The following is a 43834-nucleotide window of genomic DNA, read 5'->3' as shown; positions in this document are numbered from 1 at the left end:
GCTCCTCATGCCATTCTCGCAGGCCAGCCCGCGAATCCGCCGACCACGTGTGCCTACCTACTGATGAAGTCGGGCGTTCGTGCCGCGGACGCGGCTGATGATCGTGCTGAGCACGTCGGCGAGCTCCGGGAAGATGACGAGCAGACGCTCGGCATCGGTCTTGGACGGGGCGATGTGCAGCAGCGGGATGAGTTCACCGGTGGCGGGCAGCCGGTATTGGACGAGGCTGTGGTGGGAGAGCTCGGTCAGCTCCTCGACGCGGATGCCGGTGTGCCGCAGGACTTCGACGATCGCCCAGGACCAGAACGCGCGATGCTCCTCCTGCGTGAGGTCGAGGCGGCGCCTGGTCTCGGGATCCGCGGCCCAGACCCTGGCCGTCGGGTTCTTGCTGAGGGGCCTGTGCCAGCGCTCTCCGGCCACCGTGAAGTCCGTCCCTGGAGCGGTGGCCTGGGCGGCGGCCAGCCGCTCAGCTGCCAGTCGGCGTTCCGTGTCGACCGTCTTCACCAGGACCGGCAGGACCGGCAATCGCTCCCGGGTTCGCTGATCGATGCGTGATTTGCGGCCGGAGCGTTCCTTCTTGCGCGACATCTCCTCCTCTCGGACGGGGCAGGGTGCCGCCCAGACACCCCAGCGTGCGGGATCGTCGATGGCCCATTGGGCGAGGTCGAGGTAGAAGGCACGCACCAGGGCCAGGTAGTTCATGCCGTGGTCGCCGCGCGGGACCTGCTCCTCCACGACGTCGCCGTCGGCGGTCTTGCGGCGGATCGTCTTCGTCGCGACCCTGCGCTTCCACGCCGCCGCGACGTCGGGTGCCAGGCGGAGGGAGTCGATCCCCAGGTGATGATCCTCCAGGTCTTTCCAGAACAACTTGCCCAGGGCGAACGCGACTGTTCGCAGCGAGGTGTAGTCGAGCGCGGGGGCGCGTTCCCGCAGGTAGTCGACCAGCAGGTCCCGGACCGGGCGGCAGGCGAGGTGGTAGCGGTCGATCATCTGCTCGATGCTGATCTGGCCCAGGTTCTTGGGGTTGAAGATCCGGACCGTGGCCTGGGCCCCTTCCGGGAGGGCCCCGATCGTGTGGAGCAGCTGGTAGTAGTACGGGCTCGTATCGGTCGAGCGGCTGCCGCGGGCGCTCAGGAACTCCGCCAGCTCCAGGCAGTCGCCGACCGTGATGTCGCGGACCGTGCCGCCCTTGGCGGCGACCATCGTGGCGATCCGGCGCAGTGCGCCGTTCTTGGTGTGGGCGTTGGCGGGGTCGGTCCGGCAGACGGCCGCCAGGGCGGCGAACCCGCGCGGGTCGCGGGCGCGCGCCATCTCGGCCGTCAGGATCTGCACGGTTCCCGGAGTGAGCAACCACGACAGGCTGGGCCGGATGACATCACCGCTGATCAGCACCAGGATGTCGCTGCCCAGGACGTCGAAGTCCTTCTTTGGGTCCTGGTAGGACCAGCCGGTGGACTGGAGCCAGGAGATGGCCAGTTGCCGCCAGGCGATGTTGCCGACCGCATCCGCGCCGCTGGCGTTCCAGCGCCCCTGCCAGGTCTGCCCGGGAAACTGCTCCAGCCACGCCAGGGTCTTGGCCAGGCCGGTCCTTCGGCGGGACTGGGGTGCCGAGGACGCCAGCCGGAACGGCGGCGTGAGCAGCCGTTCTCTCACCTGCTCACGTGACTGCTCGGTGGCCTCCCACCGCTGCCCGGCACGGCGCGGCGGGAAGTTCTTCAGCAGCGCCGCCACCTCCGGGCTTTGCAGCCGGTGGGCGGAGCGTTCCGCGGTCAGCGCCTGCGTGGTCATGCGGTCCCCTCCCCGAAGAGGACGTTCAGTGATTCCGGCCGATACGACAGCGACGAGGGCTCGTCCGCCGATACGGTGGCCTTCGTGGACGTGCCCGCGGACCGGCGAGCGTGGTGCGCGAGCACATCCGCGATCACGTCCTCCGTGAGTGGCGTCAGGTAGAGCTGAGTGGCACTCAGATGGGCGTGTCCGAGGACCCACTGCACGTCGGTGAGCAGCATGTCGGGGTCGCGGGCCATCCGGTAGGCGGCGGTGTGCCGCAGATCATGCAACGACCAGTTGGCGCCGAGCGCGGCGTTCGCCCGGTTGAACATCCGGTAGGCGGCGTGATAGCCGAGCTCCCGGAAGGGGCGCCGCAGCGTCCACCACAGCGGATCGTCGGCACCCGTGGGCACCAGGCCGTACATCTGCGCCTGGTAGAGCCGGAGCCATACGAAGGCGTCTGGCGAGGCCGGCAACTGCTGGATCGCCCGCGTGCCCTTGCGGACCACCGTAATCAGCTGCTGGCCGGGGTCGGCGTCGCCGTAGTGCGCGCCCAGCAGCTCCGACGCCCGAGCGCCCGTGGAGACCCAGAAGGCCACCAACGCCCGGTCCCGGTGAGAGCCGAGTTGGGCGAACAGCTCGTTGAACTTCTCGTCCGGGATGCAGCGTGGCACCCGTTGAACATGCCGGGGGCGGTACAGCCCCGACCGTTCATTACGGTGGAGGTCCATCGGGTTGTGGTGGGCATGGGGCCGTCTACCCCGTCGGGCCAGCGGGAACGGGTTGACCACCGGCCCCGACCCGGCGTCGGCGTGGAAGTCGTAGAAGCCGCGCAGCACGGTCTCGCTATGCCCGCGGGTGGCCGACGCGTACTTGCGGCCCGGCCCCGCCTTGCCCGTCACCGGATTCGGGACCGCCGACACGGCGGGAGCACCGGTCCGTCGCGGCTTGTCGCTGAGCTGAATCCAGCGGGAGAAATCCCGAGCCTCGTCCCGGGTCGCGCGATCCCACGGCACCTCGACCGCCCACAGGAAGCGGAACCAACGCAGCAGGTCCATCGCGTACGACCGCTGCGTCGTCGCGGGCCGTCCACTGGCCTGCAAGTCCTTCAGATACACCACGACCGGCTCAACGACCGTCGCGGCCGGATCAAGTAGCCAGTACGGCTCCCACACATCGCTGGTCTCCACCAGCGACCCAACCCGCGGTACGACCAACGTCCGCAGATCCCGCCCTTGCACATCTCTCTCGATCACGGGGCGGGACCATAGTCACCCGCTTCCCGGGGTGTCCGCTGAACTGCGCAAACTCCTCCGATAGTTCAGTCAACAGGTAAACACCCTGATGCTCCAGGACATCCTCGGCGAACCGGAGTGGGCCGAGCTTCTCACGCCCGCCGACCGGCGCGGCCTGACCCCGCTGTTCTGGTCCCATGTGCGCCCGTACGGCGAGGTCAACCTTGACATGGCCACTCGCCTCAACCTCACCGCGGTCACGGTGCCCAGCCCCCGTACGGCGGGCGATCAGGAGCCGGCCGGGGAACGTACGGGCGCGTGAGGCTGTCCAGTCCCGTCACCGACGCAGTGCCGGTGACGGGCTACCAGCCAACTTTCCAAAAGAAATTCTGCAAAAATACTTTTGCAGAACCTCTGGGCCGCTCTACCCTCCCGTCATGGTCAGCGAAGAGCAGAAACGCGTACTCGATCCCGAGCGAGATGCAGCAGCCCTGAAGGCCCTCACGCACCCTCTGCGCATCCGGCTGCTCGGGATGCTGCGGCAGGACGGCCCGGCCACCGCAAGTGAACTCGCGGTCAGGACCGGGGAGTCATCCGCTTCCACCAGCTATCACCTGAGGGTTCTGGCGAAGTATGCGTTCGTCGCCGAGGCCGAGCACCGTGACGGACGGGAGCGCCGCTGGCAGGCCGTGCACTCCGTGACCTCCTGGAGCAACAAGGCAATGGCAGCCGCGCCGGGCAGCCGCGCCTGGGTCAGCCTGTCGCGCAGGGCCCAGATCGAGCACCTGGAGGCATCTCTCGCCCGGCACGAGGCCGACATCGCCGACGGGCGGCTGGGCCAGGAATGGGTGGAGCCGTCCGGAATCAACGACCTGATGCCCCGCCTGACCTCCGAGTCGCTCACCGAACTCTGGGAGGTGCTCGACCGGAAGCTGGAGGAACTGACCACCCGCGATGCACAAGATCCGCGCGCCGCGCAGGTCGTGCTCCTCACCGCCGGATTGCCCCTGGCACCGCGCGACCCCGGCGCTGAGGCGGACACCTCTGCCCCTGCAAGGACAGATGCCGAGGACGCGTCATGACCGGGCCGCTGGACATACGCACCGCACGCCGCCGCTACATCACCATCTGCGTTCTGTTCTGGCTGCCACTGGGACTGAGCATCGCTCCCCTGATCCTGCTGTTCACCGAGCGCGGCATGGCCATGGCGGCCATCGCGGGCTTCTTCGCCGCGCACTCCCTCACCGCCGCCGCACTGGAACTGCCCACCGGAGGACTGTCCGACGTCCTCGGACGCCGCGCTGTTCTGGCCTCCGCCGGCCTGCTGAACCTGGCCGCCTTAACCCTCGTGGGCCTGGGCACTGCTCCCTGGCTGCTCGGCCTCGGCATGGCCCTGATGGGCGCGGGCCGTGCCCTGTCCAGTGGCCCGGCCGAAGCCTGGTACGTCGACACCGTCCAGGCGCACTCCGGCCCCGACGCCGAACTGCGAACCGGGCTGGCCCGCGGCGGCTCCGCGACATCCGCCGCGCTCGCCACCGGCACCCTGCTCGGCGGTGCCCTTCCCTGGCTGCTCGGGCTCGGCCCCGACCTCGGCGCCCGACTCAGCGAGACAACATCCGAGCTGGTGCTGCCCCTTTCTGTTCCGATGCTGCTGGGCGCAGCGGTCGAGATCGCCTTCGTGCTGTATGTCCTGATCGCTCTGCGGGAGCCGACCCGGCCGGCAGCCACCCTGCCCGACGTACTCCGCGGCATCCCGGCCACCGTCGTGGGCGGACTGCGCCTGGGGGGCCGCGACGCGCTGGTCCGCCGGGTGCTCCTCAGCGCAGGGGCCGCCGGCGGCGCCCTGGCCGCGATCGAACTGCTCACGCCGGGCCGTGCCGCGGCCCTCACGGGCGCATCGGAGTCGGGGGCGGTGCTTTTTGCCGCGCTCGCCTGCGCCGGATTCATCTGCGCGGGTATCGGCAGCCACCTCGCACCGCTGACCGCCCGGCTTGCGGGCAGTGGCGAGCGTGCGGTCATGGTCAGCCTCGGCGCGAGCGCGAGCGGCCTGCTTCTGCTCGGCGCCACCGCAGCGTTCACAGGAGTGGGCTCCATGGTCCTCGCGGCCGTCGGCTACGGCCTGGTCTACCTCGGGCTCGGCGCGGCGGGGCCGAGCGAGAACGACCTCTTGCACCGCCGGGTCGCAAGTTCGGGCCGGGCCACCGCGCTGTCCGTCCAGTCTCTCGCCCTGCAACTGGTGGCAGCTCTCACCGGCTTGATCATCGGTGTCCTTCCGTCAGGCCCGCTGCCCTGGCTGCTGGGAGGCACCGTGCTGCTGGCAGGAGCTCTCCTGTGGATTCACCGCAGCGGGACCACACCCCGGACTCCGGCGGCAACGCCTCAGCCACACACCGTGTCGTCCTCTCCGAGCACCGCTGGCTCCGACCCCCATCAGCAACATGTCGACCAGTAGCGCCGAGACCAACCCGAAGACCGCACAAACGTACGGATGACCGCAAAGGCGCCGAGCATGTTCGCGCACGCACGGTTCGTTCGCGCGGCGCTCATCTATCGACCGATTGATGAGCAAGATCGGTAAGCGGGGGGTCGCGACCGGATCGACGCCGGATCGTGCCCATAAAACGGTGTCAGAAAGTCGATGTGCTCAAGAACTTGAGGAGCACCCTTTTCTGTACGATCTGGCAGGTGCAGCCACTCCAGAATGACGATGCCGCCGACCTCCTCGCCCCCGTTCCGGCCGTACGGACCGGCGGCCTCGTGGGATACGCACGCGTGTCCACCAAGGGGCAGCTGCTCGACCGGCAGATCCACGCCCTCACCGAAGCGGGCTGCATCCGCATCTTCGCCGACAAGAAGTCCGGCAAGAACGCCGAGCGCGAAGAGCTGTGGAAGGCGCTCGACTTCCTGCGCGAGGGCGACACCCTCGTCGTCCCGTCGCTGGACCGGCTCGGCCGCTCGATCCAGGACCTCATCGCCATCGTCTCCGGCCTGCGCAAGCGCGGCATCGGCTTCACCTCGCTCCACGAGGCGCTCGATACCACCACCCCGGGCGGGCGCCTGGTCTTTCACGTCTTCGCGGCGCTGGCGGAGTTCATCCGTGAACTCATCGTGCAGGGCACCCACGAGGGCCTGGCCGCCGCCCGCGCCCGCGGCGCCCGGCTCGGCCGCCCGCCGGCGATGACCGAGGAGCAGGTATGTCACGCCCGCGACCTACTCGCTCGCCCGGGGAACACCGTCACCTCGATCGCGAAGCTCCTCGGCGTCTCCAGGAACACGATCTACAACTACGTGCCCGAGCTGAAGGGCGGGCGCCTCGCACTCGCTGAGGCGACGAGCACGCCAGAACTGCCTCAACCCACCAGATCCGAGGGCTGATCACCGCCGTTTGCGGCTGGTGACACGGTTTTTACCGGCACCCCTACTTCCTGCGCTGGCTCGCCCGGGCCCACCCCGAAGTCGATGCGATGACCCAGCTGGAGCGGCGGCACATCGAGGGCTTCATGGCCCACCTGCACGAGCACATCAACGCCCGGACCGGCAGGCCGCTGACGGCACGGTCCCGCCATACCTACCTCAGCCCACTGCTGCAGTTCTTCCGCGAGACCAGCCAATGGGGCTGGAACGATGTCCCCGGCCGGCCGCTCCTCGGAGGCTCGGACATGCCCAAACTCCCCTCCGCGCTGCCGCGATTCATCCCCCGGGCCGAACTGGACCGCCTCATGGCCGCCATCGAGGAACTCGAAGATCCGCACCAACGCGCCGCCCTGTTGTTGCTGCGCTGGAGCGGTGCCCGGCGTGGGGAGATCGCCCGGCTGGCCCTGGATTGCCTGGATGCCTACCCCGACGGCTATCCGCGTCTGCGGATCCCGGTCGGCAAGACCTACGCCGAGCGCATGGTCCCCCTGCATCCCCAGGCGGCGGACGCGCTGCGCGAGCTGATCGACGCGGCCAAGGCCGCGAACGCCGCCGCCCGCCACGATGCCTGGGCCCAGCGGCCGGTCCGCTACGTGTTCATGCGACGAGGCAAGCCCATGGGTCGGCGCTTCCTCTTCGAAGACGCCCTGGAGATCGCCTGCCACAAGGCCGGACTCGTTGACGGCGACGGCCCCCCCACCGTGACCGCCCACCGGTTCCGCCACACGGTCGGCACCCAGCTGGCCGAGGGCGGCGCCCAGATCCAGACCATCATGGCGATCCTCGGTCACCGCAACGCACAGATGTCGGCCACCTACTCCCACATCAGCGACCCCGTCCTGAAGGAGCAGTACGAGAAAGTCATCGCCGCCGGCGGACGGATTGCGGGACCGGCCGCCGAGGAGCTCCTGACCAGTTGGATCGGCGAAGACACCCTTAACTGGCTCAAGACCAACTTCTTCAAAACCGAACTCGAACTCGGCCACTGCTTGCGGGCACCCGCCGAGGGGCCCTGCGAGTGCGACCTCTACCTTCGTTGCTCGAAGTTCCTCACCACCAGCGAGGACGCCCCGCGCTTGCGATCCCGCCTTGCCCGCGAGCAGCAACTCGCCCAGGACGCCGTCGAACGCGGCTGGCCCCGCGAGGTCGAACGACACAACGCCATCGCCGACCGAATCCGCGGCCTCCTCGCCGACCTCGGCGAGAGCACCGAACCCAGCCCTGGTGATCACTGTTGAGCGATCCTGCACACAGGACTCGAGTAATACTCAATCTCACGCTCACACATCGATGGCCTTGCGAGCATGCCTCACAAACTGCTCTCGCTTGTTCGACGCATGGTTGAGGAAACGCCGGATGCGATGCGACTCGTTCGCCCCAAGCGCATCACTGCCCTCTCGACCAATGATTCTCGCCTGAATCGCTGCGACGCAGGCCGACAGAGACTTGGTCAACTCGCCAGCCATGCGGGCCAGTTCCTCCGGTCCTTCAAGCTCGACGGCAGTCTGAGCATCGACCAAATCCCCTCGAACCAACCTGCGGGTCTCGTCAAGAGCTCCGCGCTGCCCGTCGAGATCATGGCCTGGCCTGGCTAACTCGGCTTCGACACCGCGCAGTGCCTCATAGACCTCATCAGCTTTGACCGTGAAGGCGGCATAAGCATCACGGCGCAGCTGGCGACGCCAGTGACGATGCTCAGCTCGCACCTGCCGCTGTCCCGCTATCCCGGCAATGATCGCTGCCAGGGTTGTTCCCACTACTCCCACCCCGGCACCCAGAACCGCTGAAGTCCCCGCATCCACAAGAAGAGGGTGCCAGTAAGACTCTTTGAGCGCTCGTGAACCTCAAGACTGGTTCAGTCACAGCCACACAAAACGTCCAGATAAGGACGTACGTGGGACCAGAACAGCGGGGTCAGGCCACGCCGATCGGCGGGCGTGAGACGACGGTGCACCCCCGCTCGGCCCGCCTCTCGCGCATCAGGTGGGTGACGCGCCTGCGTCCGACCGGCAGGGCGTCGGTCCCGCGCGGGTCCGCGTGGATGTGCGGAGCTCCGTAGGTCCCGTGGGACCGCTCGTGGTGCTCGCGGAGCTTCTTCGTGAGCGCGGCGTCCTCCCGCTGCCGGCGGGAGAGACAGCGGTCCCTTCAGGCAGAGTGGCCCTGCCGTCTCCTCGTGCGGCTGCTTGACCTCGCGGCGCAACGAGGCGAGCTCCTCCTTCTCGTCGCTGGTCAGGCCGGGCGTTCCCGGTGTCCCCCCGGTCCTGGTCGGCCCAGGTCCGGATGGCCCGGGCGGACGGCTCGAACTCCTTCGCCGGCTCCTTTGGCGACCGGTCGGCCCGAACCGGCTCGACCATCTGGCGACGGAACTCCGGCGGGCCGTTGCCTGGCTGCTGCTCGGCGAAAACCTGACCGGGGTCCAGGTGCTCGGCGGCGCTGGCGGACGCTTCGCCCGGGGACCTGCGTACACGTCGTTCTCGTGCCCGTCGGAATGGAGCACGTTCGTCACTACGCTGGAGTAGTACGAGTGGTACGTGTACCGGCGCATACCGTGCATTTCAGGAGGCGACGATGTCCGATCCGATTCCCCCCGCCGACTGGGAAGAACACTTCGGTTCCGGCCCCCGGCCGGCCCCCGAGGACGCGGTTCCTCCTCGGCCGGACGTTGTACAGGTCACCCGGACCGACGGCGCCGGGGAGGACGAGAGCCGTACGGCCGCGCACCCGGGCAGCGGCTTGCCCGAGGAGACGCCGCCCCTGCCGGCGCCGCAGCCGCGGCCCGGAGAGCAGCCGCGGCCCATGTGGCGGCGTCCTCCCGGACAGCAGGACGACAAGGGGGAGCCGACGCGCGGCTGACGGCTCCCCGAGCAGGAGTGAGGGATCAGGGTTCGACCGTGCGCGCGTGGGCGACCAGCTCCCTCAGCGCGGGCCCGCCTCCCGCGGCGTTCGGGCCGCCCGCCATGCCCCAGTTCTCGGCGCTCTGCTCGGCGACCACATGTGGGCCGTCCTCGCCGGTCCACCAGCCGAAGTACGGGCCGCCGGACTGGCCGGGGAAGATGTCGTTGTGATGCATGATCCGCAGTCCGTTCCGCCCCGTGAAGGCCTCGTTGACCGTGCTGTCCATGACGCCGTTCGCGGTGTACACCGGCCGGAGACTTGAACCGATGTCGCCCGGGTAGCCGATGTGCGACCAGTACGCCCGGCCGTTCCAGTCGGACACGTAGTCGTGTGCGCTGCCCATCCATCCGGTGGTCTCCCCGAGGGGGCTGCTCAGCACGCAGACCGCGTAGTCGAAGGCGGCCTCGTTGGACGAGATGCCGTCCGCACCGTTCACCCGCTGCCAGGAGTAGATGCGGGTGACATTGGCGGACCCGAATGGGGCGCTCGTGTCGTACTGCATCGGAGTGAAGGTCATCCAGTCGGCACTGCCGTCCGCGCGCCAGGGCACCACATGGCTCGCGGTGACCATGTGACGGCGCCCCACCATGACGCCCGATCCCGAGCCGCCGGGAACGGCGACGCGTCCGCAGGCCCGCCAGGGGTAGCTCGTGTCGAAGATCACTGTGCGGGTGTCCGGCGGGAAGACCGTGGTCGGCTCGCCCCTCTCGTCCTGTGCGCCCGGGGCCCGCCTCCACAGCGGGGCCCTGGCGCCCTCCGGTCGCAGTAGCTGCGGGAGCGGGCGCAGTGGTGCACCCTCGGGCCGGTAGGGCTCGTTCCCGCTCTGCCCCTCGGCTCGTCCGGCGAGGTCGGCCTCGGAGACGACGACCACCTCGGGGCGGGGCGGGAATCTGTGCTCTGTGGCCTCCTGCACGGACGCCATGGGTTCGAGGGTCGAACCCCAATCATCCGGCGGAATCGGCTCGGACATTTCCACCTTTCCTTTCGGTGAAGGGAATCTCGGACACATATTAGGGACAGGGGAGCGCGGAGGGCGTACGACGGAAAAGAAGTCGCCGAAAACCATACGTCCGGCCCTTTTCATCACTCGGAAAGGGTGCTGTGCACCGATCGGGTGACATTGCTGTTCCGGTGTTTCACCGGTCTTCCCGCGCAGGAAGGAAGCCGGAGTATTTTACGGAAAATGGAGCGATCTCATGGGCCAGGAGAATCCCGCCGGCGCGGACCCCGCCACCGACACGGACGAGGAAGCGCTGGACCGCGCCCTGTCCTACGGGAGAGCCGAGGCGGCCGCCTCGGCGCCCGAGGAGAGTGCCGGCGAGTACACCCGTCCCGCCACCGGACCGCCGGTCCCCCTGCGGGCGGACGGGAGTCCGGCAGCCCGCAGGTCGCCGGAGTCCTCCGAGTAGCGGGCAGGGCGAGGAAAGGGCGTATCGCAGCCATGACTCTGATCTTCAGGAACAACTACAGTCGGCCCGTCTGGGCCGTGTACGAGCGGCACCGCCCGAACTGCCCGGACGGGGGAACTGGCTCAAGGTGGGCTGGTGGAAGATCCAGCCTGGACAGGCGGCCGTCGTTTTCACGGGTGACCTCACGGTGTCAACCCGATCTGGTACGCCTACGCGCACTCGGACGACGGCCTGGAATGGCGTGACCGCTTCCAGGAAGTGGTTCCCGTCAACGCATTCGAATGGTGCTCGAATGTCGCGGACACGGGTTCACGGACGATTCTCATGCATGAGTTCGTCGCCGCCGGCGCGAACCACACCCACGCATTTCGGGCGCCGCAATTCCCCCAAAACGGTTTCGCAGCGGACCGCGGACCTTGCGGCTGCGGGGTTTAGTGCGAGGGTGCGCCGCGGAGTTTATCGCCGCTTCAAAAATTTGCGCTTCAACTAAAAGGAGATCGCCTTTGACAGACCCCTCCGCTGCGCGCCTACTGGAGAAGAGGGGGAAAAGAGCGCGATTTTATCAGCGGCAGGAGGAATGTCATGACGGAAAACTCTGTTCTCAGGGGCGCCGCGGCCGCCGTGTGGTCGGATTTCTGTGCCGTCTGCCCCAGTCCGGAGGCGCGGGACAGGATGAACGAGGAGCTGCAGCGGCTCCGGGATGCGTCGCCGATGGCCCGGCAGTTCGTGCCGAGCGGGGAGCCGCGGATGCGCGGATTCAACGACAACGTCTTCTTCCCTCCCGAGATGTTCACAGCCGGCACCCCTTCCGGGGTCCTCCGGAAAGCGGCTGCCGAACGTGCTCCGCTCAGGGGTGCCGTCCGGGTGGTCGCAGTGCTGGTGGACTTCCCGGACAAGAAGATGGCCGCGAGCAAGGAGCACTTCGAGAAGCTCTTCTTCTCGGAGGGCGAGCTTCCGCACGGCAGTGTGCGCGACTACTTCCGGGAGGTGAGCCATGGTCTGGTCGACATCGTCGGCGAGATCATCGGTCCCGTACGATTGCCGCACGAACTCTCCTGGTACGCGAACGGGAACTTCGGCATCGGCAAGCCGACCGGAGAGCCTCGCGCGCAGCTCATGGCGCGCGACGCCGCGATAACCGCCGACCCGCTGGTCAACTACGCGCCCTACGACAACGACGGCAACGGATTCGTCGACGCCTTCATGGTGATCCACCCCGGATCCGGCGGGGAGGCCACCCTCGACCCGGGCGACATCTGGTCCCACAAGTGGGTCCTGCCCAACACCTTCCACGCCGACGGCGCCAACATCTTCGCGTACCTCACCATCCCCGAGGACGCCAAGATAGGCGTCTGCGCCCATGAGCTGGGGCACCTGCTCTTCGGTCTGCCCGACCTGTACGACGCCGACGGAAGCTCCGAGGGTGTCGGCAACTGGTGCCTGATGGGCGGCGGTTCGTGGGGCGGAAAAGGGGACATTCCGACCCATCCGTCCGCCTGGTGCAAGCTCCAGCAGGGCTGGGTCGACCAGGTCGACGTCACCGAGGACGGCAGTCTCACGCTGCCCAACGTGCAGGTCAGCCACCAGGTGCACCGGGTGTGGACCGACGGACTGCCGGGCAAGGAGTACTTCCTGCTCGAGAACCGTCAACAGATGGGCTATGACGTCTCGTTGCCCAACCACGGCTTGCTCGTCTGGCAGATCGACGAGGGCCAGCCGGACAATACCGCCGAACCGCACTACCTGGTGGGGCTCGTCCAGGCGGACGACAAGCACGACCTGGAGTGGGGTCGGAACCGCGGCGATGCCGGCGACCCGTATCCCGGGACCAGCGCCAACACGTCCTTCACCCCGACCAGCCGGCCCAGCTCCGTGTCGTACGACGGAGTGCCCACGGAGGTGTCCATCACGGACATCTCGGAGTGCCGCACCCTCATCACGGCGTCCGTATCGGTGAGTGCGGCGCCTGCGCTTCAGGCTCCGGGGGTCCCCGTCGGCGCCCGCGCCCGGGAAACGGAAATCGGACTGCCCGGACTGGCCCGGAACCTCGACGACCTGCGGCAACGCCTCGCCGACCTGGAGCGGACGGTACGGCGCTATCCGTGGGAGAACGTCGAGGCCTATCTGAGGGAGAGCGCGTACTCGGCCCCGGCCGGCAGTGAGCCGGCCGACGCGAAGGGCGGCGCCATGCCCGGCCGCATGTCCCGCTTCGACGCCCCGCGCGGCTACTGACCGGCAGGGCGGTACGCCATGGTCCAGGTGATCGAGAACCGTACCGCCCTGACCGTACGGCTGCTCTCCAAGGACACCCACCCCCGCCTGGCCGGCTGGGACCAGGCGGGGGTGCAGGTCCTCGAGGCCAGGGCGGTACCCGGCTTCGCCGATCTGCTGTCCCGCCATGTCGGGCAGCGCATCGAACTGGCCGTTCGCACCGAACTGCTGGCGGACGTGGAACCCGGCGACACCATCAGGCTGCGGGCCCGGGTGACGGGCCCGGGACAAGTGGTCGCCGAGAGCCGCCCGGCGCCCGGAGACTTCGTCGTCGAAACCGGGTAGGCGCCGGGCCTGCGTCTCACCCCCGTGGAAGGAGCTTTCTCAGGGCTCACGGCATCTCCCTCCACCTCGGGCTCAACAGCGTCGACCCCCACGAGTACTCCGGCTGGGACGGCAAGCTCGTCGCTTGCGAGAACGACGCCCGCGACGTGGACCGGCTCGCCGAGGCGGCAGGAGGTGAGCAGTGGACGGCACTGCTCACCGCCGACGCCACGGTCGAGAACCTCACCTCCGAAATCCGCAGAGCAGCGCAAGCCCTCACCAGCGGAGACTTCTTCCTCTTCACCTGTTCGAGGCACGGCGGACAGGTCCCCGTGCACGTCCGCTGGACGGCCCCGTCGGGGGAGTTGGAGGCGGTACAGGAGCGGGCGGGGCGGACCTGACGTCCTCCCCCTCCCGCAGGTACGTTCCCGCAGGTACGTACAGGGTCCTGTGCCTCCTCACGTGCCGCCCCCGTTCCGGGGCGGGGCCGTTCCCCTCCGGAGCGGGCTCAGTCCGTCTCCTCCAGGCGGAAGCCGACCTTCAGGCCCACCTGCCAGTGCGCGATCCGGCCCTCCTCGATCTGGCCGCGCACCTGGGTCACCTCGAACCAGTCCAGGTTGCGCAGGGTCTGCGAGGCGCGCTCGACGCCGTTGCGGACGGCCTGGTCCACGCCGTCGGGCGAGGTGCCGACGATCTCCGTGACCCGGTAGGTGTGGTTCGACATGCGGGTGCTCCTCTCGACGGCGGCTCCCACAGGTACGCGGGACGCCTCCTGATGTCGCACGTCACTCCACCGTGCCTCAAGCCGTGGCGTACCGCGAGACGTCGGCCGCTCCGGCCCCGACGCCCGGCGGTCCCCGATGCCCGCAGGCCGGGTTCTTCGCCCCGTCCGCCAGACGGAAACAAGACTCCCCAAGTCAACGCACCATGCTCAGCGACAGCGCGAACCGCTCCTCCTGGTCCGTCCACCATCGGGCCAACTCCAACCCCACTGAACCGAGTTCCTCCCGCACTCCCTCCTTGCGGAACTTCGCCGAGACCTCGGTGCGCAGCTCCTCGCCCGCGTCGAAGTCGACGGCGAGACCGAGCGCGGGCACCTTCACCGTCTGCGCCCCGCGCGAGCGCAGCCGCATCTCGACCCACTCGCGCTCGGCGTCCCACACGGCCACGTGGTCGAAGGCGGCCGGATCGAAGTCGGCGCCCAACTCCCGGTTGATCACGGTCAGGACGTTCTTGTTGAAGGCAGCCGTCACTCCGGCCGCGTCGTCGTACGCCCGGACCAGTACCTTCTCGTCCTTGACCAGGTCCGTGCCCAGCAGCAGCGCGTCCCCCGGGGCGAGCAACGCGCGGACGGAAGCCAGGAACGCGGCCCGTTCGGCGGGCAGCAGATTGCCGATCGTGCCCCCGAGGAACGCCACCAGGCGCGGGCCCGGGGTGGCGGGCAACGTCATCTGGCCGGTGAAGTCGGCGATCAGCGCGTGCACGGCCAGTCCCGGCCGCTCGGCGACGAGCGCCTGCCCCGCCCGGGTCAGGGCGCTCTCGCTGACGTCGACGGGGACGTAGGTGTGCAGTCCGGTCAGAGCGTCGATCAGGTGGCGGGTCTTCTCCGAGGAACCGGAGCCCAGTTCGATCAGGGTGCGGGCGCCGGCCGCCGCGGCGATCTCACCGGAGCGGGCGAGCAGGATCTCGCGTTCGGCCCGCGTCGGGTAGTACTCGGGCAGCTCGGTGATCTCTTCGAACAGCTCACTGCCGTACGCGTCGTAGAACCACTTCGGCGGCAGCGTCCTCGGCCTGCCGGCCAGGCCCCGGAGGACGTCGGCGCGCAGGGCCGCGTCGGTGGCGTCCTCGGGCAGGGTGCGGGTGAGCAGGAACGGACTCACGTGCGGAGCTCCTTCAGGGGTGCCGATGGGTCGGTGGGTGCCAGGACCTCGCCCGGCTCCTCGATCGGGGTGAGCAGCACGTCGGTGCAGCTCGCCGCCAGCAGCGTGCGGTCGGGGACCTCGCGCCAGTGCGGATCGTCGTCGTAGGGCTCCGAGGCGACGACGGTGCCGCCGCCCGGCCGGGCCAGGTACCACAACGTGTCGCCCCACGCGGTCGCGGTGACGGTGTCGCCCTGGGTGAGCAGCAGGTTGAGCCGGGAGCCGGGGGCCGCCGCGGCGACCTCCAGCACGGTGTCGGCCAGCGCCTGCCCCTCGGGAGCCCCGGCTCGCAGCCGGGCGAGCACGAGGGCCCACACGAACGCGGAGTCGCTGCGGGCCTCCAGCGACAGCACGTCCTCGGCGGGCAGGGACCCGGCGAGCGGCGCGAGCGCGCCCGGCCAGCCCCGCACGGCGCCGTTGTGGCTGAACAGCCAGGTTCCCGCGGCGAACGGAGCCGCCGCGGCCTCGTTGTCCGCGCCCGACAGGGTCGCGTCCCGTACGGCGGCGAGCAGCGCCGGGGCGCGGACGACCCGGGCGAGATCGGCGAACGACAGGTCAGCCCAGATGGGTCCGGCCCTGCGGTACCGGGCCGGCACCGGGTCTCCCGGCGCGTACCAGCCCACGCCGAAACCATCGGCGTTGACCGTTCCGTACCGCTGGCGCCGGGGTGCCCACGACTGGCGGTACAGCCCGTGCGGCGGCCCCACGAGGAGCCGGCCGAGCGGTTCCTCGGGCCCCACGTAGGCGATGTGGCGGCACATCAGAAGCTCTCCGAGCGTGCCGTGCGGAAGCCGGAGAAGATCTGCCGCCGGACGGGGTGGTCCCAGTTGCGGAACGTGCCCCGGCAGGCCACCGCGTCCACCGCGAACGAACCGCCGCGCAGCACCTTGTACTCAGGCCCGAAGAACACCTCCGAGTACTCCTTGTACGGGAACGCCCTGAACCCCGGGTACGGCAGGAAGTCGCTCGACGTCCACTCCCACACGTCACCGATCAACTGGCGCACCCCGAGCGGCGACTCGCCGGCCGGGTAGCTCCCCGCGGGCGCGGGACGCAGGTGCCGCTGGCCGAGGTTGGCGTGCTGCGGGCCGGGCTCGGCGTCGCCCCAGGGGTAGCGCGCCGAGCGGTCGCCGGCCGGGTCGTGGCGGGCGGCCTTCTCCCACTCGGCCTCGGTGGGCAGCCGGCGCCCGGCCCAGCGCGCGTACGCGTCGGCCTCGTACCAGCACACGTGCAGCACGGGCTCGTCGGGCGGTACGACCTCGGTGACACCGAAGCGGCGCCGCAGCCACCGCCCCGCGCCGGACGTGCCGTCCCGGTGCCAGAACAGCGGGGCGGTGACGGAGTTCCGGCGGATGTGGGCCCAGCCCTCCGCGGTCCACCAGCGCGGGTCGTCGTAGCCGCCGTCCTCGATGAACGCCTGGTAGGCGGCGTTCGTCACCGGGGTGGTGTCGATGTGGAACGGCGCCACCTCGCGCCGGTGTGCCGGGCGTTCGTTGTCCAGGGCCCACGGTTCGTCGGAGGTGCCCATGGTGAACGGGCCGCCGGGGACCAGCACTTCGGACGGACCGGTGAACAGCGGCACCGGCTCCGGGTCCGGAGCGGTCAGGGCCTGCGGCCCCTTGCGCAACTGATGGGTGATCAACATCGTCTCGTCGTGCTGCTGTTCGTGCTGCGCGATCATCCCGAAGGCGAAGCCCGCCTCCGTCAGCCGCTCGCCGTGGAACGCGGTGCCCTCCAGCACGTCCAGCGCTCGGCCGCGCACGTCCGAGGCGTAGCGGCGGGCCTCCTCGGGAGGCAGCAGCGGCAGCCGCGGCCGCTCGGCACGCGGGTGCTCGAAGGCGTCGTAGACACTGTCGATCTCGGGCCGCATCGCCTCCTGCCCGGCGACGGCCCGCAACAGCCACTGCTCCTCCTGGTTGCCGATGTGGGCGAGGTCCCACACCAGGGGCGACATCAGCGGCGAGTGCTGCGCGGTCAGCTCGGGTTCGTCGACGCAGCTGGTCAGCAGGGTGGTCCGGTCGCGCGCGGTGATCAGCGCGGCGACCGCGCGCTCGCGCAGGGCCTCGGCGTCGAGGGCGGGGTCGGTCATGAGCGGGTGTCCTTCCCGTGCGGAGGCGCTCCGTGCGTGTGCGGGTGCGTGCGCGCGCCGGACACGGCGGTGCCGTCGACGCGGGCGGCGACGCCGACGCGTAGGGTGTCGAGCAGTTCGTCGGCGGGGCAGCGGCCCCGGGCGACATAGCGGTCCCGGTACGCCGCCACCGCGTCCACGACCTCGGTCGTGGCGCCCAGCCGGGGCAGCGCCCGCAGCGCTGCGGCGAAGCAGGCGGCGGCCACCTCGCGCAGCTCCGGATCAGCCAGACCGCCACGGGCCGCGTCCCGCCACAGCGGATTGTGCGGCGCCGGCATCCCGTGGGTCCGTTCGGCCAGCGGCTTCACCGCCCGGTAGGCGGTCTCGGCGGCCTCCGGATCGTCGAACAGCGCCGTCGCCACGGCCAGCGGCACGATCCAGCCGTCGTCACCGGGCTGGGCGTCGATCATCCGCAGCTCCAGGTGACCGCGCGGCCTGACCGGCGGAAACAGCGTCGTCACGTGGTAGTCGAGATCGTCCCGGGTCGGCGCCCTGGGCGCCCTGGACCTGGTCCACTCACGGAAGCTCAGTCCCTCCGGCACGTCCCACGGGCCGCCGTCGCGTCGCACGCACATCACCGGCGCGTCCAGGACGTGGCGGGCCCAGGCCGCGCGCGGATCGGAGTCCAGCACGGGGCCGCCCGCGCGACCGGTGCCGATCTGCGCCCAGCGCAGCTGCCGGGTGGACCGCCAGCCGGTCGGCCGGTGACCGGCCAGCGGGGAGTTGGCGAACGCGGCGAGCAGGACCGCGCCGAGTTGGTGCGCCAGCCACCAGCGCCGCACATGGCCGAGGGGGCCGGGTTCCTCGTACCCGGCGTCCAGGCACACCTGTACGGACGCCGAGGCGCACATCATGGCGCGGCCGGCGGGGCCGGTGCGGTCGAGGCAGGCCTCCATGGCGTCGTAGCGCGGTTCGCGCAGGAACCGGCGTGGTGTGTGCCAGGGATCGTGGCCGAGACCGACGAGGGTGAGATCGTCCTCGCGCAGTACCGCGCGGACGGCGTCGAGGTCGGCGCGGACGGTGTCGACGCACTCCATGAGGGAGGCGGCGGGCGGCGAGCTGAGCTCCAGCTGGCCGCCGGGCTCGACGGTGAGCGCCGAACCCAGGGGCACGGTCCGCAGTGCGGCGTAGGCCGCTTCGAGTCGTTCGGATGTCACGGGGAGCTGCGGGGCACGCAGCTCGTGGACGAGCCATTCCACCTCGACTCCGAGGCGGCGCGGCGGTCCGGTCTTGAAGCAGATGCCGCGGACCAGCGCATCCACCTCGGCTTCGGTGACGGCGGGGCGTGGCTCGGTATGGCCACGTGCCGAATCGGACATGTGGGGATCCTCCTGAGATACCTCCATGTCGCCGGCCGGGGTCCTTCGGTCCCGTCCGGCTTCAACTCGTCCACCCAAAACCCTCGCGACGCCCGGCACAAGGGCGCCCGGTGGGGCGCCCCTGGTGCGGGAAAACTCCGTTGCGTCGCCTCACCAGCATCGCTCACGATGCTCGTACGGGCACGACGAGGGAGATCACGGGGGAGCCGGTGGGGATGTCGGCGAGAGGAGCCGCGGGGCGCGCGGTCACGGAGCGCACGGGGGTCGCGGCGTGAGCGCGCGTCTGCGCGGCATCGCGCGCGAGACCGAGCAGATCGTGGCGGCCGGGGCCTACCGCGCTCCGAGCGGCCGCGAGGTGCGCCTCGCGGAGGCCGTCCGGGCGGCCCGGGACGGAACCCGGATGTACGGGCCGGAGCCGGTGCGGGTCCCGGAGAAGGTCCCGGAGCGGGTCTCCCCGGTCAGGACTCGGATCGAGGTCACCGGGGAGAGCAGCCTGGAGGCCGCGCGCCGGCTCGTGGGAGACGCGGAGCCGGGCGAGCTGCGTCGGGAGCCGGCGGTGCTGAACTTCGCCTCCGCCCGGAATCCGGGCGGAGGGTACCTCAACGGCGCGCAGGCCCAGGAGGAGGCGCTGTGCCGGGCCTCCGCGCTCCACACCTGCCTGCTGCGGGCCCCCGAGTACTACGACCACCACCGGACCCACCGTGACCCGTTCTACTCCGACCGGGTGATTCACTCACCCGCGGTGCCCGTCTTCCGTGACGACCGCGGCCGGCTCCTCGAGGAGCCGTTCCAGGCGGGCTTCCTCACCTCGCCCGCGCCGAACGCGGGCGTCATCCTCCGGACGGCGCCGGAGCGCGCGGGCGAGGTGCCCGGCGCCCTGGCCGTCCGGGCGGAGCGGGTGCTGGAGACCGCCGTGGGGGGCGGCTACCGGCGGCTGGTGCTGGGCGCCTGGGGCTGCGGGGTCTTCCGCAACGACCCCGCGCGGGTGGCGGCCGCGTTCCGGGCGCTGCTGGAGCCGGGCGGCCGGTTCACGGGGGCGTTCGCGCACGTGGTCTTCGGGATTCTGGACCGCACGCGCGAGGGCGCGACCCGCACGGCCTTCGAGCGGACGTTCGCGGATCTGGTGACGGACGCGGCGGCGGTCAGCTCCAGCCGTACCGCTCCCGCAGCCGGTGACGCACCAGATTGAACCGCATCCGGTCCAGGGCACAGGCCTCACGGCGCATGCCGTCCTCGTACAGCCGCAGCACCCGGTCGACGGCGACCCACGAATCCCGGCCCGACCGGTCCCACGGCCCGCTGCCGATCGGCACCCAGTCCCGGTCCCCGTCGCGCCGCCTGCTCGACAACTGCACGGCGAGGACGGTTCCGGCCGCCTCGCGTGCGACGACGAGCACCGGACGGTCCTTGCCCCGGCCGTCGTTCTCCTCATAGGGCACCCAGGTCCAGACGATCTCCCCGGGATCGGGGTCACCGTCGTGCGCGGGCGAGTATTCCGTGCGCACCCGGCCCACATCGCCTGGCTCGGCCTCGGTGGTGGCGGTGGGGCCGAAGCGCCCCGGGGCTTCCTCAGTGCTGTACTCGGTCACAGGCGTACCGTACGGGATGCCCCCAGGGACGTGATCAACTGCCGTGCGCCACCGGGCCGGTGGCCCGGTGGTCCGGTGGTCCGGTTGTCTCAGGTGGTCGACGCGGTGCCGCGCACGCCCAGGCCCATGAGTTCCCGCCCCGAGACCATGCCGGCCTCGATCCGTACGAACACCCCGTCCCGCATCGGCATCCAGGAGTCGGGACCGTTCCGCAGCAGCCGCTCGTGTTCGGCGGGGTCGGTCACCACGGAAGCCCGGCCGGTGATCACCACGCTCCAGCCGGCCCGTATCCCGGCCTGGAAGTCGTCGGCCTCGAAGGCCACCACGACACCGTCGATCGCGCGCACCAGATCGGAGTCCCGCGAGGTGCACAGCAGCACGGAGGAGTCCGTGTCCAGGGAGAAGTTGACCGGGAGGACGGCCGGCAGCGCCTGCCGGGTGTACACGACGCGACCCACCGGCACCTCGGCCAGCAGGCGCAGGCACTCCTGGCGATCGAGTGCGCGGAAGCCATCGCTCTGGAACATCGGTCCATCGTCGGCGGCGGAAGCCACCGGGACTAGGGCCGGACGGCCCTGATGAGCCACCGGTGCTTGAAAACGGTCCCGGTGGGTACCCCGGAGGCCGGTGGGGTCCGGCAGGGACGGCCGGGCCCTGCCGTACGGCGCCGTACGGCAGGCGAGGGGTGAGGGGCACTTTCCGCCGGGTGACACTGAGCGTATGGCCCGCACCCCCGGTCCTCCCGGTCCTCCCGGTCCTCCCGGTCCTCCCGGTCCTCCCGGTCCTCCCGGTCCTCCCGGTCCTTCCGGTCCTTCCGGTCCTCCCGGTCCTCCCGGTCCTCCCGGTCCTTCCGGTCCTTCCGGTCCTTCCGGTCCTTCCGGTCCTTCCGGTCCTCCCGGTCCTCCCGGTCCTCCCGGTCCTCCCGGTCCTTCCGTCTCCCCGCAGTCCGTGCCCGCCGAGCTCCGTCCCTATCTGGAGGAGCAGGTCCACCGCATCCGCACCGTCTGCGGCCCTCACCTGGTGAGCGTCCTCGCGATCGGTTCGGTCGCCCTCGGCGACTACCTGCACGGGCGCAGCGACGTCGACATCATGGTCGTGGTGGATCCGTCCCTGCCCGGCCGGGCACTGCACGAACTGGCCGGGACACTCAGCCACTCCGCGCTGCCGTGCCCCGCGGCCGGGCTGGAACTGGTCGTCCACGCCTCCGACACCGCCGCCGGAACGGGGGAGGGCGGGGCCGGCTACCTGCTGGACCTCAACACCGGCGCGGAGCTGCCGGAGAAGGTGAGTTTCGACCCGGGGGAGTCCGCGGACTTCTGGTACGTCATCGACCGCTCCATCGCCTCCCGGACCGGACGCACGCTGTTCGGCAGGCCGGCCAGGGAAGTGATCGCCGAGCCGCCCCGCGCCGCACTGCTCACCGCGCTGCGGGCCTCCGTCCGCGAACACGCCGACGGCGAGGGCCACCTGGCGGACAACAGGGTGCTCAACGGCTGCCGCTCCCTGGTGTTCTGCCGCACCGGCCAGTGGCTTCCCAAGCGCAGGGCGGCGGGGGCGGTCGCCGGCTCCGAGACCGTTTTCCGGCCCCTCGTCGAAGCCGCGCTGCGCAGCTTCGAACGTCCCCGCGGGGCCGCGCTCCCGCTGCCCGCCGCCGACGTGCGCCGCTTCCTGGACCACGTGGCCGCCCGCGTCGACGAGGCTGCGGAGGCCCCGTAGGCGGACGGGCCGTCGAGAGCACCTCGACGACGGCCCACGGGGCTGCCTATGATCCCCGCGCGGCATCGCGTGCCGGTCACCGGCAGGGTGAGGCATGGAGGCGCCGCGGATGCCCGTGGAGGCATGAGAACCGTGTCAGTCGAGTTCAACCACACCATCGTCCTGACCCGCGACCGGGAGAAGTCCGCCCGTTTCCTCGCCCGGACCCTGGGGCTGGAGGTCGGCGAACCGGCCGGAATGTTCCTGCCGGTGACGACGGCCAACGGCGTCACGCTGGACTTCGCGACCATCGACGCCGACATCCCCGTACAGCACTACGCCTTCCTCGTCTCCGAGGACGAGTTCGGCCCGATCCTCGGCCGACTCGTGGACGCCGGAGTCCCCATCCAGGCCGATCCGCACGGTCGGCACCCGCGCCGGATCAACCGCAATGACGGCGGACGCGGGGTGTACTTCCCCGACCCGGCCGGACACGGCCTGGAAGTGATCACCCGTCCCTACGGCAGCGACCCGGCGTCACCGCTGAACGGCGTCACGGAGGAAGTCCCCGGAGCGCTCTGAGCACCGGACCGGCCGGGGCGGGCGGGCCGTGAGCCGTCTCATCCGCCCCGGCCGCCGTCCCCGCCGGTGAGACCCGGCGGAGGGCTCAGCGCCGGTACAACCCCACCAGGGTGCCGTCGGCGATCCGAGCCCTGTCCACCGCCTCGTGCACCTGCTCCGCGCGGGGCGCGTCGGGCAGCACACACGGCTCGGCGAGGGCGTAGAGCCGGAAGACGTAGTGGTGCGCGTCGTCCCCGGGCGGCGGATGCGGCCCGCCCCAGCCGCGCTGCCCGTAGCCGTTGACCAGCGCGGTGCCCTGAGGGGGACTCTGCCCCGCGCCGACGCCGCCGCTGTGCGGATCGATGCCCACGACGATCCAGTGCACGAACGTTCCCGACGGCGCGTCGGGGTCCTCGCACAGCAGGACCAGCTCCGCCGCGTCGTCCGGCACGCCGCTCCAGGCCAGCGGCGGCGAGACGTTCGCCGCCTCGTACGCGTGCCGCCGCGCGATGAACGTGTGGTCGTCGAAGGCGTCACTGCCGATGTCGATACCGGTCATGTGCTCCGGGGTACCCCCTCGTCCCCCGGGCATGCGACCCCCCGTACCGGCGTGGGAGGTTCGTCGGGCGGAGCGTGCTTCGGACCGTCCGCGGCAGGGTACGCGGGAGCCGCACCGGGCAGCCGTGTCCAATGCGAAGACCGGTGCGGAGAGGGGCGTCCGTCATGCTGTTCCGTGATCGGCGGGAAGCCGGCCGGGAACTCGCCGAGAGGCTGCGGGGGATGCGGGGCGACGGCGCGCTGCCCGAGGCCGTCGTCCTCGCCCTGCCCCGCGGTGGCGTCCCCGTGGCCCAGGAGGTCGCCGAGGTGCTCGAGGCGCCGCTCGACGTACTCGTCGTCCGGAAGATCGGCGCCCCCTTCCACCGGGAGGTCGGCGTCGGGGCGATGGCCGGTGACGAGGTGCCCCTGTTCGATCCGTCGACCCTGCGGGCGCTGGGCCTGAGCGAGGCCGATCTCGATTCCGTGGTCGAGCGGGAGCGCGTCGAACTGCGGCGTCGTGAACAGCTCTACCGCCAGGGTCGACCCGCCCCCGAGCTGCGGGGACGTACCGTGATCGTCGTCGACGACGGTCTGGCGACCGGTTCCACGGCCCGCGCCGCGCTCCGGTTCGTACGGCGTCAGGCACCCGCCCGGGCCGTGCTGGCCGTCCCGGTCGGCTCCCCGGAGAGTGTCGAACGGATGCGCGCAGAGGCCGACGAGGTGGTCTGTCCGCACCGGCCCGCCGGCTTCATGGCCGTGGGCGAGTGGTACGCGGACTTCGACCAGCTGACGGACGAGGACGTGCTGACGGCGCTGCACCGGCGCCAGGGGGCGCCCGGTTCGTAGGCGCGCGTCGGACGCCGTCGCCCGCTCGCACCCGCTCGGACGCCGGCATCCGTTCAGACGACGTCGTCCGAGCGGAGGGTGTCGATGTCGGCGGGGGAGTGGCCCAGTTCGGTGAGGATCGCCTCCGTGTGTTCGCCGACGGCCGGCACCGGGTCCATGCGGGGCGGCAGGCCCGCGAGGTCGACCGGCGGAAGCAGGGCCTGAACGGTCGCTCCGGGCACGGCCACCTCGCGCCAGCGGTCGCGGGCGGCGAGGACCGGATGGTCGAGGAAGGCGGCGACGTCGTTGACCCCGGCGCAGGCGATGCCGGCGGCCTCCAGTTCCTCCAGCAGTTCCCCGGCGTCGGAGCGGGCACAGCGCTCGGCGATGACCGCGTTGAGTTCCTCGCGGTGCGCCACCCGGGCGGAACCGGTGCCGAAGCGGGGATCCTCGGCCAGTTCGGGGCGGCCCAGGAACTCCGTGCACAGGGCCGTCCACTCGCGCTCGTTCTGGATGGAGAACAGCACCTCGCGCCCGTCGGCGGCCGGGTACGTCCCGTACGGGGCGATCGTGGCGTGCTGGGTGCCCAGCCGCGGGGGCTGGGTGCCGCCGTAGCGGGTGTAATAGGCGGGCTGGCCCATCCACTCGGCGAGCGCCTCGAACAGCGACACCTCCACGGGGTGGACGGTGCCGGTGGTCGCGCGGGTGTACAGCGCGGTGAGGACACCGCTGTACGCGTACATCCCGGCGGCGATGTCGGCCACCGAGACGCCGGTCCGGGCGGTGCCGTCCGGTGTTCCGGTCAGCGACACCAGGCCCGTCTGGCACTGCACCAGCAGGTCGTACGCCTTGCGGTCGGCCCAGGGGCCGGTCGTGCCGTAGCCGGAGATGGTGCAGGGGATCAGCCGGGGGTGGCGCCGGGCGAGTTCGTCGGTGCCCAGGCCGAGCCGGCCGGCCGCGCCCGGTGCCAGGTTCTGCACGAACACGTCGGCACCGGCGAGGAGTCGGTGCAGGATCTCCAGGCCTCGCGGATCCTTCAGGTTCAGCGTGAGGGACTCCTTGGAGCGGTTGAGCCACACGAAGTAGCTGGAGTGACCGTGGACGGTGGTGTCGTAGCGACGGGCGAAGTCTCCCCCGCCCGGCCGCTCCACCTTGATCACCCGGGCGCCGAGGTCGGCGAGCTGGCGGGTGGCGTACGGCGCGGCCACGGCCTGCTCCAGACTGACCACCGTGACCCCGGCCAGGGGATGTCTCTGCACGTCCACGCCTTCCGCTCACCTCCCCGATTAGTAAGGCCGGGGCGAGCGGCCTGTCAACGGTGCCCCGTTCAGTGACCCGTCCCGCCCACACCGCACGCCCCGCCCGCCCGGCTCGGCGGAACGTCGGCGGGCGGCCTGCTGCGGGTGACGACGCGGCTGCCGCGGTCGCCGACGACGCGGACCTGGAGCGAGCCGCAGCCGCAGCGGGTCCACACGGTGCTGCCCGCCGCGGTGGTGTGCCGCGACACCAGCCGGAACGGCTCGCCGTCGTCCGGCCATCCGCAGTACGGGCAGACGACGCCGGTCGAGCCGGTCGCGCCAGTGGTTCCGGGCGTGCTGGTCATGATGACTCCTCAGCTCCTCACATCTCCGGGCCCGCGCGTCCTCGAGTCCGCGCATCCTCAAACCCGCGGCTCTCATGACGACATGGCCCGGCCGGCCGTCGTGACACAGCCCAGGGTGCGCCGGAACATCCGTACACGTCCAGGTTGACTTTGTGGACTTGACCGTGAAGCGTGGGCTACATGATTGACCTGCGCCGGCTGCACGTCCTGAGGGCGGTCGCCCACTACGGCACGGTCACGGCGGCTGCCCGGGCCCTGCACTTCACCCCGTCCGCCGCCTCCCAGCAGATCCGCCAACTCGCCCGCGACCTGGGCGTCGACCTGCTGGAACCGCAGGGGCGCGGCGTACGGCTCTCCCCGGCGGCCGAGAGCCTGCTCGCGCACGCCGATGCCATCCAGGCCCGCTGGGAGCAGGCCGAACTGGACCTGCGGGCCGACCGCGGCGCCCCCACCGGGCTGCTGCGGGTGACCGGATTCCCGGTGGCGATCTCGGTGCTGCTGGCGCCCATGGCGGCCCGGCTGGGCGCGCGTCATCCGCGGCTGGCGGTGCGGATCCTGGAGGCGGAGGTGCCGAAGAGCTTCGACCTGCTCTTCGAGGGGGCCACCGATCTGGCGATCGTGGAGGCCACCCCGCGGAACCCGCCGCTCAGCGACGTGCGCTTCGACCAGCGGCCGCTGCTGGACGACCCGTTCGACCTGGTGGTCCCCGAGGGGCATCCGCTGGCCGGGCGGGAGCGGGCCGGCCTCGAGGAGGCGGCGCGTGAGCCGTGGATCGCGCCGATGCCGGAGAGTCCCTGCCGGACGCATGTGATGTCGGCGTGCGGCGCCGCCGGGTTCACCCCGGACGTCGTCCACCACGCCCGCGACTGGAACGTCACCGCCCACCTCGTCGCGCACGGGCTGGGCGTCGCCCTGATCCCGCGGCTGGCCCAGCTGACCCCGCATCTGCCGATCACCCGGGTGCGCTGCACGGGCAACCCGCACCGCAAACTGCTGACCTGCACGCGAGGAGGCGGCCACGCCCGCCCGGCGGTCGAGGCCGCCCTGCGCGAACTACGGGAACTGGCGCCGACGGCCGTCGCCTGAAGGCCGTTCGAACAGCCGGACAGGCCCCGGCGGCGCGGAAACAGGCGCGGGGCGCGCGCCGTGTGACGCACGCCCCGCACGGACGGGAACCCGAAGCCGCCCACTCGTCCTTCGCCGAAGGCGTCAGGCCTTTTCCTGCATGGTGCGCCGGGCCGGACTGCCCTGTTCGGCTGCCTTGGGGTCCTTCTCGTCCGCCTTCGCCCGCACGCCCTGGGCGATGCGGGCACCGATCTTCTCGTCGATGTTCGTCCAGTACTCGAAGGCTCGCTCGAGGACGGGTTCGGTCACGCCGTTGAGGAGGTGTCCGACGACGTTGTCGACCAGCCGGTCGCGCGCGGCGTCGTCCATGACCTCGCGCACCAGGGTGCCGGGCTGGCTCCAGTCGTCGTCCTCGGGGTGGGAGACGTAGGCGGTGCGCATGAGGGCTCCGTCGGCCTCCCAGCTGGGCGGAGTGCCGTGGTGCTCGGTGTCGGCCGCGGGACCGCCCTTGGAGTTCGGCGCATACACCGGATCGGTCGTCTTCCGGTAGGCCATCGCGCCGTCCTTGGAGTAGCTGTGGACGTCGACGACCGGGGCGTTCGTAGGAAGCTGCTGGTAGTTGGCGCCGATCCGGTGGCGGTGGGCGTCGGCGTAGGAGAAGAGCCGGGCCAGCAGCATGCGGTCCGGGCTCGGGCCGATGCCGGGGACCAGGTTGTTGGGCTGGAAGGCCGCCTGCTCGATCTCGGCGTGGTTGTCGGTCGGGTTGCGGTCGAGTGTCATGCGGCCGACCGGGATGAGGGGGTGGTCGCCGTGCGGCCACACCTTGGTCAGGTCGAACGGGTTGAACCGGTAGTCCGCGGCTTCCTCGTACGGCATGATCTGCATGTACAGGGTCCAGCTCGGGTACTCGCCGTCGCGGATGTGCTCGAAGAGGTCCCGCATGTGGTAGTCGGTGTCGGCGGCCGCCATCTGGTCGGCCTCGTGCTGGGTGAAGCACTCGATGCCCTGGTCCGTCTTGAAGTGGTACTTCACCCAGAACTTCTGACCCTCGGCGTTGATCCACATGTACGTGTGGGACGAGTAGCCGTTCATGTGACGCCACGTCCGCGGGATACCGCGGTCTCCCATGAGCCAGGCGACCTGGTGAGCGGATTCCGGCGAGAGGGTCCAGAAGTCCCACTGCATGTCGTGGTCGCGCAGGTTGTTGTCCGCCCGGCGCTTCTGCGACCGGATGAAGTGCTGGAACTTCATCGGGTCCTTGACGAAGAACACCGGCGTGTCGTTGCCGACCATGTCGTAGTTGCCCTCGCTGGTGTAGAACTTCACCGCGAAGCCGCGCGGGTCGCGCCAGGTGTCCGGGCTGCCGCGCTCGCCCGCGACGGTCGAGAAGCGGACGAGCAGGTCGGTGCGGGTGCCCGGCTGGAAGACGGCCGCCTTGGTGTAGGCGCTCACGTCGTGAGTCACCTCGAAGTGGCCGAAGGCGCCGCTTCCCTTGGCGTGCGGCTGGCGTTCGGGGATCCGCTCCCGGTTGAACTGCGCCATCTGCTCGATGAGGTAGGCGTCGTGCAGCAGGATCGGCCCCCCGGGGCCCACGGTGAGCGAGTGCTCGTCGCTCTCCGCCGGGGCGCCGGAGTCCGTCGTGGTGGCAGGCGGGGTGGCTGTCATGGGGTCTGCCTTTCGTCGTTCGGTGGCGGCGTGCCGGGTCCCGCGCGACAGGGACGCGGGACGACCAAGGGCTCTTCGGCCCTGTCCGCAAGCCGTGACACGTCGGCCCCGGGGCTGCTCCTGAGCCCCGGACTGCTCGGTCCCAGTAGGTCGCGTGCCCCGGAGTGGCCACACCGATCCGGCCCGGCGGTGTCCCAGGTGATCGGGCCTTCGGCCACGGTCCGCGCCGCCCGGGGAAGGAACAGGTGGTACCCCGCCGTGACATCGTCCGTCACCAGTCTCCGCCGCGGGCCGAAGCGCGCAACGTGAGAGGGGCCATGGGAGGGCGCCCCGGAACGGACGCGCCACGGCCGAAGGGGCCGAAGCCGTCGTCGAGACGGCTTCGGCCCCTTCGGAGCGCGGTCGTGCGGGGTGGGTCAGGCGGCGGCCGGCGCGGTGGCGTGGCCGTTGAGGGCGACGATGACCTCGGTCAGCTGCCCGACGACCTCGGCGTCGTCGGCGGGGTGGGCCTCGGCGAAACGGGTCACGGAGCCCGGGATCGAGAGCTTGATGTCCTCGAGCACCTTGCCGCCCGCGATCCCCAGGGCCTTGCGGGCCTCGTCCTGCGCCCAGACGCCGCCGTACTGGCCGAAGGCGGTACCGATCACGGCGACGGGCTTGTCACCGAGGGTGGCGGCGCCGTACGGGCGGGACAGCCAGTCGATGGCGTTCTTCAGGACGGCCGGCATCGTGCCGTTGTACTCGGGCGTGAAGAGCAGCAGGGCGTCGGCGCTGCCCACGGCCTCGCGCAGCTGCGCGGCGGCGGCGGGGACGCTGCCCTCGACGTCGATGTCCTCGTTGTAGAAGGGGATCTCCGCGAGACCCTCGTAGAGCACCACGTCGGAGCCCTCGGGCGCGAGCTTCACCGCGGTCTCGGCGAGCTGACGGTTGTGCGAACCGGCGCGAAGGCTGCCGACGAGAGCGAGGATGCGGACGGACATGTGAACTCCTGGGGGGTGAAACACCGGGTGGAACATGGGGTGGGACACGTGGTGCGACGGCCGGACGCGACAGCGTGACGAAACATCGCGGCAACAATCCGGACCGAGGTCCGTTTGCTTTTCTAGCACCCTAACCGGACCCTGGTCCAGTTTCTTCCCGATGCTTTACTCTGGCTTCATGTCCGCCGTGCCGCCGCCCGCCCCGATACCTCAGGAGCCCGTCGAGCCGCAGGAGTTGCCGCAGCTCGGCGGCGAGATCGACGAGCCCTGCCTGCGGGCCGACGCGGCGCGCAACCGCGCCCGACTGCTGGAGGCCGCCGCTCTCCTCGTCGCCGAGCGCGGCGCGGACGGCCTCACCATGGAGGCGGTGGCCGCGGCGGCCCGGGTGGGCAAGGGAACGGTCTTCCGGCGCTTCGGTGACCGCACCGGGCTGCTGTCGGCGCTGCTCGACCACTCCGAGAGGAAGTTCCAGGCCGCCTTCCTCGCCGGGCCCCCGCCGCTGGGGCCGGGAGCGCCGCCCGCGGAGCGCCTGCGGGCGTTCGGCCTCGCCCTGCTGCGCCGCACGGCCGACGAACTGGAACTGCAGCTCGCCGCCGAACCGTGTGCCGACCGACGCTTCACCAACCCGCCCCGCCGTGTGCTGATCCACCATGTGTCGCTGCTGCTGCGCGAGGCCGTCCCCGACGCGGACTGCGAGCTCCTCGCCCACACCCTGATGGCGCCGCTCGACCCCGCCCTGGTCCACCATCTGACCCAGCAGCGCGGGATGCCGATGGAGCGGCTGGAAGCCGCTTGGGTGGACCTCGTCGACCGCGTGACGGGTTCCGCGGCCTCCCCCGGCTGACCGGGCCGGCTCGCCACGACCGCACAGTCCGGAGCGCACCGTTCCGACCGCACGGCCGGGACGCCCTGAACTGGGACGGAATCGTGCTGCGGCGCTCTCAACTCCCCCGGCCGAAGGGCCTGTTGGGGCTTCTGCAAAGATGCCTTGCGTCATGGTGCAGATACCGAACCCACCCGCGCCCGCATCCGCCGCACTGCCGCGCGCCGTGCCCACGAGCGCCGACGTGGCCCGACTGGCCGGCGTCTCGCGCGCGACCGTCTCCTACGTCCTGAACAACGCCGAAGCCGTCCGGATCAGCGAGCCGACCCGCCGCCGCGTCCGCGACGCCGCCAGGGAACTCGGGTACGTGCCGCACGCGGCGGCCCGCAGCTTACGGGCCGGCCACAGCCGTATGGTGCTGATGCCGGCCCCGGCCTTCCCGGTCGGCCCGGTCTACAGCCAGTTCGTCAACGACCTCCAGGTGGCGCTCGGCCGCCTCGACTACACGGTCGTGCAGTACGGCACCGTCGGCGTGCACGACGACGAGGCCGCCCGTGCCTGGGCCGAACTGCGTCCCGTGGCCGTGCTGGTTCCCGGCTCCGGGCTCGGCCCGCGGGGCGTCGCCGTGCTCAAACGCTCCGGAGCGCGTGCCGTGATCACCCTCGGCCCTGAGTCCGTCGAGGGCGCACACGCCCTGCTCATGGACCACGACGTCGTCGGCCACAGCGCGGGCGCCCACCTGTTCGACCGCGGTCGGCGCCGCATCGGCGTCGTCGTCCCGCGCGAGCCCGGTCTGGGGGCGTTCTCCGCGCCCCGCCTGGCCGGCGTGCGTGCGGCGCTGCGCGGCACCGACGCGACGGTCACCGAACTGCCCCTCGCCCACGACGAGGGCGCCGCCGCGCGGCTCGCCGCCGGCTGGCGCGACCTCGGCCTCGACGCCGTGTTCACCTACAACGACGAGTACGCGATGCTGCTGATGCGGGCCCTGGACGACGTCGGCGTCCGCATCCCGGAGGAGACGGCCGTGGTCGGCGCCGACAACCTCATGCTGGGCCGGCTGCTGCGGCCCCGGCTGACCACCGTCCACCTCGACCTGCCGTCCGGCCGGGAACTCGCCGAACTCGTCGACCGCGCGGTGCGCGATCCCGCCGCCGCACCCGAGGCCCACAAGGTGCTGGGGGCGTCGGTGGTCCAGCGCGAGTCCGGCTGAGGCCCGTTCGCGTGCCGGGCGCCCGCCCGCGCCGCACGTGATGTCCGGTCATATCGTCGGACGATTGGGGAAGTCGAACCGTCCGGATGGTGACTAAGATGTTGCCTGCTCAACCAAATGGTATGCGGAAGGACAGCCGGGCTCGCGCTCGCGCGGTGCGCCGGCGACCGATCGGAGAGCCCACACATGCCGTTGCTCGACCCCACGACCTGGCAGCCCCACCGTCTTGCGGGACCCGACCACACCGTCACGGAGCCCGCCACCGGCGAACAGCTGGCCACCGTCACCCTCGCCACCGGGGAGGACGTCGGGGCCGCTGCCGAAGCGGGCCGTGCCGCCCAGACCGAGTGGGCGAAGGCCCCGCACTTCGTCCGTGCCGCGGTGCTCCGCAAGGCCGGCGACCTGTTCGCCGCGCACGCCGACGAACTGCGGGAATGGCTGGTCCGGGAAGCCGGCAACATCCCCGGCAAGGCCGACTTCGAACTGCACGTCGCCGCCCAGGAGTGCTACGAGGCCGCAGCCCTGGCCTCCCGCCCGCCCGGTCAGGTGCTGCCCACCGAAGGGCCCCGGCTGTCGTACACCCGGCGGGTGCCGGTGGGTGTGGTGGGCGTCATCGCGCCGTTCAACGCGCCGCTGATCCTGTCCATCCGCTCCGTCGCCCCGGCCCTCGCGCTCGGCAACGCGGTCGTCCTGAAACCGGACCCGCGCACCGCGGTCTGCGGCGGACTGGCGCTCGCCGCGGTGTTCGCCGAGGCGGGACTGCCCGAGGGGCTGCTGCACATCCTGCCGGGCGGCGCGGAGACCGGCCAGGCACTCGTCGCCGACCCACGCATCCCCGTCATCTCCTTCACCGGCTCCACCGGCGCCGGCCGGCACGTCGGGGAGGCCGCGGGCCGACACCTCAAGCGGGCCCACCTGGAACTCGGCGGCAACTCCGCGCTGATCGTGCTGGAGGACGCCGACCTCGACGCGGTGATCTCCACGGCCGCCTGGGGATCGTTCTTCCACCAGGGCCAGATCTGCATGACGACCGGACGCCACCTGGTGCACGCCTCGCTCTACGACGAGTACGTCGAACGGCTGGCCGCCAAGGCGGACTCGCTCGCCGTCGGCGACCCGCACCGCGATCAGGTCCACCTCGGCCCGCTCATCGACCGCGGGCAACTCGACAAGGTCCACGCCCTGGTCGAGTCCAGCACCGCCGGCGGCGCGAAACTCGCCGCGGGCGGCACCCACGACCGGCTGTTCTACCGGCCCACCGTCCTCGCGGACACCGGCGACGACACCCCCGCGTACACAGAGGAGGTCTTCGGCCCCGTCGCACCCGTACGGTCCTTCAGCGACGCCGACGAGGCCGCCGCCCTGGCCGCCGCGAGCCCCTACGGCCTCTCGCTGGGCATCGTCACCGCCGACACGGCACGCGGCCTGGACCTGGCGGAGCGGATCCCGACGGGGATCGTGCACATCAACGACCAGACCGTGAACGACGAGGCCGTGGCCCCCTTCGGTGGCGTCGCCGCCTCCGGCACCGGGTCCCGCTTCGGCGGCGACGCCAACCTGGACGCGTTCACCGAGGTGCGCTGGACCACCGTGCGCGGGGACGTCGCGCGGTACCCGTTCTAGAGGGTCCTGTCCCCGAAGGACCCGAGCCGGGGCCGGTCGGTCACCGGCCCCGGCTCCCCGCCTCGCCGCCGGCCTTCGCCTGCTGCTCGGCGATCGACTTGCGGACCTCGTCCATGTCCAGCCTCCGGGCCTGCCCGATGACGTCCTTCAGCGCGGCTTCGGGCAGGGCACCCGGCTGGGCGAACACGGCCACCTGATCACGGACGATCATCAGCGTCGGGATCGACCGGATGTCGAAGGCCGCGGCCAGCTCCGGCTGCGCCTCCGTGTCCACCTTGCCGAACACCAGGTCCGGGTTGTCCTCCGCGGCCTTCTCGTACACGGGCGCGAACTGACGGCACGGCCCGCACCAGGACGCCCAGAAGTCGATGAGAACGAACTCGTTCTCCGTGACCAGCTGGTCGAAGTTCTCCTTGGTGAGCTCCACGGTGCTGCTCATGGCGTGTTTCCTCTTCCTGGTGTCGGGTCGAGCCATCCGCACAACACGGCCGGCCGGGTCACGTATTCCGCGCCCCTACCCATGTGGCCACCGTGCACACCACCCACCAGACTGACCCCATGAGGCAAACGGAACCGACAGGACCGACAGGGCCGACGGGGTCGACGGGACCGACAGGATCGGCGCAACCGGAGTCCACGGACTACGACGTCGTCGTGCTCGGCGCCGGGCCCGTGGGGGAGAACGTCGCCGACCGCACCCGCGCGGCAGGGCTGACCACCGCGATCGTCGAGAGCGAACTGGTCGGCGGCGAGTGCTCCTACTGGGCGTGCATGCCCAGCAAGGCCCTGCTGCGTCCCGTTCTCGCGCGGGCCGACGCCCGCCGCACCCCCGGCCTGAGCCGGTCGGCGCAGGGGCCGCTCGACGCGAGCGCGGTCCTCGCCCACCGGGACGAGTACACCTCGCACTGGAAGGACGACGGCCAGGTCCAGTGGCTGGAGAGCGTCGGCGTCGAACTCCACCGCGGCGTCGGGCGGATCACCGGCCCGCGCACGGTGACCGTCACCGCCGGCGACGGAACGCGGCGCGTCCTCACCGCCCGGCACGCCGTCGCCGTCTGCACGGGCAGCCGCGCGCTGCTGCCCCCGCTGACCGGACTCGCCGACGTCGCGCCGTGGACGAGCAGGGAGGCCACCAGCGCCAAGGCCGTGCCCGGCAGACTGGTCGTGGTCGGCGGCGGTGTCGTCGCCACCGAGATGGCCACGGCCTGGCAGGCGCTCGGCTCCCGGGTCACGCTCCTGGTACGCGGCAAGGGCCTGCTGTCCCGGATGGAGCCCTTCGCCGGAGAGCTGGTCGCCGAGGCGCTCACCGAGGCCGGCGCGGATCTCCGTACCGGTACCTCCGCCACCTCGGTGACCAGGGAGAACGGTGCCGTCGTGGTCGTCACCGACGCGGGGGAGCGGATCGAGGCCGACGAGATCCTCTTCGCCACCGGCCGCGCCCCGCGCACCGACGACATCGGCCTGGAGACCGTCGGCCTGGAACCCGGATCCTGGCTCACCGTGGACGACAGCCTCCGGGTGGCCGGCCAGGACTGGCTCTACGCGGTCGGCGACGTCAACCGGCGTGCCCTGCTCACCCATCAGGGCAAGTACCAGGCCCGTATCGCGGGCGCCGCCATCGCCGCGCGCGCCGCCGGGGAGCCCGTCGCCACGGAGGCATGGGGCGCGCACGCCGCCACCGCCGACCACGACGCCGTACCCCAAGTGGTGTTCACCGACCCGGAGGCGGGCTCGGTCGGCCTCTCCCTGGCCGAGGCGGAACGGGCGGGGCACCGCGTCCGCGCCGTCGACCTCGACCTGTCCTCGGTCGCCGGCGCCGGTCTGTACGGGGAGAACTACAAGGGCCGCGCCCGCATGGTCGTCGACCTCGAGAGCGAGACCCTGCGCGGCGTCACCTTCGTCGGCCCCGGGGTGGGCGAACTGATCCACTCGGCGACCGTCGCGGTCGCCGCCCAGGTCCCGGTCGCCCGCCTGTGGCACGCGGTCCCGTCGTACCCGACGATCAGCGAGGCATGGCTCCGACTGCTGGAGGCGTACCGGGACAGCACCTGAATCAACGGGAGAGCGGACCGCGGGCGGGGCGACCGGGACCTACGGGAGTTCGAAGCCCAGCGCCCGCGCGGCCGCCTCCGGTGTGGGATGCGACCAGCGCTCCGCCACCACCTGGTGGGACGAGAGCGAGCGGGGCTCGGCCCGGTCGAGATAGAGCATGCCGTCGAGGTGGTCCGTCTCGTGCTGCACGATCCGCGCGGGCCAGCCGCCGAACACCTCGTCCACCGTCCGCCCGTGCTCGTCCTGCCCGGTCAGCCGCACCTCGGCGTGCCGCGCCACCACCGCCTGGTAACCGGGCACGCTCAAGCAGCCCTCGAAGAACGCCGCCCGCTCGCCGCCGACCGGCGCGTAGACCGGGTTGACCAGCACCCGGAAGGGCTGCCGCACCCGGCCGCGCGCCAGCCGCACCTCGTCCGGGACGGGCGCCGGATCCTCGATCACCGCGATCCGCAGCCCCACCCCCACCTGCGGCGCGGCCAGGCCGACCCCCGGTGCGGCGTGCATGGTGATCCGCAGCGCCTCGACGAACCGGGCCAGCAGCGTGGGGTCCAACTGGCCGTCGAAGGGCTCGGACGCCTGCCGCAGAACCGGATCACCGGCCGCGACGATGGGCAACGGCCCTTCACCGGCGAGGAGTTGCTCGATGCGCTCAGCGAGGGGCGCACGATCGTTCGGAGTTCCCATCGGGCCAGGATGGCACGTGCCCATGACACCCCCCGTTCCGGCGAGTGGCGCAGGTCACATCCGCGACCCGGGAACTCACGGCCCCGCCGCCCCGACCACTGGAGCAGCATCACGGCCGCCAAGACGCCCCGGGAGAAGCCCACCGATGACCACCACTCCCTCGACCACCACGGACGAGGCTCCCCGACCCCCCGCCCCCGCACGGTCCGGATCCGGCTGGGCCACCCTGCGCCCCCTGATCCTACGCCTGCACTTCTACGCGGGCGTGGTGGTGGCGCCGTTCCTGCTCGTCGCCGCCTTCACCGGCCTGCTGTACGCCGCGTCCTTCCAGGTCGAGAAGATCGTCTACGACCACGAGCTGACCGTCCCCGTCGGCGACCGCGCACTGCCGATCTCCGAGCAGGTGGCCGCCGCCCGCGAGGCGCACCCCGAGGGCGCGGTCTCCGCGATACGGCCCGCACCCGAGGCGGACGCGACCACCAGGGTGATGCTGTCCGGCGTGCCGGGAGTGGACCCGGACCACACCCTCGCCGTGTTCGTCGACCCGTACACCGGGGAGGTGCGCGGCGCGCTGGAGCAGTACGGTTCCACCGGCGCGCTGCCCCTGCGCACCTGGATCGACGAGTTCCACCGCGATCTGCACCTCGGTGAGACGGGCCGCCTCTACAGCGAGTTCGCGGCCAGCTGGCTGTGGGTGATCGCCGCGGGCGGCCTGGTGCTGTGGTTCTCCCGCCGCCGGGCGCTGCGCAAGGTCCGCGGCACCAGCGGCCGGCGGCGCACTCTGGGCCTGCACGGCGGCGTCGGAGCCTGGGCCGCGGCCGGCTTCGTCTTCCTCTCCGCGACCGGACTGACCTGGTCCACCTACACCGGTGCCACCATCGCCGACCTGCGCGCCTCGCTCGGCCAGGAAACGCCCACGGTGTCGGCTGCCGCGGGCGGCGAACACGCCGAGCACGGGGCGGCGGGCGGACCCGGGGGCGACGCCGAGCACGGGGCCGGCCTCGACAAGGTTCTCGCGGCGGCACGGGCCGAGCGCCTCGGCGACCCGGTGGAGATCGTCCCGCCCGCCGACGCGGCCTCCGCGTACGTGGTGAAGCAGGTGCAGCGCAGCTGGCCCGAGAAGCAGGACGCGGTCGCCGTCGACCCGGCGACCGGCGCGGTCACCGACGTCGTGCGCTGGGCCGACTACCCGGTGCTCGCCAAGCTCAGCCGCTGGGGCATCGACCTGCACACCGGAAGCCTCTTCGGCCTGCCCAACCAGATCGCGCTGATGCTGCTCGCGGCCGCGCTGATCCTGCTGATCCTGTGGGGTTACCGCATGTGGTGGCAGCGGGGCCGGGGCTCGGCCTTCGGCCGGCCGATCCCGCGCGGTGCCTGGCAGCAGGTGCCGCCGTACATCCTCGTCCCGCTGCTGGCGGTGATCGCCGTACTGGGCTACTTCGTTCCGCTGCTCGGCGAAGCGCGCGAGTTCCGGGAATCCTGGACGCCCTGGCCCGTGAACCTGCACGCAGACCGCGATACTTCCATACCTCGGGGTCGGGTTCCGCGCTCAGAACGGGCTCGTGGCCGAGCCGCCATATCGGCGTGCGGGGTCGCCACCAGCGGGCAGATGCGACGCTGCCGTCTACAGCCCGGCACTTTCTGCAGCGCCGAGGGGTAGCAGGTTGTCCTGGAGTGTTTTCGGCAGGATGAATGGGAGCCACTCCGGCACTGAGGTCGAGAGCCACGTTGCCCCATCCGTGGTGGGGATGGGCACGACGCAGGTCCGTGATCGGCAATGAGATTGAGAGCCACCTCGATCGGGTGATTTCTGGCTGTGGCGGTGATGGCTCGACGCGCGAATGCCGGATGTGCGGCAGCCCCCTTGCTCCGCTGCACCGCTATGCCTCCAACGCTGCCCTGTGACAGAACTACGCACCGCTGGCGCCGTACGCTGCCATCAACTACGCGTGGGTTCCCTGGTGGCTGGTGTCAGAGAGGCAACCTCGCCCATCTCTCCCCCCGCGGTAGCGGTTGCGGCCACGGCGGTGGCTGAGGCAAAGGTGACGGCACAGGTGGCGGCCAGGGGGGTGGCCAGGGTGGCGGCCACACGGCGATCACTACTGGCATCCGTTCGGCGAGATCCATCGTGCACCTGCCAAGAGCTTCACGGGCTGTGGAGTGGAGGGGATGAAGGTCCCTCTCGGTGAAGTCAGCCGGGTCGTGCAGATGACGGGCGACTGGCCATCCGAGGCCGGGCGGGGTGGGGCGAACTCGGCGGTGCTCCGCACCGACGGGCTGACCGGTGCGGGCTAAACGGGGCCTGCGGCGCCGCCCTCGGCCGCCTGGATCCGCTGGCCCTCCGCGTCGACCGCCGGCAGGGGCACCGCGCCGGGGATTTCGGGGGTGGTGCCGGTAGCGGCGAGGATCGTCGCAGCCGGCATGCGGTTGCCGGTCCGCGCGGCCATCGCCATGGCCGCCGCCGCGGCCGGCGCGGTGGCCCACGGCGGAACCACGAGAAGCATGAAGTGGTCGTCAAGCCCGCGGGTCACGCTCATCGTGTCATCGCTGGCGGTGAACCAGCCGATGTGAACGACGCGGCCGCCGATCGTGAGGCTGCGTGGGATGTCGTCCCAGGCGTCCTGGTCCAGCCCGACGCGCAGGATCGCGCCGAGGTGCGCGCTCAGTGCGGTGATGAGGCCGGGCAGCTCGGCGCGGACATCGCGGGAATGCGGCCACCACGCGCCGTCGAACATCCCCGCGCGGGCCAGCGTGGGCTCCAGGGTCAGCCGGACTGCCGCGGGCGCCGTCGGCCGCGGGAAGAGGGTGGGGGAGCGCCCCCATGCGAATGCAGTGCTGTGGTTCGGCACCATGGCGTGCCGCCCGTCTCGGTTCTCGACGGAACCGGATTGGTCTAGGGCGACGCCGGCTCGGCTGCCAACGGTGAAACGTCCTGGTGACTACAACTGTACTCCGCGCAACCGGTGGCGGGGCGGGGGCCCGCGCTCAGGTGATTCGCTCCCGCCGAGCCCGCCCGACGCTCTCCCCCCGCCGGCTCCGGGTGTGCGTAGGTGGGGTACAGGAAGCAGCGCCGGGATTGATCATGGTCGTGCGCTGGAGATGCATCACGTACGCGCCGGCCGGTATCTGGGCGATCTGCCCGGTGAACGACCGCCGGGGACACCGCGGCTCCCGGCAGAACCAGCGGCGCTTGTGCCACAAGAACCCCAGGCCGCTGTCCCCGTAGGGAAGATCGCGGGGCCGGGGCACCGCCGAGCCCCTCACCCGGGAGGCGAATGCCCCGCAGGCCGGACAAGCCCGCGCCGACTCGTCCGCCGTGACCGATGGACCCGGCGTCCGCCGCCCTCGGGCCGCTCGACACGTGCGACGGACACCCCGTCGCGGTCGAGCAGCAACGTCGTATCGTTGACCAGGCCCGTGGCTCCTGCGTGATCGTTCTGCGTCGAGAACAGAAATGATCAGGTATGACCATGGGCGCTCTGCATTCGGATGCCGACAACCACCACGACCGTCACCATCGTGACGACAGGCCGGCACCGCCGGCCGAGTGCACCGCTCAAGTTCGAAGACCCGTCAAAACGCCCTGATATCCGTCACCCTGAAACCGCCCGGCGGGCTGTATCCGGGAGTAGCCTGAAATTACCGAGGGCATTTCGCATAGGAGTTTCTAAGCTCCTGTCGTTCTCGGTGATTCACCATACCGGGCCGGTGTACACCGGCCCGGGGACGGGTCCGCGTCATGACCGCTGCCATGCTGTATACGTCGCCGGTCGAGGAGCGGACCTTTTTGCTGCCGCTGCGTCTCGCGCTCGCCTCAACGGACACCCCTGGTGCTCTTCTGGACGGTGCGTGGTGGCCCCGTTCCCGTGACTCCCGCGATCTGGCGGCGGAACTTCCTGCGTTGACAGCGGTGCTGGATCCCCTGTGGGGGCGCATCACCCATGTCACGGTGAACCCGACCCTATGGCCGGTCATCCCACGGAAGGTGCCCGTTGACGGGCACGTGGTGAGCGTCGGCTGGTTCAGGGCCGAACAAGACCCCCACAAGCTGTTGCTGCTCTCCTGCACCGTCGGCCGCTGGGACCTGCTGGTGATTCCGCCGCAGACGGATCCGGCCATCGCCGCCTGGCTGATGACCGCGGCCACCGGTCCGCTGCGCAGCCACACAGCGAGTGATCTGCTGGAGAGGGCCGAATCCCAACAGATGGTGACAGAAGCCGACCAGGCCCGAGAAGCGGTCTGGGACTCCGAGGGCGGCCATGGCGCCCGTGTGACCGCGCCGGCACGCTCAGCGTGATCCTCGAAACGGCCCCGGTGAAACCGCCGGGGCCGTCCTTTCAGGCGCAACACGTGAGAGTGCGCAACCCACAATCCATGGTACACCTGCAGATAATTTCCGACGTGATTCCGTAGGCTGACGCGAAGCATGAGCACATTCTGCTCGGACCTCAGGCACCGACGACCAGGCTCAGCAGCCGGCAGCGCCCGGCCGCCGGCAGAGTGCTTGCTATTCCGCACTGCCGCGCCACTGCCCCTGGACACGGAACCAGAGTCCGGGAGCGTAGATCGATTCGACGACAGCGGCTTCGCCTTTGGTCACCCTGAGGATCCGCAATGCGCCGCTCGGAAGCAGGTCGTACTCGTACGTGGCGGGCGACTCACCTTCGGTGATGTCGTCGTAGGAGATATCTGCAGCCGCCAGCTCCGCGTATTCCTTGGGGGGCCGGTTCTCCACCAGCTTGATGAACACGCTCATACCTTGACGATAGATCCCTCGCGGTTTTCTCGCGTGACATGCCAGATCTCACCGCCAACGGCCGCACCACCAGTCGGGCGGTATCGGCTCATTCCAGGGTGGCAAGGTGGTCGGCGGCGCCCCCGCGCCACTCGATCAGGAAGAGGGTCGCGTCGTCGCTGGTGATCCCGCCCCGTTCCTCCATCAGGGCGTGGGAGAGGGAGCGCACCACCGCCCGCACTCCCTTCTCGGCGTGCTCGATGCGGTTGACCCAGGCGATGAGTTGTTCCACGCCGAACTGCTTCCCGCCGGCTTCGTGCTCCTCGATCAGGCCGTCGGTGAAGCACAGCACCCGGTCGCCGACCTGGAGCGTCTGCTCGCTGAGCTGGGGCTCGTCGCCGCCGAAGCCGACCGGCAGGGTGGTCGCACTCTCCAGTTGCCGGACGACCTGGTGGTTGCGGATCAGCAGCGGCGCGGGGTGGCCCGCGTTGACCCGTTGCAGGTGGCCGGTTGCGACGTTCAGGCGCATCATCTGCGCGGTGACGAAGTGCTCGGGCCCGAACTGCCCGGCGATGGCCCGGTCCATGAACGCGTAGATCTCGGACAGCCCGACGTCGGCGCGTCGGGCGTGCCGGTAGGCGCCGATAGCGACGGTTGCCATGGTGGCGGCGTCCAGACCGTGGCCCATCGCGTCGATCGTGGCCACGTGCAGGATGTCGTCGTTGAGGGCGTAGTCGAAGCTGTCTCCGGCGACGCTGTAGGCGGGCTCGAGGATTCCGGCCACCGCGACCTGCGGGGTGGACATGGCCACTGGCGGCAGCAGGGACCACTGGATCTCCGCGGCCACGCTCATCGGCTCGCGGCGCCGGGTCTGGAAGAACTGGTCGGTGTAGCTGTGTTTGGTGACCAGCATGTCGGCGACCAGACCGGCGAGTCTGCGCAGCAGCCGCCGGTCGTCGTCATCGACGGTGTCCAGGGTGAGGGCCATCACTCCCACCTGGTCGCTGCCGTCCAGCAACGGCAGGTACATCCGGACGCCGTCGGCCTGCGGTACCTCCACAGGGGTCGCATACAGGAAAGCCGTGCCGGCGTGGGAGTCACCGATCGGCTCGGGCTCCCCGACGAACAGCCGCCTACCCGCCAGCGGCACCAGCACCCGCTGGCCGTAGTCCTGCAGGAGGATCGAGACGTCGCGGCCACCGACCCTGGCCACCTCTTCCGCGATCAGCGGGGCGATCAGCTGCGGCGGCATCTCGTGCGCCCGATCCAGCAGCACCCCCAGCAGCCGCTCACCGAACCCTTCCGACCGGTCCACCATGGCCTTGTCAGGCCGCCGCCCACCGTCCGCCACAGCCGCTCCCTTTCACCACAGCAGAGCCGGTTTCGCCCGCTGGGCGGGCCTCTCCAAGGGGCCGCTCACCAGGCGGCTGGCCTCGGCCTTGGGGCTTGGGACAGACCCGGCTCACCTTGCAGATCCGCGCGAAGACCCACTCACGCGATCTGTACACCCGGGTTCCTGACCGACCGTGATCAACCCGCACAGAGTGACGCGGCCGACTAGCCTAAAGGCCTCATTACGCCAAAAGCGGCATGTCACACCCGGTCGGGAGAGGTGGCTCTCAACTTCGATGCCCAAACAGTGGCTCCCGATCTCGCTGTCCGAGTGGCTCTCATTCACCCTGTCGAAAACATCCTGGAGGCTGCGGTCCAGTGCGCTGGAGGTTTCCAGAGCATCCTGGGCTCTGGAGAAAACGTTCTGCGCGGATCAGGTAAGTGCGGAGGTTGATCCCGTTACTCACCGCGCGAGTCAGGGAGGCAAGTTCCTTGTGCGGCTCTCGCGTCGATCACGTACATGCTGGCCAGCACTTCTCCGCCCGGGGCGAGGAACGGATGTCCCGCACAGGCGACAATCTTCATCGGCCCCACCGCGGGTGTCCGCTGGTGCGCGGGACAGCGGTGTCCGCGACCGCGAATCGCCTCAGCTCCGGTTCGCTCACCCGGATTCGCCGGTTCGGACACTCTTCAGCTGCACCGGTCGGTGTCCTCGTCGGTACCTTCTGTCTCGACGACCCGTACGGACCTTGCCGGTCACCGTGTTGAGCGCCCCTCGGTGATCAGCCGTATCCGCTTTACCGGCCGACCTCTGCTATGGGAGCGCGCGGACCGCTCCAGAAGCCCTGTCCTGTCACGGTGTGAGACCTGCCTGGCAGGGAACCCACAGTCAGATAGCGGGCCTGCGCGGCCGTCGGCCGACGAAGCAGACGTCGTCCTCGCTCCCGCGGTCGCGCGATGCGCTTACCGCAGCGGAGGAAGCGCGTACCCACCTGCGGCCCGGTCTCAGCGGCTCCCAAGGCGGCGCCGAGCCATCTGCCTCCGTCGGAGAGAGTTTCACCATCATGAGCAGAATTACCACGGTTCGTCCCCCACTCTCGGAGACGTCCGGCAGTGACTTCGCCCGATTGTCGAGAAAGATCGCGGATGCCGGCCTGCTGGGACGCCGCCCCGGCTATTACGCACTGCGGATCACAGTGGTGGCCGGGCTCTACGTTGGCGGGTGGGCCGCCGTTGCGCTCATCGGCGACAGTTGGTGGACACTGGCGGTCGCCGTCTTCCTGGCCGTTGTCTTCGGCCAGGTCGCCCTGCTCGCCCATGACGCAGCCCACCGCCAGGTGTTCCGCCGACGCCGGGCCAGCGAAGCGTCTGGCCGGATCGCCGGTGTCGGCATCGGGATGGGCTACGGGTGGTGGCAGGACAAACACACCCGCCACCACGCCAACCCCAACCATGAGGAACTCGACCCCGACCTCGACCCCGACCTGCTGGTCTGGTCCCAGGAACAGGCCCGGGCCGCCAAGGGGCTCCCCCGCCTGATCGGCCGCTGGCAGGCGTTCCTGTTCTTTCCGCTCCTCACACTGGAAGGCTTCAACCTGCACGTGTCGAGCGTGAAGGCGCTGGCCAATCGCTCGCTCAAGCACCGAACGCTCGACGGCGCCCTGCTGTTCGCGCACTTCGCGGTCTACCTGACCGTGCTGCTCTGGCTGCTGCCGCCCGGCATGGCGATCGCCTTCCTCGCCGTCCACCAGTGCCTGTTCGGCGTCTATCTCGGCTCCCTCTTTGCGCCCAACCACAAGGGCATGCCGATCCTGACAGGCGAAGACCGCCCGGACTTCCTCCGCCGCCAGGTGCTCACCTCACGCAACGTGCGCGGCGGTAGGTTCACCGACATCGCACTGGGCGGGCTGAACCATCAGATCGAGCACCACCTGTTTCCCAGCATGCCCAGCCCCAACCTGCGCAAGGCCCGGACCATTGTGCGGCGCTACTGCCAGGAACTGGGTCTGGACTACGCGGAGACCGGGCTGATCACCTCCTACCGGCTGGCCCTCGCCAGTCTCCATCAGGCCGGAGCACCGCTCCGGCACGCCCGCGTCCCTGCCTAGGGACGTGCCGCAGCCATCGGCGGCAGTGAGGTGGTAGCGGACGGCACGGAGTAATCGTCAAGACCTGTGGGCCGATTGACCTCAGTTTCGTTCGGGCGGGTTGATCGCGACGAGTTCGACCTC

45 protein-coding genes and 1 pseudogene are annotated in these 43834 nt (G+C 70.8%); 23 read left to right on the top strand and 23 right to left on the bottom strand.

The genetic code is table 11. The features are described from left to right. Nucleotides 1-57 precede the first annotated feature (57 nt). Together JL475_RS29795 and JL475_RS29790 are read right to left on the bottom strand one after the other, a co-directional pair. The gene (locus JL475_RS29795) at nt 58-1788 is read right to left on the bottom strand and encodes a hypothetical protein (protein WP_202281073.1); all 1731 of its coding nucleotides are present in this window, start codon (nt 1786-1788) and stop codon (nt 58-60) included. Then, nucleotides 1785-3026: a site-specific integrase gene (locus JL475_RS29790; RefSeq protein WP_202281072.1), complete on the bottom strand. Its 1242-nt coding sequence runs from the start codon at nt 3024-3026 to the stop codon at nt 1785-1787. The genes JL475_RS29795 and JL475_RS29790 overlap by 4 nt, the downstream gene beginning before the upstream one ends. Before the next feature lie 88 nt (nt 3027-3114). Between JL475_RS29790 and JL475_RS29785 the strand changes: the two genes are divergently transcribed. The 5 genes from JL475_RS29785 (at nt 3115) to JL475_RS29765 (ending at nt 7657) form a co-directional block, all read left to right on the top strand. After that, nucleotides 3115-3327, top strand: a complete 213-nt coding sequence (locus tag JL475_RS29785) for a hypothetical protein (protein WP_202281071.1) — start codon at nt 3115-3117, stop codon at nt 3325-3327. Between the two features lie 115 nt (nt 3328-3442). Continuing rightward, the gene (locus JL475_RS29780; RefSeq protein ID WP_202281070.1) at nt 3443-4087 is read left to right on the top strand and encodes a helix-turn-helix transcriptional regulator; all 645 of its coding nucleotides are present in this window, start codon (nt 3443-3445) and stop codon (nt 4085-4087) included. Then, a complete protein-coding gene (locus JL475_RS29775) occupies nt 4084-5457 on the top strand; it encodes an MFS transporter (RefSeq protein WP_202281069.1) in 1374 nt (457 codons plus the stop codon). Before JL475_RS29780 ends, JL475_RS29775 begins: the two co-directional genes overlap by 4 nt. A 305-nt stretch (nt 5458-5762) precedes the next feature. Continuing rightward, nucleotides 5763-6380, top strand: coding sequence for a recombinase family protein (locus tag JL475_RS29770; protein WP_202281078.1), 618 nt, complete (start codon nt 5763-5765; stop codon nt 6378-6380). Between the two features lie 89 nt (nt 6381-6469). Further along, a complete protein-coding gene (locus JL475_RS29765; protein ID WP_202281068.1) occupies nt 6470-7657 on the top strand; it encodes a tyrosine-type recombinase/integrase in 1188 nt (395 codons plus the stop codon). 42 nt (nt 7658-7699) lie between these two features. On the opposite strand, the gene JL475_RS29760 is transcribed toward JL475_RS29765, so the two are convergent. Then, a complete protein-coding gene (locus JL475_RS29760) occupies nt 7700-8176 on the bottom strand; it encodes a hypothetical protein (RefSeq protein WP_202281067.1) in 477 nt (158 codons plus the stop codon). A 157-nt stretch (nt 8177-8333) separates the two neighbouring features. Continuing rightward, nucleotides 8334-8522: pseudogene (locus tag JL475_RS41765) on the bottom strand (IS3 family transposase); the annotation flags it as partial. 465 nt (nt 8523-8987) lie between these two features. Between JL475_RS41765 and JL475_RS29750 the strand changes: the two are divergent. After that, on the top strand, nt 8988-9272 hold the full coding sequence (locus JL475_RS29750) for a hypothetical protein (RefSeq protein ID WP_202281066.1): 285 nt from the start codon (nt 8988-8990) through the stop codon (nt 9270-9272). Nucleotides 9273-9297: 25 nt separating this feature from the next. Here JL475_RS29750 and JL475_RS29745 read toward each other — a convergent pair whose 3' ends face one another. Beyond that, nucleotides 9298-10236, bottom strand: a complete 939-nt coding sequence (locus tag JL475_RS29745) for a serine protease (RefSeq protein WP_202281065.1) — start codon at nt 10234-10236, stop codon at nt 9298-9300. A gap of 274 nt (nt 10237-10510) precedes the next feature. On the opposite strand from JL475_RS29745, the gene JL475_RS29740 reads away from it, so the two are divergent. The 4 genes from JL475_RS29740 (at nt 10511) to JL475_RS41530 (ending at nt 13659) form a co-directional block, all read left to right on the top strand. Then, nucleotides 10511-10723, top strand: a complete 213-nt coding sequence (locus tag JL475_RS29740; protein ID WP_202281064.1) for a hypothetical protein — start codon at nt 10511-10513, stop codon at nt 10721-10723. 582 nt (nt 10724-11305) lie between these two features. Further along, nucleotides 11306-12955 carry a M6 family metalloprotease domain-containing protein gene (locus JL475_RS29735; protein WP_202281063.1) on the top strand — a complete coding sequence of 550 codons (1650 nt, stop codon included), beginning with the start codon at nt 11306-11308 and terminating at the stop codon, nt 12953-12955. A gap of 18 nt (nt 12956-12973) precedes the next feature. After that, nucleotides 12974-13279 carry a hypothetical protein gene (locus JL475_RS29730; protein ID WP_202281062.1) on the top strand — a complete coding sequence of 102 codons (306 nt, stop codon included), beginning with the start codon at nt 12974-12976 and terminating at the stop codon, nt 13277-13279. Nucleotides 13280-13425: 146 nt separating this feature from the next. Further along, nucleotides 13426-13659 (top strand): hypothetical protein, encoded by a 234-nt coding sequence (locus JL475_RS41530; RefSeq protein WP_307825194.1) that lies wholly within the window; start codon nt 13426-13428, stop codon nt 13657-13659. A gap of 107 nt (nt 13660-13766) precedes the next feature. On the opposite strand, the gene JL475_RS29720 is transcribed toward JL475_RS41530, so the two are convergent. The 5 genes from JL475_RS29720 to egtA all read right to left on the bottom strand — a co-directional run bounded on the left by JL475_RS29720 (nt 13767) and on the right by egtA (nt 18624). After that, a complete protein-coding gene (locus tag JL475_RS29720; protein ID WP_202281061.1) occupies nt 13767-13982 on the bottom strand; it encodes a dodecin in 216 nt (71 codons plus the stop codon). 193 nt (nt 13983-14175) lie between these two features. Continuing rightward, nucleotides 14176-15138: an L-histidine N(alpha)-methyltransferase gene (egtD, locus tag JL475_RS29715; protein ID WP_202281060.1), complete on the bottom strand. Its 963-nt coding sequence runs from the start codon at nt 15136-15138 to the stop codon at nt 14176-14178. Next, nucleotides 15135-15938: an ergothioneine biosynthesis protein EgtC gene (gene egtC / locus JL475_RS29710; RefSeq protein ID WP_202281059.1), complete on the bottom strand. Its 804-nt coding sequence runs from the start codon at nt 15936-15938 to the stop codon at nt 15135-15137. Before egtC ends, egtD begins: the two co-directional genes overlap by 4 nt. Next, the gene (egtB, locus tag JL475_RS29705) at nt 15938-17266 is read right to left on the bottom strand and encodes an ergothioneine biosynthesis protein EgtB (protein WP_202281058.1); all 1329 of its coding nucleotides are present in this window, start codon (nt 17264-17266) and stop codon (nt 15938-15940) included. Before egtB ends, egtC begins: the two co-directional genes overlap by 1 nt. Further along, nucleotides 17263-18624: an ergothioneine biosynthesis glutamate--cysteine ligase EgtA gene (egtA, locus tag JL475_RS29700; protein ID WP_237408647.1), complete on the bottom strand. Its 1362-nt coding sequence runs from the start codon at nt 18622-18624 to the stop codon at nt 17263-17265. Before egtA ends, egtB begins: the two co-directional genes overlap by 4 nt. Nucleotides 18625-18895: 271 nt before the next feature. On the opposite strand from egtA, the gene JL475_RS29695 reads away from it, so the two are divergent. Continuing rightward, nucleotides 18896-19813 (top strand): TIGR02452 family protein, encoded by a 918-nt coding sequence (locus JL475_RS29695; protein ID WP_202281057.1) that lies wholly within the window; start codon nt 18896-18898, stop codon nt 19811-19813. Here JL475_RS29695 and JL475_RS29690 read toward each other — a convergent pair. Together JL475_RS29690 and JL475_RS29685 are read right to left on the bottom strand one after the other, a co-directional pair. After that, entirely contained in the window at nt 19767-20213 is a 447-nt protein-coding gene (locus JL475_RS29690) for a type II toxin-antitoxin system PemK/MazF family toxin (RefSeq protein ID WP_202281056.1), read from the bottom strand. The genes JL475_RS29695 and JL475_RS29690 overlap by 47 nt on opposite strands. Before the next feature lie 89 nt (nt 20214-20302). Further along, nucleotides 20303-20740, bottom strand: a complete 438-nt coding sequence (locus tag JL475_RS29685) for a pyridoxamine 5'-phosphate oxidase family protein (RefSeq protein WP_202281055.1) — start codon at nt 20738-20740, stop codon at nt 20303-20305. 421 nt (nt 20741-21161) lie between these two features. Between JL475_RS29685 and JL475_RS29675 the strand changes: the two genes are divergently transcribed. After that, a complete protein-coding gene (locus JL475_RS29675) occupies nt 21162-21929 on the top strand; it encodes a nucleotidyltransferase domain-containing protein (RefSeq protein WP_202281076.1) in 768 nt (255 codons plus the stop codon). 132 nt (nt 21930-22061) lie between these two features. Then, the gene (locus JL475_RS29670) at nt 22062-22490 is read left to right on the top strand and encodes a VOC family protein (protein WP_202281075.1); all 429 of its coding nucleotides are present in this window, start codon (nt 22062-22064) and stop codon (nt 22488-22490) included. Between the two features lie 85 nt (nt 22491-22575). On the opposite strand, the gene JL475_RS29665 is transcribed toward JL475_RS29670, so the two are convergent. Then, nucleotides 22576-23028 (bottom strand): YbhB/YbcL family Raf kinase inhibitor-like protein, encoded by a 453-nt coding sequence (locus JL475_RS29665; RefSeq protein ID WP_202281054.1) that lies wholly within the window; start codon nt 23026-23028, stop codon nt 22576-22578. Nucleotides 23029-23192: 164 nt separating this feature from the next. Here JL475_RS29665 and JL475_RS29660 point away from each other — a divergent pair, with 164 nt between their 5' ends. After that, on the top strand, nt 23193-23852 hold the full coding sequence (locus tag JL475_RS29660; RefSeq protein WP_202281053.1) for a phosphoribosyltransferase: 660 nt from the start codon (nt 23193-23195) through the stop codon (nt 23850-23852). Between the two features lie 53 nt (nt 23853-23905). Here the strand turns inward: JL475_RS29660 and JL475_RS29655 are convergent, their stop codons facing one another. Continuing rightward, nucleotides 23906-25096, bottom strand: a complete 1191-nt coding sequence (locus JL475_RS29655) for a CaiB/BaiF CoA-transferase family protein (protein WP_202281052.1) — start codon at nt 25094-25096, stop codon at nt 23906-23908. A gap of 62 nt (nt 25097-25158) precedes the next feature. Next, the gene (locus tag JL475_RS29650; RefSeq protein WP_202281051.1) at nt 25159-25434 is read right to left on the bottom strand and encodes a hypothetical protein; all 276 of its coding nucleotides are present in this window, start codon (nt 25432-25434) and stop codon (nt 25159-25161) included. 180 nt (nt 25435-25614) lie between these two features. Here JL475_RS29650 and JL475_RS29645 point away from each other — a divergent pair, with 180 nt between their 5' ends. Then, on the top strand, nt 25615-26520 hold the full coding sequence (locus JL475_RS29645) for a LysR family transcriptional regulator (RefSeq protein ID WP_202281050.1): 906 nt from the start codon (nt 25615-25617) through the stop codon (nt 26518-26520). A 123-nt stretch (nt 26521-26643) separates the two neighbouring features. Here JL475_RS29645 and JL475_RS29640 read toward each other — a convergent pair whose 3' ends face one another. Further along, complete coding sequence (locus tag JL475_RS29640) at nt 26644-28164, bottom strand: catalase (RefSeq protein ID WP_202281049.1); 1521 nt, start codon at nt 28162-28164, stop codon at nt 26644-26646. 416 nt (nt 28165-28580) lie between these two features. Continuing rightward, the gene (locus tag JL475_RS29635) at nt 28581-29144 is read right to left on the bottom strand and encodes an NADPH-dependent FMN reductase (RefSeq protein WP_202281048.1); all 564 of its coding nucleotides are present in this window, start codon (nt 29142-29144) and stop codon (nt 28581-28583) included. Between the two features lie 178 nt (nt 29145-29322). Here JL475_RS29635 and JL475_RS29630 point away from each other — a divergent pair, with 178 nt between their 5' ends. The 3 genes from JL475_RS29630 (at nt 29323) to JL475_RS29620 (ending at nt 32800) form a co-directional block, all read left to right on the top strand. Then, entirely contained in the window at nt 29323-29988 is a 666-nt protein-coding gene (locus tag JL475_RS29630; protein WP_202281047.1) for a TetR/AcrR family transcriptional regulator, read from the top strand. A gap of 151 nt (nt 29989-30139) precedes the next feature. Beyond that, nucleotides 30140-31177: a LacI family DNA-binding transcriptional regulator gene (locus JL475_RS29625; RefSeq protein ID WP_237408645.1), complete on the top strand. Its 1038-nt coding sequence runs from the start codon at nt 30140-30142 to the stop codon at nt 31175-31177. 186 nt (nt 31178-31363) lie between these two features. Further along, on the top strand, nt 31364-32800 hold the full coding sequence (locus JL475_RS29620) for an aldehyde dehydrogenase family protein (RefSeq protein WP_202281045.1): 1437 nt from the start codon (nt 31364-31366) through the stop codon (nt 32798-32800). A gap of 40 nt (nt 32801-32840) precedes the next feature. On the opposite strand, the gene trxA is transcribed toward JL475_RS29620, so the two are convergent. Then, nucleotides 32841-33239, bottom strand: a complete 399-nt coding sequence (trxA, locus tag JL475_RS29615; RefSeq protein WP_202281044.1) for a thioredoxin — start codon at nt 33237-33239, stop codon at nt 32841-32843. A gap of 215 nt (nt 33240-33454) precedes the next feature. Between trxA and JL475_RS29610 the strand changes: the two genes are divergently transcribed. Continuing rightward, nucleotides 33455-34852: an NAD(P)/FAD-dependent oxidoreductase gene (locus tag JL475_RS29610; protein ID WP_307825193.1), complete on the top strand. Its 1398-nt coding sequence runs from the start codon at nt 33455-33457 to the stop codon at nt 34850-34852. A gap of 39 nt (nt 34853-34891) precedes the next feature. Here the strand turns inward: JL475_RS29610 and JL475_RS29605 are convergent, their stop codons facing one another. After that, nucleotides 34892-35536, bottom strand: a complete 645-nt coding sequence (locus JL475_RS29605) for a peptide deformylase (protein WP_202281042.1) — start codon at nt 35534-35536, stop codon at nt 34892-34894. A 145-nt stretch (nt 35537-35681) separates the two neighbouring features. On the opposite strand from JL475_RS29605, the gene JL475_RS29600 reads away from it, so the two are divergent. Continuing rightward, nucleotides 35682-37196, top strand: a complete 1515-nt coding sequence (locus JL475_RS29600) for a PepSY domain-containing protein (RefSeq protein ID WP_237408644.1) — start codon at nt 35682-35684, stop codon at nt 37194-37196. A gap of 509 nt (nt 37197-37705) precedes the next feature. Continuing rightward, on the top strand, nt 37706-37831 hold the full coding sequence (locus tag JL475_RS41320) for a hypothetical protein (protein WP_272932990.1): 126 nt from the start codon (nt 37706-37708) through the stop codon (nt 37829-37831). Here JL475_RS41320 and JL475_RS29595 read toward each other — a convergent pair. Together JL475_RS29595 and JL475_RS41760 are read right to left on the bottom strand one after the other, a co-directional pair. After that, nucleotides 37828-38388 carry a DUF5994 family protein gene (locus JL475_RS29595; RefSeq protein WP_202281041.1) on the bottom strand — a complete coding sequence of 187 codons (561 nt, stop codon included), beginning with the start codon at nt 38386-38388 and terminating at the stop codon, nt 37828-37830. The two genes, JL475_RS41320 and JL475_RS29595, sit on opposite strands and share 4 nt — an antisense overlap. 133 nt (nt 38389-38521) lie before the next feature. Beyond that, nucleotides 38522-39073: a transposase family protein gene (locus JL475_RS41760; protein ID WP_368860244.1), complete on the bottom strand. Its 552-nt coding sequence runs from the start codon at nt 39071-39073 to the stop codon at nt 38522-38524. A 202-nt stretch (nt 39074-39275) separates the two neighbouring features. Between JL475_RS41760 and JL475_RS29585 the strand changes: the two genes are divergently transcribed. Further along, a complete protein-coding gene (locus tag JL475_RS29585) occupies nt 39276-39833 on the top strand; it encodes a DUF5994 family protein (protein WP_202281039.1) in 558 nt (185 codons plus the stop codon). A gap of 210 nt (nt 39834-40043) precedes the next feature. Here JL475_RS29585 and JL475_RS29580 read toward each other — a convergent pair whose 3' ends face one another. Both JL475_RS29580 and JL475_RS29575 read right to left on the bottom strand, forming a co-directional pair. Next, on the bottom strand, nt 40044-40292 hold the full coding sequence (locus JL475_RS29580) for a hypothetical protein (protein WP_055629642.1): 249 nt from the start codon (nt 40290-40292) through the stop codon (nt 40044-40046). Nucleotides 40293-40380: 88 nt separating this feature from the next. Continuing rightward, nucleotides 40381-41622 carry a PP2C family protein-serine/threonine phosphatase gene (locus JL475_RS29575; protein ID WP_307825192.1) on the bottom strand — a complete coding sequence of 414 codons (1242 nt, stop codon included), beginning with the start codon at nt 41620-41622 and terminating at the stop codon, nt 40381-40383. A gap of 1045 nt (nt 41623-42667) precedes the next feature. Here JL475_RS29575 and JL475_RS29570 point away from each other — a divergent pair. Next, nucleotides 42668-43711, top strand: a complete 1044-nt coding sequence (locus JL475_RS29570; RefSeq protein ID WP_202281038.1) for an acyl-CoA desaturase — start codon at nt 42668-42670, stop codon at nt 43709-43711. Nucleotides 43712-43834 lie beyond the last annotated feature (123 nt).

The organism is Streptomyces sp. M2CJ-2 (genome assembly GCF_016757295.1).
Classification (GTDB): domain Bacteria; phylum Actinomycetota; class Actinomycetes; order Streptomycetales; family Streptomycetaceae; genus Streptomyces.
The sequence above is the reverse complement of the archived record's forward strand: the minus strand, read 5'-3'. Positions and strand labels throughout refer to the sequence as shown.

What these genes read in the sequence shown, in the direction of transcription:
- JL475_RS29795 (WP_202281073.1), bottom strand. Translation starts at nt 1,788, where the DNA reads ATGACCACGCAGGCGCTGACCGCGGAACGCTCCGCCCACCGGCTGCAA.
- JL475_RS29785 (WP_202281071.1), top strand. Translation starts at nt 3,115, where the DNA reads ATGCTCCAGGACATCCTCGGCGAACCGGAGTGGGCCGAGCTTCTCACG.
- JL475_RS29780 (WP_202281070.1), top strand. Translation starts at nt 3,443, where the DNA reads ATGGTCAGCGAAGAGCAGAAACGCGTACTCGATCCCGAGCGAGATGCA.
- JL475_RS29775 (WP_202281069.1), top strand. Translation starts at nt 4,084, where the DNA reads ATGACCGGGCCGCTGGACATACGCACCGCACGCCGCCGCTACATCACC.
- JL475_RS29765 (WP_202281068.1), top strand. Translation starts at nt 6,470, where the DNA reads ATGACCCAGCTGGAGCGGCGGCACATCGAGGGCTTCATGGCCCACCTG.
- JL475_RS29750 (WP_202281066.1), top strand. Translation starts at nt 8,988, where the DNA reads ATGTCCGATCCGATTCCCCCCGCCGACTGGGAAGAACACTTCGGTTCC.
- JL475_RS29745 (WP_202281065.1), bottom strand. Translation starts at nt 10,236, where the DNA reads ATGGCGTCCGTGCAGGAGGCCACAGAGCACAGATTCCCGCCCCGCCCC.
- JL475_RS29740 (WP_202281064.1), top strand. Translation starts at nt 10,511, where the DNA reads ATGGGCCAGGAGAATCCCGCCGGCGCGGACCCCGCCACCGACACGGAC.
- JL475_RS29735 (WP_202281063.1), top strand. Translation starts at nt 11,306, where the DNA reads ATGACGGAAAACTCTGTTCTCAGGGGCGCCGCGGCCGCCGTGTGGTCG.
- JL475_RS29730 (WP_202281062.1), top strand. Translation starts at nt 12,974, where the DNA reads ATGGTCCAGGTGATCGAGAACCGTACCGCCCTGACCGTACGGCTGCTC.
- JL475_RS29720 (WP_202281061.1), bottom strand. Translation starts at nt 13,982, where the DNA reads ATGTCGAACCACACCTACCGGGTCACGGAGATCGTCGGCACCTCGCCC.
- egtC (WP_202281059.1), bottom strand. Translation starts at nt 15,938, where the DNA reads ATGTGCCGCCACATCGCCTACGTGGGGCCCGAGGAACCGCTCGGCCGG.
- egtB (WP_202281058.1), bottom strand. Translation starts at nt 17,266, where the DNA reads ATGACCGACCCCGCCCTCGACGCCGAGGCCCTGCGCGAGCGCGCGGTC.
- egtA (WP_237408647.1), bottom strand. Translation starts at nt 18,624, where the DNA reads ATGTCCGATTCGGCACGTGGCCATACCGAGCCACGCCCCGCCGTCACC.
- JL475_RS29685 (WP_202281055.1), bottom strand. Translation starts at nt 20,740, where the DNA reads ATGTTCCAGAGCGATGGCTTCCGCGCACTCGATCGCCAGGAGTGCCTG.
- JL475_RS29665 (WP_202281054.1), bottom strand. Translation starts at nt 23,028, where the DNA reads ATGACCGGTATCGACATCGGCAGTGACGCCTTCGACGACCACACGTTC.
- JL475_RS29660 (WP_202281053.1), top strand. Translation starts at nt 23,193, where the DNA reads ATGCTGTTCCGTGATCGGCGGGAAGCCGGCCGGGAACTCGCCGAGAGG.
- JL475_RS29650 (WP_202281051.1), bottom strand. Translation starts at nt 25,434, where the DNA reads ATGACCAGCACGCCCGGAACCACTGGCGCGACCGGCTCGACCGGCGTC.
- JL475_RS29645 (WP_202281050.1), top strand. Translation starts at nt 25,615, where the DNA reads ATGATTGACCTGCGCCGGCTGCACGTCCTGAGGGCGGTCGCCCACTAC.
- JL475_RS29640 (WP_202281049.1), bottom strand. Translation starts at nt 28,164, where the DNA reads ATGACAGCCACCCCGCCTGCCACCACGACGGACTCCGGCGCCCCGGCG.
- JL475_RS29635 (WP_202281048.1), bottom strand. Translation starts at nt 29,144, where the DNA reads ATGTCCGTCCGCATCCTCGCTCTCGTCGGCAGCCTTCGCGCCGGTTCG.
- JL475_RS29630 (WP_202281047.1), top strand. Translation starts at nt 29,323, where the DNA reads ATGTCCGCCGTGCCGCCGCCCGCCCCGATACCTCAGGAGCCCGTCGAG.
- JL475_RS29625 (WP_237408645.1), top strand. Translation starts at nt 30,140, where the DNA reads ATGGTGCAGATACCGAACCCACCCGCGCCCGCATCCGCCGCACTGCCG.
- JL475_RS29620 (WP_202281045.1), top strand. Translation starts at nt 31,364, where the DNA reads ATGCCGTTGCTCGACCCCACGACCTGGCAGCCCCACCGTCTTGCGGGA.
- trxA (WP_202281044.1), bottom strand. Translation starts at nt 33,239, where the DNA reads ATGAGCAGCACCGTGGAGCTCACCAAGGAGAACTTCGACCAGCTGGTC.
- JL475_RS29605 (WP_202281042.1), bottom strand. Translation starts at nt 35,536, where the DNA reads ATGGGAACTCCGAACGATCGTGCGCCCCTCGCTGAGCGCATCGAGCAA.
- JL475_RS29600 (WP_237408644.1), top strand. Translation starts at nt 35,682, where the DNA reads ATGACCACCACTCCCTCGACCACCACGGACGAGGCTCCCCGACCCCCC.
- JL475_RS41320 (WP_272932990.1), top strand. Translation starts at nt 37,706, where the DNA reads ATGAAGGTCCCTCTCGGTGAAGTCAGCCGGGTCGTGCAGATGACGGGC.
- JL475_RS29595 (WP_202281041.1), bottom strand. Translation starts at nt 38,388, where the DNA reads ATGGTGCCGAACCACAGCACTGCATTCGCATGGGGGCGCTCCCCCACC.
- JL475_RS29585 (WP_202281039.1), top strand. Translation starts at nt 39,276, where the DNA reads ATGACCGCTGCCATGCTGTATACGTCGCCGGTCGAGGAGCGGACCTTT.
- JL475_RS29580 (WP_055629642.1), bottom strand. Translation starts at nt 40,292, where the DNA reads ATGAGCGTGTTCATCAAGCTGGTGGAGAACCGGCCCCCCAAGGAATAC.
- JL475_RS29570 (WP_202281038.1), top strand. Translation starts at nt 42,668, where the DNA reads ATGAGCAGAATTACCACGGTTCGTCCCCCACTCTCGGAGACGTCCGGC.